Origin of the sequence: Nonomuraea montanisoli, assembly GCF_013363975.1 — a bacterium.
In the GTDB taxonomy this organism is placed as follows: Bacteria; Actinomycetota; Actinomycetes; order Streptosporangiales; family Streptosporangiaceae; genus Nonomuraea; species Nonomuraea montanisoli.
The window spans coordinates 334,357-389,056 of record NZ_JABWGN010000006.1 but is presented as its reverse complement, the minus strand read 5'-3'; the positions used below and the strand labels follow the sequence as shown (position 1 = coordinate 389,056).

Genomic DNA, 54,700 nt, shown 5'->3' with positions numbered 1-54,700 from the left:
ACGACGTCGACGCCTGGGTCGCCACCGCCGACCCCGGCACCGGCGAACCGTACATGGTGCCGCTGTCCTTCCTGTGGGACGGCCACACCCTCCTGCTCGCCACCGCGGCCGCCAGCCCCACCGCCGCCAACCTCCAGGCGAACGGCAAGGCCAGGCTCGGCCTCGGCCTCACCCGCGACGTGGTCCTCATCGAAGGCACCGTCCAGACCCTGCGCATCGCCGAGATCTCCACCGAGATCGGCGACGCCTTCGCCGCCAAGACCGGCTTCGACCCGCGCGCGCTGCGCAGCCCCTACCTGTACTTCCGCGTGCGACCCGTGCTGATCCAGGCGTGGCGCGAGGTCAACGAGCTGGACGGCCGTGACCTGATGACCGACGGCCGCTGGCACGTCGAACAGGCGGCTCCCCCTCGCGACGAGAGCGTCTCATGAGGGCCCGGGGAGCCTGATCAGACGCCTCTCGACCGCCGCGGTCACCGCGGCCGTCCGCGTGTCCACCCCGAGCTTGCCGTAGATGTGCACCAGATGCGTCTTGACCGTCGCCTCGGTGATGAACAGCCGCCTGGCGATCTCCCGGTTGCCGGCCCCGCTGGCCAGCAGCTCCAGCAACTCCACCTCACGCACGCTCAACGCCGGGCCCGGAGCACGCAGACGCCGCATCATCCGGGTCGCCACCTCCGCCGACAGCACCGCCTGGCCCCTGGCCGCGGCGCGGATGCCCTGGAACAGCTCCTCCGGCGGGCACACCTTGAGCAGATAGCCGGTGGCCCCGGCGTCGACGGCGCGCATCACGTCCGCGTCGCTCTCATACGTCGTCAGCACCAGGACCTGCGGCGGCGAGGGCAGCTCCCGGATCCGCCGGATGGCCTCCACCCCGTCGATGCCGTCGCCCAGCTGCAGGTCCATGAGCACCACGTCCGGCTCGCACGTGGCGATCCCGCCCAGCGCCCCGACGCCGTCGGCGGCCTCACCGACGACCTCCAGGTCCGGCTCGGCGCCGAGCAACGCCACCAGGCCCGCCCGCACCACCGGATGATCGTCCACCAGGAACACCCTCATCGCGCCCTCACCACGTCCCGCTCACGCCCGGCCGGGACCGTGGCCGCGATCGCCGTACCCTCACCCACGACACTCTCGACCGCCAGGACGCCGTCCACCTCCGCCAGCCGCTCACGCATCGCCCGCAGCCCGAACCCCCGGCCGGCGGCGGGCGCGGGCCGCGCGAACCCCGCCCCGTCATCGAAGACGTCCAGCGTGACCTCACCCTCCAGGTACGACAACGTGACCATGGCCCGCGCCGCCCCGGAATGGTCACGCACGTTGGCCAGCGCCGCCTGCGCGACCCGCAGCAGCGCCGCCTGCACCTGCGGCTCCAGCCGGAACTGCTCACCCTCCACCCGGAAACCGACGCCCAGCCCCGTGTCGTCCCCCGCGTTCGCGCACAGCCGGGCCAGCGCCTCCGGCAACGAGGCCCCCACCAGAGCCGCGGGCTGCAGGTCGCGCACGAACCGCCGGGCCTCCTCCAGGTTCTCCGCGGCCGCGCCCGCCGCCCGCCGCAGATGGGCGCGGGCCAGCTCCGGGTCGCACTCCCACACGCGCTCGGCGGCCTGCAGCAGAATGCCCATGCTGGTCAGCCCCTGAGCGAGCGTGTCGTGGATCTCCCTGGCCAGCCGCTCGCGCTCCTCCAGCACACCGGTACGGTGCCGGGAGCCGGCCAGCGTCTCCCGGGTGCTGATCAGGTCGTCGATGAGCAGCTGCCGGGCGGCGCTCTCGTGCCGGAGCTCCCCGAAGATCACCGCCGTCATGGCGGCGACGCCGATCGGCGCGAGGATCAGGCTGAGATCGACCTCCTGAGCGATCTTGATCTGGGCGGCGATCACCACGAGAGTGAGCGCCGCGGCGGCCACCGCGACCCCGCGCGCGTTCAGCAGCCGCAGACACACGAACAGCAGGGGGACCGCGCACCAGCTGAACGACGGCGCCAGCACCACCAGCCCGAGCCAGACCGCCGCCACGCATCCCAGCCAGACGAGCCGCCTTCGCCCGAGACGGTCCCAGAACACGACGCCGACCGCGTACGCCGCGGCGAGCACGCCACAGACGGCCAAGGACGTCACACTCTGCGGACCCATGCCGTGCCGCGACACCAGCCGCAGAGCCGAGGCGGCGAGCAGCACGGAGAATCCGACGTGCATGGCCCAGTTGAGCCAGATGCGCTCCCTCATCGCCCTCCTTGTCCGTTTCTGCCCCGACCTTATGTCGTGCGCATGACTCTGCCGGACCAGGACGGCGGCGCATCAACCGAACGGTTGATCCTCGGCCCGACCCTTCGACGCCCCGGCCGTCGCCCATGCTCCCGATGGCCTGGAGCGGCGCGGCTGGGACGCTTCAACAAGCCCGATCCGGCCACACCGAACTGGAGAGACCATGACCCGCACCCTCGGCCGCCTCATCGCCCCCGGCTCGCTGACCGGCCTGGCCCTCGCGGCCGTCACCGCCGCCACCGTCCTCGGCGCCGCGCCCGCCCAGGCCACGCAGACCGCCGTGACGCCGTCGTCCGCCCAGGCCGTACCTTCCCGGGACGAACCCGCCGGGCCCGAGGTCGTGCAGACCGGCGTGCTGTCCGCCGACGCCGCCCTGCGGATCGCCGACGCCGCGATCCGGGAGGCCGCCAGGCAGAAGCAGCGCGTCACCGTCGCGATCGTCGACCGGTCCGGCGCCACCCGCCTGGTGGTGAAGGGCGACGGCGCCGGCCCGCAGACCGAGGAGTCCGCCCGGCGCAAGGCCTTCACCGCCGTCTCCTTCGGCAAGACGACCGGCGAGCTCGCCAAGGGCCTGACCGGCGGCCATCCGAGCATCGCCGACATCCCGGGTACGCTCTTCCTCGCCGGCGGGGTTCCGGTCGCCTCCGGTGGCGCCCCCGTCGCGGGCGTCGGAGTCGGCGGGGCGCCCAGCGGCGACATCGACGAGGCCATCGCCCAGGCCGGCCTCAAGGCGGTCGCCGGCCGGCTCCGCTGACCGGCGCGAGGAGGAGGAACCGTGCTCGAAGAGGAACTGCTGGCGGGCGCCGCGCGCGGGGACGCCGCCGCCGTCCGTGACGCGCTCGCCGCCGGGGCCGACATCGAGGCCCGCGACGGGCAGCGCCGCACCGCCCTGCTGCTCGCCGCGGCCGCCGACCACGTCGAGGTGGCGAAGGTCCTGGTCGCGGCCGGCGCCGACCCCGACGCGCGGGACTTCCGGCGCGACACCCCCTGGCTGGTCACCGGGGTCACGGGAAGCGTCGCGATGCTCAGGGCGCTCCTGCCCGCCGGGCCCGACCTGACCCTGCGCAACCGCTACGGCGGCGTCTCCCTCATCCCCGCCTGCGAACGCGGTCACGTGGACTACGTCCGGGAGGTGCTCACCACCGGCATCTACGTCGACCACGTCAACGACCTCGGCTGGACCGGCCTGCTGGAGGCCGTCATCCTCGGCGACGGCAGCGGGCCGTACCAGGAGATCGTCCGCCTGCTCCTCGCCGCCGGCGCCGAGGTGGACCTCGCCGACCACGACGGCGTCACCCCGCTCGCCCACGCCACCGCCAAGGGCCAGAGCGAGGTGGCCGCCCTGCTCCGCGCCGCCGGAGCGTCGGCCGGCGAGGTGTAGGACAGCCGCGCGAGCCCGTCCGCTAGGAGAACCAGTTGCCGCCGAGCTCCTGGATGGTCGTGCTGCCCTTGGGCACCAGCAGCGCCTCACTCAGCACCTGATTGACGCTCTTGGGCGCGTTGACCAGGGCGAACAGGAAGAACGACCCTCCGTCGGCCGTGCGGAAGCCGAAGATCGAGCCATGGCCGGCGAACGCGACGTACATCCCTTTGTTCACCGCGGGGAACGCCTTGCGGCTGTAGCTGTTCCTGGCCAGGCGATAGCCGGAGGCGCCCTCCTTCTTCTTGTTGTTCCAGAAGTTCTGGTACTCCTTGGCCACCGCGCCCGCCATGGCGTCGTCCATGTCGGTGATGTAGCCGTCGGCGTCGAGCCGCGGCTCGGGCATCCGCTGACCCCAGTGGATCGGGGTCGCGACGGCCAGCTTGAAGGACTGGCCGGGGGAGCGGAAGAAGGCGAGCACGTGCGGGCGGGCGTGGCCCTTGGTGTCCCGGTAGGTCGCCTGCGCGATGAACCAGTCGCCGATCCGGGGCTGCCGCTCCGGCCGGGGGAGGTAGACCGCCGGGGCGCCGGTCAGCGTGATCGGCTTGTGCCCCGGCTTCCATCCGAAAGTCTCGTGGTTGCGTTCGAGTACGCCTTCGTGCAGCGCCGCGTCGGTGAACAGCGCTTCGATCCGGGCGTTCTGCCGCCACCACCTGCGCTGCTTGAGCGTCGCGTTGTAGGCGTCCACCCACTCCCGCATCGCCTGCCTGGCCTGGGGGGCGCTGAGCGCCGACCTGGTCGGGGAGGGCGTGGCGTCCGGAGAGGAGGACGACGACGTGGCCGGGGAGGCGACCGGAGTGGGCGTGGGCGCGCCGGCGGGTCTGGGGAGCAGCCCGGGGACCACACCACAGCCGGACAGGCTCAAGGCGGCAACCGTGATCAGCAGCTTTCCACGCACCAGCGACGTCCCCCAAGTCCACGCAAAAACAGAACCAAGCGAACATATCGGACGGCCGGGCGCGGCTCGCCGGCACGTCGATGTGGCGCCGATCACCCACCATGTGCGCATTCGTACACAGATGATCGACTGAGGTCTCCGTAATGTCCGTGCTGCCGGACGAACCGGCACACTGACACCAGGAGGAAACCCCCATGCGCACCACCCTCGCCGCAGCCGCCCTCGCCGCCACCGCCGCGATCACCGGCCTCACCCTCTCCCCCACCACCGCCCACGCCACCACGACGAGCGCGACCACAGGCGTGGTGTGGGGCAAGTTCTTCTCCAGCGACCACAAGGCCTACACCTTCGGCAAGACCGTCAAGCACGGCGACAAGATCCGCACCACCTGGCACGGCGTCGACAAGCCCGGCGGCAAGCGCGCCTGGGTGTGGTTCGAGATCTACCAGAACGGCCACTGGCGCTCGTTCAACCACTCCTGGGACGGCAAGACGACCGGCGTGTGGAGCGGCCGCGGCATCACGAAGGTCTACACCTTCACCTGCTGGGCCGGGAAGAACGACAACTGCGGCCGCAAGTACCGCATCTACTAGAGACGACCATGACGAGACGGAGATCATCACCTGTGATGATCTCCGCATGAAGCTCACGAGCGTCACGCTGGTGGCGGCCTGCCTGCTGATCGTCACGATTCCCGGCGGCGCCGTGCAGGCGACCCCCGAGTCGAAGTCCCTCGACTCCGTCATCGCAGCAATCAAGAAACAGTTCGCCAAGAAGGCCTACGTACGTTCCAAGAACGGCACCTACATCTGGAAGTCGCCGTCGACAGTGGGGAAATGGATCAACTGGCAGAACTTGGCCGGGGCCATCTGGGGACAGGACCTGATCAACGGGATCAACCCGGGCTTCCTCAAGCTGGGCGCCTCTCACGCTGCGACCAGCGCCGACGGCGGAACCTTCGAAGGAGTGAAGACCACCCTCCACAGCGGCACAGTCACGGTTCCCAAGCTGGATGAGCGCCAGGCCTGGATGTACTTCGGGACCGACGAGGAGGACGGCTCGTGGGGCGGGCCGATCACCTGGAAACTCTGGGCAGGCCCGGACAACCTGCCCAGACGCTTCCACGCCATCATGCGATTCACCCCGAAGCACGGCGGCCGCAAGGCCGCGACCATGACGATGAACATCATCTATCGAGGATGGGGAAGAACCCGTCAAGATCACGGCCCCGCCCCAGCACCTCATCACCGACGACTGGTGATCGCCGACCCGACCCGGACCTGACCGTACGGCAGGATGGCCGCCATGATGGAGATCGACTTCCTGACCGAAGCCGACCGCGCCGACTGGGAAACGCTGGCCCGCGGCAAAGACGCCTACTTCCAGGTCGAACGCGGCGACGACGACTACGAACGAACCTGGCGACGCCTGCTCGACGACCAGCGGATACGCGGAATCGCCGCCCGGCTGGACGGCAGAATGGTCGGCATCGCGCACTACGTGTTCCACGCCAGCGTCTGGTACGCCGGGAAATGCTACCTGGCGGACCTGTTCGTGGACGCGGAAGCCCGGCGCCGGGGCGTCGCGACGGCAGTGATCGAATGGGTGGCCCGCGACGCCGAGAAGCACGGCTTCCCGGGCCTCTACTGGAACACGCTGAAAGACGCCCCGGCCCGCGCGCTGTACGACAAGGTGGGCAAGCTCCACCAAGGGCTCATCCACTACGCCTACCGGCGCGACCCGAACCAGACCCCCACCCAGCGCTGAGACCCAGCACTGAGGGACGACTCCACGATCGCGCGGGCCTCAGGCCACCAGACCGAGCGCCGCCGTCGCCACCGCCCGCGCCCGCGCCGGCGACAACAGCACCTCCACCGAATCCGCCACCTGGTCCACACACCCCACCAGCGGCAGCGCCTTGACCACCGGATCCGACACCGCCTCCAGCAACGCCCGCGCGAACCGGTCACCCCCGATCACCTGGAACGGCCGGTCATGGAACGCCCGCACCCGCGCATCCAGCTCCTCCGCAAGCCCCATCCGGTTCTGCGTCGCCGCCACCCTCCCGTACGCCGCCGACAACGCCGCCTCCCGCTCCCGCCACGTCCGCGCCGCCAGCGCCCGCCCGAGCGACTCCCCCAGCTCCGCCGAGCCCGGCAGCCGCGCCAGCGCGCTGCCCAGCCACTTGGCGTACGGCGGATACCGGCGGCGCAGCAGCAGCGCCAGCCGCATCACCTCCCGCGCCAACCGCGCGCCGACCACCGCCGACCCCAGCTCGTCCCCCACCTCGCCGCACCGACCGGGGAACGGCTCCTCCTGGGCGATACGCCGCCACTGACAGGCCAGCACATAACGCCACACGTCAGGCGGATACCAGCGCAGCACCGCCCGCACCGCCTCCAGCCCGTCGTCCGGCAACCCGTCGTGGAACACCTCACCGCGCGTCACCTCGGCCAACGACTGCCACGGCGACGACAACCAGTCCAGCGGCGACACCCCGCCCCGCGGGTCGAACCCCAGCCGCTCCGTCAGCCACGCCCCCAGCTCGGTCACCACCACGCCGGGCCGTACGACACCGTGGTAGCCGAACACCGTCGGCAGGCCGCCGAAGCGCTCCGGCAGGCCCGCCACCACGCGCGCCCGCACGTCCTCCACCTCGCCGGCCGCCGCGAAGACCAGCACCCGCGGACCCCAGTCGTGGTCGGCGGAGCGGGCCGTGTCGAACGCCAGCACCTCCGAGCCCGGCCCGATCAGCGCGGCGCTGTGCGGCACCGAACCGACGAGCGGCGCGACGACCTCACCGTAGAAGGCCCGGGAAAGCTCGATACCTGGCACAAAATCGGACATCACTCCGACACTGTGCCTCACGTCGAGGCCCGGGCTCACCCGATTTTTTCGCCTGCGCGTTCGATGGGGGGTCTTTTTGGTGGTGGGGTGGTGGGTGGACATCCAGCCCGTCACCTTTACTTTGTAGATTTCATAGTACGTGCGTGGCCAGGACCCGCATGCGCCGGTAGCCGAGACGCTCGTACAGCCCGATCGCCGCCGGGTTGTCGTCGTCCACCATGAGGGCCGCCCGCCCGTGGGCCGCCACGAGCCGCTCCGACACCCATCGGCACACCCGCTCCGCCAGCCCCCGCCCCCGCAGGGGCGCGGCCGTGGCCACCCCCGCCAGCAGCCCCACCGACGGGGCGCTCCACGCGTCGCCCGCCACCGCCGCCAGCCGGCCCTCCATCCGCGTGCCCGCCCAGCGGCGCACGCCGGGCGCGCCCGGCACCGCGTACGAGGTGGGCGCGTGCTCGGCCAGCAGCGCGGACACCTCCCCCTCGGCCGCACCGGCCAGCCACCCCACCTCACCGCCCCGACGAGCCGCCCCAGCACCGCCCGGGGAAGCCGCCTCAGGACCGCCGAGGGAAGGGGTCCCGGGAGAAGAAGGGGGGCCGGGCAGGCTCATCCAGGAGAAGCCGGCCGCCACCTCCAGTCCGTCGATCCGCGCCGCCACCTCGGCCATCAGCCCCGCCTCGCCGAACGGCCGGTACGACGACCCCATCTCGGCCAGCGCGTGCCGTAACAGCCGGACGGCGTCAGCCGGATCGCCCCACACGCCGATGCGGTCGCGCCGCGACACCTCCGGCGCGGCGCTCACCACCGCCCCGCCCAGGGCCCACGCCCGGGCGCCGCCCGTCAGGCCCTGCGCCACCCACACCGGCAGGTCGTCGTCACCGCACGCGGCCCGCAGCTCGGCCACGGACCTCAGCTCACGCACCACCGCGTCACAGGATGGCGCCGGGCCGGTAGGCGGCCGCCTCCGGATGGGCGGAGACCACCTCGGCCACCTGCCGTGCCACGGCCTCCACCTGGCCGGCCGCCGCTCCGGTGAACGACACCCGGTCGGCCAGCAGCGCGTCCAGCGCCGCCCGGTCCAGCGGGAACCGCTCGTCGGAGGCGAGCCGGTCGAGCAGCTCGTTGTCCGCCCCGCGCGAGCGCATGTCCAGCGCCGACGCCACCGCGTGCTCCTTGATCAGCTCGTGCGCCGTCTCACGGCCCACCCCGGCGCGCACCGCCGCCATCAGCATCTTGGTCGTGGCCAGGAACGGCAGGTAGCGGTCCAGCTCGGAGGCGATCACCGCCGGGAACGCGCCGAACTCGTCCAGGACCGTCAGCATGGTCTCCACCAGCCCGTCGAAGGCGAAGAACGCGTCGGGCAGCGCCACCCGGCGCACCACCGAGCACGACACGTCGCCCTCGTTCCACTGGTCGCCGGCCAGCTCCCCCACCATCGAGGCGTAGCCGCGCAGCACCACGGCCAGGCCGTTGACCCGCTCGCAGGAGCGGGTGTTCATCTTGTGCGGCATCGCCGACGAGCCGACCTGGCCCTCCTTGAAGCCCTCGGTCACCAGCTCGTGCCCGGCCATCAGCCGGATCGTCTTGGCCAGCGACGACGGCGAGGCGGCGAGCTGCACCAGCGCCGAGACGACCTCGTAGTCCAGGGAACGCGGGTAGACCTGGCCGACGCTGGTCAGCCGGTGCTCGAAGCCGAGGTGGGCCGCGACCCGTCCCTCCAGCTCGGCCAGCCGGGACTCCTCGCCGCCGAGCAGGTCGAGCATGTCCTGGGCGGTGCCGACCGGGCCCTTGATGCCACGTAGCGGGTAGCGGGCGATCAGCTCCTCCAGCCGCCGGTAGGCGACCAGCAGCTCGTCGGCGGCCGAGGCGAACCGCTTGCCCAGCGTGGTGGCCTGCGCCGCCACGTTGTGGGAACGGCCGGCGACCACGCTCTCGCGGTGCTCCTCGGCCAGCGCCGCCAGCCGTCCCAGCAGCGCCACCACCCGGTCGCGCACGAGCAGCAGGCTGTCGCGGATCTGGAGCTGCTCGACGTTCTCGGTCAGGTCGCGCGAGGTCATGCCCTTGTGGACCTGCTCATGGCCGGCCAGCGCGTTGAACTCCTCGATGCGGGCCTTCACGTCGTGCCGGGTCACCCGCTCACGCGCCGCGATCGACTCGAGGTCGACCTGCTCCAGCACCTTCTCGTAGTCGGCCGCCGCCTCCGGCGGCACGGCCACCCCCAGCTCGGCCTGGGCGCGCAGCACCGCCAGCCACAGCCGCCGCTCGGCGACGACCTTGTACTCGGGCGACCACAACCGGGTCAGCTCGGGCGAGGCATAGCGGGCGGCCAGAACATCGGGGATACGCGGCTTCGACGTCACGTCGGACAAGTCTATGCACTCCCCGTCCGGCCACCGGCTCCCCCCACCCGTCCCCCCTGTGAGAAGATCCCTCCCAGTTCGGACTGGTTGAGCATGGAAGGTCGTGGAGGGAACGATGTTCGCCACATCGCTGGGTGAGGACGGCGCGGAACTGCGCCCGCTGGAGCCGTGGCAGGCGGAGGAGTTCCTCGCCCACATCGACCGGGGCCGGGAGTTCATCGGCCGCTTCGTCGGGCTGCCCGACGTCGTCAAGGACCTGGACGCCAGCCGCGCCTACCTGCGCTCGTACGCGGAGAAGGCCATGAACGACAAGGGCCGCATCTACGGCATCTGGTCCGACGGCAAGCTGGTGGGCGGCGTGATGTTCCGGATCATGGACCTCCAGCACGGTTCGGCCGAGGCCGGCTGCTGGCTGGAGCCGTCGGCCGCCGGCAAGGGCCTGGTGACCCGGGCCGCGCGCGCCATCATCGACTGGGGCTTCGCCGAGCGGGGCCTGTACCGGGTGGAGTGGCAGGTCGCGGCGGGCAACGAGCCCAGCATCGCCGTGGCCCGGCGGCTCGGGATGACCAAGGAGGGCGTGCTGCGCGGCAGCTACCTGTACCGGGGGCAGCGGCACGACATCGAGGTCTGGTCGGTACTGGCGCCGGAGTGGCGCTCGTCCCGCTGACCGCCTTTACATTGTAGATTCCTTCGTGGATGACGCAGGCACCGCGCCGGCGCGGTGCCTGCGGAGCTGGTACTCCGCGACCAGCCGCAGCCCGAGGTAACCCACCGGCCAGACGAACATGACCCCCCGCCCCACCACCAGCGCGCCTGGGATCGACAGCGCGAACATCGCCATGGTCGCCGTGGACCAGGCCCGGATGCCCGTGATCACGGCGGGCGGAGCCTGCGGGTCCAGCAGGCCGGCGCGGACGACGTGGCGGACCATCAGCGACATGGTGCCGCCCAGGAAGGCCATGGCCGCCGCGTAGACGACGACACCGGCGCCGCCCGGGACCTCGCCGAGGGCCTTGCTCGCCCACGGAATCAGCACGTACCCCAGCAGGACCAGCACGTTGAGCGTGATGAGGGCCTGGTCGCCGCGGCTGACGTGGGTGAAGAACAGGTGGTGCGCGATCCACGCGGTCGCGATCACGCAGAACGAGACCAGGAACGCCAGGTACTGCGAGCCGTGCGCGGCCAGCGCCTCCGCCAGGTGCGCGGGGTCGTGGGCGTCCGGAAGGGGCAGCTCCAGGGCCAGCAGCGTGAGCATGATCGCGATGACCGCGTCGGAGAAGAACAGCATGCGCTCCAGACCGTGGGACTTCTTGGTCACGACGCCTCCATGGATGTCGTATCGGGCGCCGCCCGGCTATGCGGCCAGAGCCGCGATGATCATGTCGGTGAGGCGTTCGAGCCGGCCGGGATCGGCCGGGGCGCTCCGGATGGCGGTGCCCCAGTAGAGAGGGCCCGCCATGAAGTCGAGGCCGAGCTCGATGTCGGCGCTCTCGGGCAGCTCCCCGCGCTCGACCGCCCGCCGCAGGATGGCCCCCACCTTGCGGCGGCGGGCCGTGCCGATCTCGTCGCCCAGCACGGCGGCGATGGCCGGATGGTAGGCGGCCGACGCCAGCAGGTCGGGAAGGATCCGTGAGACCAGGGGGTGGCGCAGCGCCTCGTCGGTCGCGGTCAGGAAGGCCAGGACGTCGCCCCGCAGCGTGCCGGTGTCGAGGGTGTCGGCGGCCCTGACGGACACCTGGCCGACCAGGTCGGCGGTCATGGCCTCCTTGGACGGCCAGCGCCGGTAGATCGCGGCCTTGCCCGAGCCGGCCCGCCGGGCGACCGCCTCCATCGACAGCCGGCCGTATCCCACGGCGGCGAGCTCCTCGAAGAAGGCGTTCGTGATGGCCTCGGTGACACTGTCCTGCAGGACCGGCCCGCCGCGCGGACCGGGATCGGTCGATCTCTCCATGCTCGTGATCATACACGAGACGGAACGGTATCGTCTCGTCAAGGATGCGTCCGCACGTTGGCTGAGGGCGGCGGACGTCAAGGCGGGCAAGCGGTTCTCCGCCGAGCGCGGCCTGGCCGTGGCCAGGAGCTTCGGGGGGCGAGTACGTCAGTTGGGGTGCCGTCAACCAACGTGTCATAGGCCGCCAAACCTCGAGGATCCCTAGCCTGACCTTCTGTAATGCCGAAGGCCCCGGTGCGGATCTCTGGGCATGGAACCCCTCGGCGAGGATCGCGACTCCGGATCGGCTCGCGCTTCTCCGCCCTTTCCGTCAGGGCTCGTTGCCCTCGGTCAGTGCCCGCAGCACCCTGGCCTGCTCGACGTCGGAGCCCTCGGCCCGCATCCGGGCCGCCTCCCGGGCGGTGAAACCCACCGCGCTCCAGGCCGCCACCTCCTCGATCGGCACTCCGGCGCGCCAGAACTCAGTCATCAGGGCGATGGCGTCCTGTCCCGAGGCGAGCACCCGTTCGGCCTCGCGCGGGGACAGGCCGAGCGCGTCGAAGACCCGCGCCTGTCCCGCCTCGATGCCGCGTTTCGCCCACTCCACCGCGTCGGCGCCCGTCCAGCCTGCCTCCACGTAGGCGCGCGCCCGGCTCGCTGGGACGCCGGCTCGCAGCATCTGGCGCATGCCGCCGGAGCGTTCCTCATCAGCGAACGCGCCGCCCGGCTTCTCGCCCCGATGCAGCAGCCGCCACAGCCGGCCCCGCGAGTGCGGGCGTTCCCCGGCGAGGTGCCGGTCGGCCGCCTCCTGGGGAGAGTAGCCCAGTTCGCGCCACTGCACCGCGTCCCGTGGCGTCATGCCGGCCCGTAGCCACAGGTCCACGGTGTACGGGGTGGCTCCGGCGGTGCGCCAGGGCCGCACGTCGGCGGCGGTGTAGACGCCGGCCGTGCGCCACCGCTCGGCGTCGTTGATCGAGAAGCCCTCATCGATCCACTGCCGGGCGTCGGCGATGGTGAACCCGCGTTCCCGCCACTCGTGCAGCGGTTCGGGGCTCGGCTCGTCGGCGTAGCCCGTTGTCATGACTCTCCTTTCGCCGGCACCCGCCGCGGCGGGTCCGCCGGGACCCGGGCCACGGACGCCCATGCGGGCGCGTGCCCGCCATCGCCGATCAGGCAGAGCACCACATGCGCCGCGGGGCGCTGCTCCGGCCACGGCGTCTCGCCATCGGTCAGCACGATGACCAGGTCAGGCCGGGGCCGCAGGGCCATCGCCGCGGCGATGGCGGCCCGCATGTCGGTGCCGCCGCCACCGACGAGCTTGATGTCGCCCGCCCGGCGCACCACCTGGACGGGGTGGGGGTGGACGTCGCAGCAGAACGCCCGCAGCCGCCGGTTCGGACCGGCCACGCCCTCGATGATCCCGGTCACCTCGGCGAGCAGCCGGTTCAGCACGTCGTTGGTGACGCTGCCGGAGGTGTCGATCACCAGGACGGTGTCCGGGACCGCGCGCACCATCGACGGCGGCACGATGTCGATGTAGGCGCCGGCGCGGCGCGACGGGCGGCGGTGGCTGAAGTCGACCTGCCCGGCCACCGTGCTCACCCCGCGCCGGATCATCGCGCCCAGGCGGGCCCGCCAGTTCACCGAGGGGAGCAGTCGGTCCTCGGCCCAGCGGCGCCACCCCGACGGCACTTCGCTGCGCGTGCTGATCCTGTCCTGGATGCCGGCCGCGATGGAGCGTTCGAGCAGTTCCTGGTCGAGCCGGGTGAGCCCGTCGCCGGAGCCGTCGTCCTCGTAGGCGCGCACCTGCCCGTCCACGGCGCCGCCGCAGTCGATCGCCTCGGCCAGTGCCCGCCCGCCGCGGCCCATGGCCTGGGCCAGCACGTCGAGCATCGGCACGTACTCCTCGGCGGTGCGGTTGGCCGGAAGGCCCAGCTCCTTGGGCGAGACCACGCCGGCCGGGCCGCGCAGGTCCTCGGCCTCCAGGTCGTCGTTGATCTCGGCGTCGGCGGCCTGGTTCCAGCGGTGGGCCTCCTCGTCGCGGACCGCGCCTGCGGCATGGCTCATCTCCTGGCCCGCTTCCGGCCGCACCGGCGAGCGGGCCGCGTGACCGCGCACCAGGTGGCCCACCTGGTGCAGCATCCACCAGCCGACCTCCTCGACCGGGGTGGCCAGCACGGTGCCCGGTTCCACGTACAGGTTCCACCGGGTGTCGGCGGGAAAGGCGCGGAAGTCAGGGTCGGCGACGGGCTCGCCGGTGTCCTCGTCCAGGGCCGGTTCCAGGATGACCGGCTTGAGGGCGAAGACGGCCGAGGCGAGGTACGGTGCCTGGTGCACCGCCCACAGCCGCGCGGCGGCGATCCGGGCGCCCACCGCCTCTTCGAAAGCGGGAGCGGGAGGGCGGTCGGCGGTCATCGCATGAGCCCCGCCGAGCGCAGCACCGGCGCGAGTTCGAGCATCGTCCTGGGCAGGGTCGCGCCCTCGGGCCGGGAGCGGGCCAGCGACCGAGCCGCGGTCGCCGCCACATCCGGTGCCGTGCGCGCTACCCGGGCCACCACCGCCCACGCCCGCTCCCACGTGTCGGCCGTGGCGTCCGAGTGCACGTACGCCACCACCGCGCCGAGCAGGGCGTGCAGCCGGTCGAGGCGTTCGGGCAGGCGGGCCCGAGGGTCGTTCAGCAGGGTCTTCGGGTCGGGCAGGTCAAGGTTGCGGCGCCAGGAGAGCAGTTCGAACCCGGCCGCCTCGCCGACCGCTCCGAGCACCAGCTCGGCCAGGACCGGCTCGCCGGAGCCCATGTGGTCGCACGCGGCGATCGCGCGGGCGGCCATCTCCCAGGTTCGCGGGCTGGGCCAGCCGCGGCCCGCCCGGTCGGGGCTGTCGGGCACCGCCAGCACGAGTTCCGGCCGCACCCGCAGGAACGCCCCGACCAGCGCCCGCGCGCCGGCCACCTCTGCGGGCCCGGCGGTGTCCTTCACGTCGAACTCCGGTACGGGGAAGCCACCGGCGAAGCCCTCGGCGATGTCCTCGGCCGAGACGGTCCAGTTCAGATGGATGAGCCGGTTGGCCAGCGGCGCGGACAGGTCCCAGCCGTCGGCGGCCTGGTCCGGTGGGTTGGCCGCGGCCACGATCCGCACCTCGTCCGGCAGCACCAGGTCGCCGACCGCGCGCTCCAGCACCACCCGCAGCATGGCGGCCTGCACGGCCGGCGGCGCGGTGGTCAGCTCGTCGAGGAACAGCAGGCCGGCGCCCTCGGCGGCGAGCCGCTCGGCCCATCGCGGCGGCGCGAACCAGGTGCCGCCGTCACGCAGCACCGGCAGCCCGGAGAAGTCGCTGGGCTCACGGATCGAGCCGACCACCACCTCGACGGGCAGGCCGACGGCCGCGCCGAGCGCGGTCACCGTGGACGTCTTGCCGGTGCCCGGCGCACCCCAAAGGATGACCGGCAGATTGGCTGTCACCGCGACCGCGAGAGCTTCTCGTGTGACTGATGACGCCGCCATTGTTCGTCCTCCTCGCCGGCCGCCCGGACCGTTTCCGGGCAGCGCGTATCGGGACGTCGAGCCGTGATCGCTGACGTCCGGTGTGGTCTCTGTCGGCTATTCGTGGGTGCGGAACAGGCCCCGGCCGCCGTACTTCTTGTGCACCGCCTGCTTGCTGATGCCCAAAGCAGCGGCGATCTCCGTCCAGATGTTGCCCTGGGTCCGCGCCCGGCGGACCGCCACCGCCTCCAGGCGCGCCGTCTCACGGCGGAGCTCGGCGATGGCGGTGAGCGACCTGATCGGGTCGGCGGCGTCCGCCGCCCGGGCGAGCGCTGCGATGTGGCCGGCCTCCATGCCGTCATCCTAGGTTGACGACCAGTGCGTGTCAACCAAAGTTGACGATGCGCCATCGATGACGCCGGAACCGCTCACCAACAGGTCGAGGTGTACGCCAACGGAGTAGTCCTCGCCTACGACGAGCAACACGATGAGGACGCGTTCGGCGGGTTGACCTCCGTGGATGCGGACGGGCTCAGGCTGCGGCATTCCCATGAGAGCCGGACGCAAAGGCCAGGATGTGCGGGACTGCTTCCCGCAGACTGACGAAGTGGCGGTGCACTCCCTCCACCGCGATGGCGGCGTTCACGCCCCACACGGTCATCCCAGCACGCAGCCCAGACCGCACTCCGGACGGGGCGTCCTCGACGACCAGGCAGTCTCCTGGCTCGGCTCCGAGCCGCGCGGCGGCCTGCAGATACGGGACGGGAGAGGGCTTGCCCTCTTCGACAGCGGCCGCGTCCACGATCACGCCCGGTGCCGGCAAGCCCGTCCGCAGGAAACGGCCGCGCACCCGGTGCTCGTAGTTGGAGGTCACCAGCGCCCAGGACCCCGGCGGCAGGCCGTGCAGCAGCTCTGACGCGCCGTCGAACGCAGCATAGACGCCGGACCGGACGTCCTCGTCTTCCAGCTCGTGCAGCGTGGTCAGACACTCGCGTGGATCCTGGCCCGAAGCGACCTGGGCGAACGTCTCCATTGGCCGCGTCCGCAGAGCCACCTGGTAGACCTCGTCCGCATCAAGCCCGTACCGCTCCGCCCAAATTCCCCAGACCCGGCGCTGGTTACTCACCGCGTCGATCAACGTGCCGTCGACGTCGAACAGGACGTACTTCGTGCGGCCGGGCCGCCCAGGTTCGGTGGTCACGCGTCGATCATGCCAGGCGGGATCAGGCAAGAGCGGGACAGCTCATAGGTAAGACTCTGCTCCTGATCTGACGGCGTTCCAGGACGGCGCTCCTCGCGGTTGTGGTCATCCCGGTCGATGCAGGCTGAGCCGAGTGCATGCCCGAGCTCGTGAGCGGGCGACCTCTCGGCGTACAGCCAACAATGCGAGCTGGGCTGGGACCGGGAGGCTGCTGGGGATCGATCGGGCGCTTTCACCACACGAGAGCGACCTTGCCCTCCAGTCGCCCCCGCCGGAAACGCTCGTGCGCCTCCCGCAGGTGGCGCAGGCCGTACTGGGAGTCGACCCGCGCCTTCACCTGACCCGCGTCGACGCTCCCGGCCAGTGCGGCGAGTCCCGCGCCGTCCTCGCGCACCTGGTTGACGGTGGTGCGGACCGCCCGATGGGACAGATCGGGCACGGGGCCGGCCTGCGTGGCGATGGAGGCGTAGCGGCCGCCGTCCGCGACGGCATGGGTCACGAAGGCGCCGAAGGTGTCGAAGACGGCGTCGTAGGCGGCCTCGGGCAGGGCGGCGCGATCCGTCGTGGCCCACCCGGCTCCCAGTTCCTTGACCGCCTCGACCTGTGCCGGCCTGGACACCAACACGTCCACCCGCGCGCCGCGGGCCCGCGCGAGCTGCACCGCCAGGCCGCCCACCGCACCGGCCGCTCCGGCCACCAGCAGCCGCTCTCCCGCGCGAACGTCCAGCCAGTCCAGCGTCTGCAGGGCGGTGAGCCCGGGCAGCGGAAGCGTCGCCGCCTCGACCAGGCTGATCGTCGAGGGAGCGACGGCGACAGAGCTCGCCGGCATGGCGACCAGCTCGGCCCAGGTGCCCCGTCCGGTGTCGAGCTGGTGGGACATGCCGAAGACCCGTTCGCCCACGGGCAGCTCCGCGGTCCGGCTGTCCACGACGATGCCCGCCAGTTCCCACCCCAGCGTCGCCGGCAGGGGCGGCACGCCCTCTCCGATGGCACCGTCACGGGTCTTGTCGTCGACCGGGTTGATGGCGGAGGCGACGACGCGCACCAGGATCTCGCCGTCCGACGGGCGAGGAACCGGCGCCTCGCCGAGGGTCAGGACGTCAGGGCCGCCGAAGCGGTCGATTCGCACAGCGCGCATGCACAACTCCCAAGTCTTCGTGTTCGATCGGCATCCAACAATAGGGGCGGCTCCCCCGTGGCCCACAGCAGGGTCAGGTGTAACTAAGATATCAATCAGTTGTGTAAAGATATTTAGGCATCGGAGTGATATACTGAGGGATGCCCATGGTGCACATTCCCGCGTTGCTGCTGGTCGGCACGGACGAAGTCGACCTCGACCGCACCACTCAGGCATACCGGGCGATCAGGCGCCAGATCATCGACCTGACGCTCCCGCCCGGCAGCAGCTTCAGCGAGGCGTCGCTCGCCAGGCAATGGCACATCAGCAAGACGCCCGTACGCGAGGCGCTCGCCCGGTTGAGGCGCGACGGGCTCGTGGACGCGCTTCCCCGCGCGGGCTACGTCGTCAGCCCGATCACGCTCCAGGACACCGACGACCTCTGCGCCCTGCGGACGGTGCTGTCCGTCGAGGCCGCCGCCACCGCCGCCCGCCGAGGCGTCGAGGCGCCGGCGCTGGAACGGCTCGACGCGCTGGCGAAGGTGCCCTTCGCGCTCGCGGCGGGCGAGGTGGGACTTGAGGAATCGCTGCGGGCCGGGATCGAGTTCGAGGCCGTCATCGCCGCCGCCGGCGGCAACAACCGGTTCGGCAAGGCGATCGTCGACGTGCTCGACGAGCTGGAGCGGGTCCTGCGGATGGCCGCGCTGATCGCCCCCGAGGCCGTGAGCCCGCCCGGAGAGCTGAAGGCCGTCTCCGAGCGGCTGCGCGAGCGCGACGCTGACGGCACCCGCGAGGCCATGCGCAGGCGGTGCGAGCGCGTGCACCGCGACGTGCTCCAGGCCCTGGCGAAAAGCGTCTCCGTCAGCAGGGCGCCCATCGAGATGCCGGCGCCGTAGCCTCGCCTGCCTGGACGGCCGGGGTCAGACGATCAGCTCGCCACCGTTGACCGCGGCGGCCGCCCGTGAAGTACGCCGCCCGGTCGGGCGACGCGGCGTTCACGATCGTGGTTCTGCCCGCCAACCGGCGCAGGTCACGACCTCGAATCCGCGGCTGGGGAAGACGGCGTCCATGAAGAAGTCGTGCATCGCCGGATCGCCGTCGGCGCAACCGTCACGCAGCACGCTCACCTGGTAGCCGCGGTCCGCCGCGTCGTAGCAGGTCGCAGCCACCATCGCGCTGGTCGCGACACCGGCGATCACGAGGGAGTCCACCCCGCGCGCGCGGAGCACGAGGTCGAGGTCCGTGCCGGCGAACGCGCTGGCGCGGCGCTTCAGCACGACGACGTCCTCCTCGGCGACCGGCAGGTCGATCTCGGTTCCGGCCGTTCCCTCATGGAAGGCGTCCCCCGCCTCGTAGAACGTCTGCAGCAGCGCGCTGCCCGGCGGCACGTCGGCCCCGTTGCCCCGGAAGGCGAAGTGCACGAACACCACGAGCGCGCCGGCCGCGCGGGCGCGCGGGAGCAGGCCGGCGAGCGGCGGCACGACGTCCCTGGCGAAGGGGTACGTGCCCGTGATGCCCCGCTGGATGTCGCCGATGATGAGTGCAGTGGTCACGACAGCCTCCCGTCTCGTAGGTCCATCCGGCACCCCGTGGTCGGCGAGCCATCTGGCATCACAGTAGGAGAGAGCTGAGATATCAGCAAATCTTCGACCGAGGGTCCGTCTCCAGCGCCTGATACCGTCACCGTCAGTGTTATAACGAGCGTTATAGAGGGTGGGGCCAGCGCGCACGCTGACCGACGCGGTGCTGGTGCCGGAGATCGGGCAGTTCGTGGCGGCGGCGCGCGTCGGCTTCCAGGTGCACTTCGTCGAACGCGCTCCGGACATGATCGCGATCGGCGGGGCGCTGGCCGGCGATTCCGGTCAGGACGTGATGCAGGTCGATGTCGCGGCGATGGAGGCGGACTGGAACCGGCGGGTCCGCGCCGAGGTGATCGAGCGGATCCTCGCGGCGCTGGCCGAGGCGTGCGGGGTGGCGGTCCCGGCGCCGACCTGGTGGGTGAACCTGCGCACCGTGGACGAGGGGGGCTGGGGCTCCGCAGGCGGGGTGACGTCGATCCTGGCCCTGCTCGACAGCGGCGTCTTCACTGCGGAGCGGGCCGCCGCGATCCGCGCCGCCCTGTCCTGACAACCCGAGAAGTCAGGTCGTGACGGCCGCGCCGATGAGGGTCTCCAGTTGGGCGGCCACGTCGTCCAGCGGCTGGATGTCGCGCTTGGCCCGGCACATCGCGACGGTTCCCTCCACGGAGGCGACGATCAGGGTGGCCAGCCCCGCCGCCTGCCGCGGGCTCGCCCCGTGCTCGCGCAGCGACGCGGACAGCAGGTCTTCCCAGGCGGTGAACACCTCGGCCGCGGCGGTGATCGCCTCCGGGTCGCCCTCCCCCGGCGGCTCCTCGACGGCGACCGCCAGGACCGGGCACCCCGCCGCGAAGTCGCTGTCGATGACCGTCTGCCGCCACAGGCCCAGGAACGCCCGCACCCCGGCCGCCGGTCCGGCCCGCAGCTCACGCTCCAGCACCCGGGTGACGAGCTCTCCGGCGAAGCGGACCGCCTCGGCGGCCAGTTGCTGCTTGCCGCGCGGGAAGTAGTGATAGGTCGATCCGAGCGGCGCCCCGGAGTGGGTGGCCAGGTCCCGGACCGTGCTGCCGGCCAGGCCCCGCCGCCTGATGAGGTCGGCGGCGCCGACGATGATGCGTTCCCTGGTGCGCTGCTCGGGCTGCGGCAACGTGAGCACCCCCATGGCTATGACGTGCGTTATAGGCTACCGTGAACTGCTGTTATAACGCTCGTTATAACAACGGTGAGGAGACCGCCCCCTGGAGGTGTTCGATCCCGATGAACCGGCCCACGGTACGGGAGCTGGCGTTCGTGCGCAGCGGCCGCCTCGCCTGGCGGGACCGCCCGGCCCCCACCCTCGCCGAAGCGGGCGACGCCATCGTCCGGCCGTTCCTGGCGGGCCGCTGCGACGGCGACACCCTGCCGATCCACCGGCCCGTCTCCCGCGCCCTCCAGGCGGGCATCGCCCTCGGCCTCGTCGACCCGGTCGTCGCGGCGATCTGCGGCGACGTCGCCTTCCGCGGGCCGTTCGGCATCGGTCACGAGTGCGTCGCCCAGGTCGTGGCCGTCGGCGCCGACGTCCGGCGCCTGCGGGTCGGGCAGACCGTCGTGGTGCCGTGGTCGGTGTCCTGCGGCACCTGCCATCGCTGCGCCCGCGGCCTCACGTCCAAGTGCGCCACCACCGCGCGAGGGGAGCTGGCCGCCTACGGATTCGGCCCGGCGTGCGGCCCGTGGGGCGGCATGGTCGCCGACCAGCTCAGGGTGCCCTTCGCCGACCACATGCTGGTGCCCGTCCCCGACGGGGTGCCGCCGCTGCGCGCGGCCGCGGCGAGCGACAACCTCGCCGACGCCTGGCGCGCGGTCGTCCCGCACCTGGCAGGACGCCCGGACGCCACCGTGCTGGTCCTCGGGGGCGGCGCCCAGAGCATCGGCCTGTACGCCGCCGGCCTCGCCACCGCCCACGGGGCGAGCGTCCACTACCTCGACCCGCACCCCCGCCGTCGCCGGATCGCCGAGTCCCTCGGGGCCACGGTCGTCGACACCGTCCGGACCCGCTACGACATCACGGTCGAGGCCACCTCGCGCGCGGCCGGGCTGCGCCGCGCCGTCGCGGCGCTCGCACCCGGCGGCGTCTGCACCGCCGTCGGCTACTACCTCGGCCGCGGCACCCGGGTCCCCGTCATGCGCATGTACGCCACCGGGGCCACCCTCCACGCCGGCGTCTCCCACCCCCGCGCCGTGCTCCCCGAACTCCTGGAGTTCCTGCGCGCCTCCGGCTTCCCCGCCGAGCGGGTCACCACCCTGCTCGCCGACTGGGACGACGCCCCCACCGCCTACGCCGCGCGCACCACCAAACTCGTCCTGCGGCGCGACCCGCTCTGAGCTCGCGAGGCACTGCCCGGGGCGGGGTGCGTTCGGAGCAGTTCCTCTCCCCCGCTCCACGCTCTTCAGTTGAGCTGGCGAAGTGGATCAGCTCCGACAATGGAGACATGCACCATTTATCGACCAAGGCGGTCGTGGGGCGTGCGGCTCTCATCGGACTGGCGACGAGCATCCCCACGGCCGTCGTCTTCGCGTACATACGGAGGGAAGAGTTCGACGAGATCCCGCTCCCGCCGGCCATGTCCCTCCTGACGCTCCTCCTGGCGATGATCCTGGGCACGGTGGGCGCGCGGCTGGCCGGGCTGCCGCGCTGGGGCGCGGTCGGTCATGTCGGGGGCTCCGCGACGTGGTTGCTCATCGGCGCCCTCGCCGTGCTGGTGCCGGTGCCGGAGCCGGAGCTGATCGGCTCTCTGCCGGCCCTCGTCGTCCCTGTCTACGTGGTCGGTGGCGCCGTCGGCTTCCCCCTGTCGGCGTGGTCGTTCATGTCGCCCGGCCGCTGGTGGGCGGTGGCCCTGGTCGTGGTGGTGCCCCTCGGAGCATGGGGCGCGGCGCAGCACAAGCCGCAGATCCTGGCCTGGTGGAAGGTCCGCAGCTTCGAGAGGTCCGGCGTGCCGCTGATCGCTCCGGCGCTCCGGGATTACGAACTGGTCAGCGTGACTCTCAACGCCACCGGAGAGCAGGAACCGGAGCCGTCCACCTGGCTGGAGTACTGGCGGGACGCCACGCCGACCCGGGGATTCTCCGAGATCCAGGTCACGGTCTGGCCCTCCGCGGCCGGAACCCCGCGCGATTCCTGCCTGGCGGTCACCGAGAACCTGGAAGTCCGGCTGCACTGCAAGACGCTCCCGGGAGACCGATGGGTCCGGACCGGTGACGGGACCTCCTGGGTCACCCTCTTCGCCAGGTCGGGCGATGCGCTGGTCATGCTCAACGGCTCGGGTGTCACCGAGGCCGACCTGGTGGCGGCGCTGTCCACCTTCCGTCCCATCTCGGCCGCCGACCTCGCCAAGGCCAGGTGACCGGCACAGGTGGGCAAGCCGTCGCCGGCGCGTCTCCCCGTGACCTCGACGCCATCGAGGGCAAGGAGTTCGCCAAGTCGCGCGCGCGGGTGAGGGCCGCCTGTGATCATTGCCCGGTGCGCAAGTTGATCATCGTTCTCGTTCTCGCTCTCGTGGCCGCCGGGTGCTCGGCCCAGCCGCCGGCCGCCACACCCGCACCGACGACGCCGGCGCCCTCGCCCGCGTCCCCGTCGCCCGCCGCCTCCGCGCCGGCGGTGAAGCTGCCGGCCTCGTGGCACCTGGCCAGGCGCGGGGCCGAGCACGAGATCGAGGGCTACGCCGACCACGTCAGCGTCCTGCCCGGCGAACGGTTCGGGCTGCGCGTCTCGACCACCGCGCCCCGCTTCACCGCCGTCGCCTTCCGTATGGGCGCCCGGCCCACGGCCGTCTGGAAGTCACCGCAGGTCAAGGGGCAGCGGCAGGCCCCCGCCAGGACCGTTGACGGCACCGTCACCGCGGCGCACTGGCGGCCCTCCCTCACGGTGGACACCACCGGCTGGGCCGAGGGCCCCTACCTGATCAGGCTGGACGCCTCCACGGGAGCCCAGCGATACGTGCCGGTGACCGTGCGCTCGGCCTCCGTCCAGGGCCGCGTCGTCATGGTCGACGCCGTCACCACCTGGCAGGCGTACAACCTGTGGGGCGGGCGCAGCCTCTACCAGGGGCCGGGCGGGTTCGAGGGGCGCTCCCGCGCCGTCACCTTCGACCGGCCGTACGACGGGTCCGGGGCGCGGCTCTTCCTCGCCTTCGAGCAGGAGGCGTTCGCCGTCGCCGAGCGCAGCGGCGTGCCGCTGGCGTACCTGACCAGCCTCGACCTCAAGCCCGGCGCGCTCGACGGGGCCCGCGCGGTGATCTCGCTCGGCCACGACGAGTACTGGTCGCCGCAGATGCGCGAGGCCGTCACCCGCGCCAGGGACCGGGGGACCAACCTCGCCTTCCTCGGCGCGAACGCCGTCTACTGGCGCATCGGCCTGCACGACCGGACCGTCGAGTGCGACAAGGAACAACGGTGCCTGCGCTGGCGCGAGACCCGGCCGGAGAGCGCGCTGGTGGGCGAGATGTACGACTGCTTCCCGGCCGAGGGCGTCTACACCGTCAGCCGCCCCCACCACTGGATCTTCGCCGGCACCCACGGCACCAGCTTCCCCGGCATGGCCGGGGTGGAGACCGACCGGGTCTCGCCCGGCTCGCCCCGCGACGTCGAGGTGCTGGCCGAGTCGCACTTCTCCTGCGGGGGACGCGCCACCTCCTCCAACAGCACGTACTACACGGCGCCCAGCGGGGCGGGGGTGTTCGCCTCGGGCACGATGCGCTGGGTCTGCGGCATGCGGGGACGGCGCTGCGGCCACGGCGTGCCCGAGTCGGCCGCCGCCTTCACCCGCAGGGCGACGACGAACCTGCTGACCCGCTTCGCCCGCGGCCCCGCCGCCGCGCGTCCCGCGTCAGCCGATCATCGATGACAGACGACCTCCAGGGTGACGCCGTCGGGCCCCGTCCAGAAGGTGGCGTAGTAGGCGGGGCCGTACTGCGGGAACTCCTGGGGCCGGTGCAGCACGTCCGCGCCGCGGGCGCTCGCCCACGCGTGCAGGCGATCCACCTCCTGGCGGGTCCTCACCATGAAGGCCAGGTGCTGCAGACCGGGACGGTGCCGCGAGTAGTCGCCGTCCTCCAGCGCCGGGTAGAAGAACAGGTACGTACCCGGCTTCCCGTCAGCCGGACGGTAGGAGAACTCGTCCTCGGCGGCGAAGAAGCTCTCGAAGCCCACCAGCGGCAGGAACTCGTCGTAGTACGCCTTGGCCCGGGCGAGGTCGCGGACGTTGACTCCGATGTGACCTAGAGGCATGCGTCGATCATAGAAAGCGCGAGCCCCGGCCGGCGGCCGGGGCTCGCGTCACGTCCCGCGCGGGAAGCTCACGGCGTGGACGCCAGGACCTTCGGCTCCTCGGGCTTCGGCTCGGCCGGGCGGCGGCGCATCCGCTCCTTCGCCCGCTCCAGCATCACGTACAGCGTGGGCACCAGCACCAGCGTCAGCAGCGTGCTGGTGATCAGGCCGCCGATGACCACGATCGCCAGCGGCTGCGAGATGAACCCGCCCGACCCGGTCACGCCCAGCGCCATCGGCGTCAGCGCACAGATCGTGGCCACCGCGGTCATGAGGATGGGGCGCAGCCGGCGCCGGCCGCCCTCGATGACCGCCTCGACGATGCCCAGCCCCTGCTCGCGGTACTGGTTGATGAGGTCGATCAGCACGATCGCGTTCGTCACCACGATGCCGATGAGCATGAGCATGCCGATCAGCGCCGGCACGCCCAGCGCGGTGCCGGTCGCCACGAGCAGGCCGACGGCGCCGGTCGCGGCGAACGGGATCGACACCAGCAGGATGAGCGGCTGGGCGAAGCTGCGGAACGTCGCCACCATGATCATGAAGACGATCGCGATGGCCGCCAGCATGGCCATGCCCAGGTCGGAGAACGCCTGCTGCTGGTCGGCCGAGGCGCCGCCGATCTGGTGGGTGGCGCCGCCGGACAGCTTCAGCTTGTCCAGGCGGGTCTTCAGCGCCTGCGTGACGCTGCCCAGGTCGCTGCTCGTGGTCTTGGCCGACAGCGTGGCCGAGCGGTCGCCGTCGATGCGGGTGACCTGCGTCGGGCCCGCCACCTGCTGCACCTCGGCCACCGAGGACAGCTTGACCATGCCGGACGCCGTCGCCAGCTTGAGGTTCTCGATCGCCTTGACGTCGTCGGGGGCGTCGCCGACGCGCAGCACCAGGTCGCTGGCCCGCCCGTCGAGGGTGAGCTGGCCGAGGGGCGCGCCGCGGAAGGCCTGGGCCACGCTCTGGCCGATCTGCGCCTCCGTCAGGCCCTTGGCCGCCGCCTTCTCCCGGTCCACCCGCACGTCCACGCGGGGCGCGCTGGCCTCCAGGTTGGAGGTGATGTCCCGCAGGCCCGACACCTCGCCCATCGCCGCCTTGACCTGGTCGGCCGCCGCGTTCAGCGCGGCGCCGTCGGGCGCCTGCACGATGACGTCGACCGTGTCGGAGGAGAACCCGCCGCCGCCCGAACCGCCGACGCGGACCTCTCCGACGTCCGTCATGCCGGACAGCCGGTCCCGCAGCGCCTGCTCCACCTTCGGCGTGTCGGCCTTCTCGGCGAGCGTCAGGGAGTACGAGGCCCGGTCCGCGCCGGACGCGCCGCCGAACCCGCCCTGCAGCGCGTTGCCGCCGCCGACCGTCACCTGGTACGACTCGACGCCGTCCAGGTCGTCCAGCACGGCCTCGACCTTCTTGGCCGCCGCGTCGGTGGTGGCCAGATCGGTGCCGGCCGGCATGCGCTGCGAGACCGAGATCGTGTTCTGGCCGGAGGAGTCGAGGAAGTTGGTCTCCAGCCGGCCGGCCAGGCCCATGGTGCCGACGAAGACGACCACCCCGATGAGCAGCGTCACCAGCTTGAAGCGGGTCGCGAAGCGCAGCACCGGCAGGTAGGCGCGCTGCAGCGGGCTGCGCAGCTCCTTGGCCTCGGCCTCCTCGCGCTGGGCGCGGGCCTGCTCGGGGGTCAGGTCGGGCGCCTTGAGGAACCAGTACGCCAGCACCGGGATCACCGTCAGCGACACCAGCAGCGAGGCGATCAGCGCCACCGCGACCGTGACCGCGAACGGCCCGAACAGCTCGCCCACCATGCCGCCGACCACCGCGATCGGCGCGAACACCGCGACCGTCGTCAGCGTCGAGGCCGTCACCGCGCCCGACACCTCGCGCACCGCCGACAGGATCGCCCGCAGCTTGGGCTCGCCGTAGCCGAGGTGGCGCTTGATGTTCTCCAGCACGACGATCGAATCGTCCACCACCCGGCCGACCGCGATGGTCAGCGCGCCCAGCGTGAGCATGTTGAGCGAGTAGTCGCCGGCCCACAACGCGATCAGGGCGATGACGACCGACAGCGGGATCGAGACCGCGGTCACCAGCGTGGAGCGGATCGACAGCAGGAACACCAGGATGACGAGCACCGCGAACGCCAGGCCGAGCAGGCCCTCGGTGGTGAGGTTCTCGATCGACTCCTCCACGTACGGGGCCTGGTCGAAGATGACCTCGACCGCCGTGTCGGTGGAGTCGCCGAGCGCCTTGGTCAGCTCGGGCAGCTCCTCGCGCACGTCATGGGAGATGCTCACCGCGTTGCCGTCGGGCGTCATGGTGACCGACACGCCGAGGCTGGTCTTGCCGTTGGTCCGCGTGATCGAGGTCGCGTCGGCCAGGCCGCGCTCCACGGTGGCGACGTCACCCAGCTTGACCGGCTTGAGCTTGGGCGCGGCCGGCTGGGCCTGCGCCGTCTGCGGCCGGCCCGCCTGGGGCTGCCCCGGCTGGGGGCGGCCCGCCTGGGCCTGGGAGGTCGGCGCGGCCTGGGCGGAGGTCTGCGGCTGGGCGGGCGTCAGGTACAGGCCCTTCAGCTTCGCCACGCTGTCGATCCGCGCCCCGACCTGGACCGTCAGCGACCTGCCGTCGGAGGTCAGCGTCCCGGCCGGGACCGGCGTGCCGTTGGCCTTGAGCACCTCGGGGATCTGCGTCGGAGACACTCCGGCCTTGGCCATCTTGCCCAGGTCCGGGGTGATGGTCACGACCTCGTCGCGGGTGCCCGAGACCGTCGCCTCCCGTACCCCCTCGACGGCCTGCAGCTTCGGCAGCATGATCTGGCGCAGCTTGTCGGCCATCGCCCGCGGGTCGCCGCCGTCGCCCACCGCCAGCACCATCACCGGGATGTCATCGGTGTTGCCCGCGCCGACCTGCGGCTCCACCCCCGACGGGAGCTGGGGCTGCACCCGGCTGATGGCCTGCTGCATCTTGCTCACCGACGCCTCGACGTCCGTGCCGTACTCGAAGGAGACCTGGACCTGCGCCAGCCCCTCCTTCGACGTCGAGGTCATCTTCTCCATGCCGTCGAGCCCCTGGAAGGCCTCCTCCAGCGGCTCGGTGACCTGGTCCTCCACGATCTCCGGCGACGCCCCCGGGTAGGAGGCGATCACGAAGGCGCCGGGGAAGGCCAGCGACGGCAGCAACTGCTGTTTCAACTGCGGGATCGTGAACGCGCCGAATGCGCTGAGCACGAGCGCGACCAAGACGACAAGGCTGCGGTTGGCAAGGCTCAACCGGGCGAATGCGGTCATGAGGGGTCCCTCCAAGAGTTCGCCCCGAGACTAACACTTCGCTCCATGCGAATATTTAGGGCAAGGCGAGCTTCCTGATAAGCTTCTCAGGAAGCGAAGAGGTGAGAGTGGACGACGAACGCGACGACCTGATCCGCCGGATCACGCAGACCCAGCGCGACCTCGGGCGGGCCTTCGCCCGGCACCAGTCGCCCCTGTTCACCTCCAACCTGACGATGCGTCAGCTCAAGGTGGTCATGGTGCTGGCGGTCCGCGGATCGGCCTCGGGCCAGGAGCTCGCCCACGACCTCGGCGTCGGCCTCGGCACGGTCACCGGCATCGTCGACCGCCTGGTCGCCCAGGGCCTGGTCAGCCGGCACGAGGACCCGCACGACCGGCGCGTGCGCCGCGTCGAGCTGACCGCCGAGGGCACCGAGCTCATCGAGCGCATCCAGGACGACGGCATCCAGCACTACCGCCGCATCCTCGACCACCTCGACACCGACACGCTGCGCGCCCTCGACATGGTCGTCCACCGCATCCACGCTGTCGCCGAGGACCTGTTCGCCGAGGAGCAGGGCGAGGCGGACAATCCCGGCGCCTTTACAAAGTAGATCACGTCGGCGCGACCGCCGCTCTTCGAGGTCCTCCCGGAGCAGGACGAGCGGCCTGAGCCGATCATCATCCACACCTCCGAGGGAACCCTGAGCGTGGCGGGCGACCTGACGGCGGAGGAATTCGAGATCCTCGACGAGCTCAGGCGGGCGGCGCGCAGGCAGGAGTGAATTCGGACGAGCTGTACGATACCGGTGTGACGGGGGAGGTCAGCGGGATATGACGGGCGACGGCTACACCGCTTCGCCCCTTGCCCTCGCGCGGTCCGGGCAGGCCTCGGCCCAGGTGGCCGAGCGCATCCGCGGCGTGCTCCACGACATGCGTGAGGCGTTCGCGGAAGCCGGCTCGACCTGACGCGGCTGCTGAAGGGCGTCACCTCGGGAGCCGTCGGCGCCGCGGACGCCCACTGGGCGAGCTGGAACCCGCACGTCGGCAGGCCGGGCGGCGACGGCACGCCGCACGACCCGGCCGCGCCGGATCACGGTCCCGCGGCGTGGGGGGCGCACGACCCGCACACGACGCTCGCCGAGTACGACCTGCACGGCGGCCTGCACGAGAGCGTCGCCACCGGCGTGCGCCACTCGCGGCCCCTGGACGTCGAGGACCTGCACGCCGACGTCGTCACCTTCGCCGACGGGGTGACCGCGGTGCGCCACACCGGGGAGTCCGCCACCCGAGTGGAGGCCGCGGCCCTGGTCGCGCGGGCACTCGGCATGGACGTGCCGGCCACGTACCGGTCAGGCGACGCCGTCCACCAGGACTACGGCAGCGCCGAGCTGAGCCGGAGCGTGGCCGGCGGCATCAGGCGCACCGACGTCTACACCTTCGGCCAGGACACGCACGAGCCCGGGCACTTCACCATGGGCGACAACCGGCTGGCTCCCACCGACTTCGCCACGCGCAGGGACGCGCTGGCCGCGCTGCGGCCCTCGTTCGACCGGCTCGGCGTGGGCGGCTGGCACGACGGCCTCATGCACCGCTTCGACCTGCTGACCCAGCACGCCACCGGGACGCACCGGCAGGAGAGCGTCCTCACTCGGGTCCCCGTCGACCGGCTGCCCGCGGGCATGCGCCCCGGCGCCACCGTGAGCTTCCACGGGCTGCTGGAAGGCGTCGACACCCCCACCCGCCTGGGCGAACAGCCGGAAAGCGTGCGGCTGATAATCAGGGCCCGGCGAGTACGTCGACGTCTCCGGCCTGTCGGGCAAGCCCGCCCACGCCCTCTTCCGGGCAGGCGTACGGCTGAAGGTGCTGGCCGTACAGGAATCGTGGCACGAGCGGCACCTGCTGGTCGTGCAGGTCCCCGACGGCCGCGCCGCCGACTCGGTCGCGATCGCGGTGCCGCGGATGAGACCCCCGCTCACCCCCGAGCTGCGCCACCACCTCGACGAGCACGTCGAGCGGACGGACGCCGGCGTGTGGCTGCGCGACCTCGACCACCCGGGCGACCGGGCCCTGACGGTGTCGGCCCGCAACGTCAAGCGCGTCGACGGCGCCTTCTATGTCGACGGGCACGGCACGGAGGACGGCAACATGATCGGCGAGCACACCCTGGACGCCAAGCAGACCGCGGCGCTGCTGCTGAACAGTCCGGGGCTTCAGCGGCACGACGTCATCCTGCTCGCCAACTGCAACATCGGCGCCGGCCGCTACCCGCTGGACATCGCCCGGCGCACCGGGCATGTGGTGATCGCCGCCGACTCCAACGTCCACGTCTCGCCGGAGGGGCACATGACGGCGGTCACCAAGGAGTTCGGAGCCCTGGGCGGACGCGGCCAGTTACGCATCTACCTTCCGGACGACCCTGTCCCAGGCCGGGTGATGGACCAGGTCAAGGCATGGTTCCAGGCGCCGTGAGGCCCAGGCCGCCCCGAAGCCGGGGCGGCCTGGGCCTTTACAAAGTAGATCTCACTGGCGCAGCCGCGACAGCACCTCCGGCAGGTCGCCGTCGTGCACGACCGTCAGCCGGCGCGTGGCCCGCGTCACCGCCACGTACAGGTCCTGGCCACCCTGGGGCGACTGCGCGAGGATCCCGGCCGGGTCGACCACCACGACCGCGTCGAACTCCAGCCCCTTGGACTGCGTCACGGTCAGCGCCACCACCGGCTCCTCCAGGTCCTCCCCCGGGAACAGCGCCGCCACCTCCGCGTGCCGGGCGTCCGGGACGATCACGCCGACGCGGCCGTCCCCCACGGCGGCCAGCTCGCCGGCCACCAGCGCCGGCAGCCCGGCCGTCGCGCACCGCACCGCCCGCGGCTCGGCCCCGCCCTCGCGCACCGACCGCGGCGGCTCCTCCCCCGGCGCCACCGAGGCCAGCACGTCGGCCGCCACCCGCATGATCTCCACCGGCGTCCGGTAGTTGACCAGCAGCCGCTCCTCCCGCCAGCGGCCCTCCAGGTGCGGGTCCAGCGCCTGCGCCCAGGAACGGGCGCCGGCCGCCGAGCCGGTCTGCGCGATGTCGCCCACGATCGTCAGCGACTTGGCCGGGACCCGCCGCATCACCGCCCGCCAGGCCATCGCCGACAGCTCCTGCGCCTCGTCCACGATCACGTGGCCGTAGGCCCACGTCCGGTCGGCCGCGGCCCGCTCGGCGGTGGTCGGCTCCTCGCCGTCGTCGGCGTGCCGGCCGGCCAGCACGTCGGCCCGCTGGAAGACGCCCTCGTCCATGAGGCCCGTGGACTCCAGCACCTCGCGGGCGTAGAGCTCCTGCTCCGACCACTCGGCCTCGGCCTCGCGGGAGGCGACGCGGGCCGCCGAGTCGTCCTCGCCGAGCAGTTCGGCGGCCTCGTCCAGCAGCGGGACGTCGCCGGCCGTCCACGGCGCGCCGGCCGGCCGGACGAGCGCGGGCCAGTCCAGGCCGGACGGGCACACGTCCCACAGCGTGTCGGAGTCGGACAGCAGCTCGGAGATCAACCGCTGCGGGGTCAGCTCGGGCCACAGCGCGTCGATCGCCGCGCGCACGGGCGGCTCCTGCCACAGCCGGCGGGCGGCCAGGTCGATGTCCACCTCGTCCAGCTCGTCCTCCAGGTCGAGCGGCCCGTCCAGCTCCGGGTCCTCCAGCTCCATCTCGGCCAGGCGCAGCGAGTCCTCCAGCGCCCGCGCCTCGGCCCGGGCCAGTTCCTTGAGCAGCTCGGTGACGTACAGCTTGCGCGCCATGTTGTGGCTCAGCCGCACCGCGCGCGCCCGGTCACGCAGCCGCACGCAGGTCTCGTGCGGCACCCGCAGCGTCAGCCCGTCGAGCGGCACCTCCAGGTCGCCGCGGGGAACGCGCTGGCGGGCGCGCACCGCGTCCCGCACGACGCGCGCCATCCGCACGTCGCCCTTGACCGCGGCGGTCGCCGGATCGTCGGACGCCGTGGCCCGCACGCCCGGGAACAGCTCGGCGAGCGTCGCCATGACGACCTGCGTCTCCCCCAGCGACGGCAGCACCTGGCCGATGTAGCGCAGGAACATCGCGTTGGGGCCGATCACCAGCACCCCCCGCCGTTCCAGCGTGTCGCGGTGGGTGTAGAGCAGGTACGCGGCGCGGTGCAGCGCGGCGACCGTCTTGCCGGTGCCGGGACCGCCCTGCACGACCAGGGCGCCCTGCAGCGAGGAGCGGATCACCCGGTCCTGCTCGGTCTGGATGGTGGCCACGACGTCGCCCATCCGGCCGGTGCGGCCCCGCCGCAGCGCGGCCAGCAGCGCCGCCTCGCCGACGAGCGTGCGCCGGTCGCCGGCGCTCATGCGCTCCAGGTCGAAGACCTCGTCGTCCAGGCCGATCACCGTGCGCTGCTTCAGGTGCAGGTGGCGGCGGCGCAGCAGGCCGTCGGGGTCGCCGGCCGTGGCGACGTAGAAGGGGCGGGCGGCCGGGGCGCGCCAGTCGATCAGCACCGACTCGTGCTCGTCGTCGCGCAGCCCGATCCGGCCGACGTACAGCGTCCGCCCGGCGACGTCGTCGATCCGGCCGAAGCACAGGCCGCGCTCCACGGCCCGCAGTCGGGCCAGCCGCCGCGCCTGCTCGGCCGCCACCACCTCCCGCTCGACCCGGGCCTGCCGGGTGCCGCCCGACCGCAGGTACGCCGCCCGCAACGCCTCCTCCGCCCGGGCCCTGGCCGCGTCGAGGTGGCCGTAGAGCATCGAAACAGTGGCCTGTTCCTTGTCAAGGGCTTCCGCGAGAGCATCTTGACGCTGACTCATGCCGTGGTATTCTCCTTACGGGAGGTCTGTGAAGCGCCGCTCATTTTTGGGATTGAGCATGTGAGCGTACCCCTCCCGCCAGGCATGCCGCAACCGCCCAGGTGAGCGGCATTTCCGCGAGCGACTCGCCCGGTTCGCGCCGGGTTCGGCCCTCCGCTTCTCCTCCGCCCGCGAGGGGTGCCCTGTCGTTACACCCTTCAGCAGTGCCTTCCTCCCGTCCGCGCTGGCGTCTTGGATGGACAGCGGCCACCTCACCTGGCCCTATGCACGGGGAACGACCCCGCACCAAAGGAGCGATCTTCATGCGTGTCCACGCCTACGCCGCACCGGCCGCCGCCGCGCCGCTGGCCCCCACGGTCATCGAACGGCGCGCCGTCGGCGCCAACGACGTCCTCATCGAGATCAAGTACGCCGGCATCTGCCACTCCGACATCCACACCGTCAACGGCGACTGGGGACTCCAGCCCTACCCCGTGGTCCCCGGCCACGAGATCGTCGGCATCGTCGCCGAGGTCGGCGCCGACGTCACCCGGCACCGGGTGGGCGACCGCGTCGGCGTCGGCTGCATGGTCAACTCCTGCGGCCGGTGCGTCAACTGCCGCAACGGCGACGAGCAGTACTGCCTCGAGGGGATGGTGCCCACCTACGCGGGCACCGACCGGGACGGCACCGTCACGCAGGGCGGCTACTCCACGCACGTCGTCGTCGACGCCGACTTCGTCCTGTCGGTGCCCGAGGGCATCGACCTGGCGGCCGCGGCGCCGCTGCTGTGCGCCGGCATCACCACCTACTCGCCGCTGCGCCACTGGGGCGCCGGCCCGGGCAAGAAGGTCGCCGTCGTCGGGCTCGGCGGGCTCGGGCACATGGCCGTCAAGATCGCCCACGCGATGGGCGCGGAGGTCACCGTGCTCTCGCAGTCGCTGAAGAAGCAGGAGGACGGCCTGCGCCTCGGGGCCGACCACTACCACGCCACCGGCGACCCGGACACGTTCGAGCGGCTGGCCGGCCGGTTCGACCTCATCGTCAACACGGTCAGCGCCCGCATCGACGTCGACGCCTACCTCGGCCTGCTCGCCGTCGACGGCACGCTGGTCAACGTCGGCGCCCCCGGCGAGCCGCTGAGCCTCAACGTGTTCTCCCTCATCGGTGCCCGGCGCTCCTACGCCGGGTCGATGATCGGCGGCATCGCCGAGACGCAGGAGATGCTGGACTTCTGCGCCGAGCACCGCTTCGGCGCCGACATCGAGCTGATCTCGGCCGACCAGATCAACGAGGCCTACCAGCGCGTCCTGGCCTCCGACGTCCGCTACCGGTTCGTCATCGACACCGCCACGCTCGGCTGACGCCCGTCTCCTGCGCCGCCGCGCTCACCCCCCGGCGAGCCTCCCATCCGCCGGCGGCCGGCCGAGGACCGCGTCCACCAGCGCGTCGGCGTACTCCACGGTGACGGGCTCCCCGGACACCAGGAGCCGGTACCACGGCGGCCCGATGAGCAGCTCCTCCAGCAGGACCGGGTCCATGGCGGGGAGCTCGCCGGCCGCCTGGGCGGCGGCGATGCGCCGCCGGTTGCCGGCCTGGAGCGGGCGCTGCACCTTCTCGCGGAGCATCGCGGCCAGCTCGGCGTCGGTCTGGGCGGCTCCGAGCAGCCCGACGAGGAGCTGCCGCGCGTGCGGGTCGGTGAACAGCCCGGCGAAGCCCCGGATCCAGGCACGCAGGTCCCGGGCGATGTCTCCGGTGTCGGGGAGCTCGATGGCGGGTTCGACGATCTTGTCGCGGACCACGTCGAGGAAGACCGCTCCCTTCGAGGGCCACCAACGGTACAGCGTCGGCTTGCCGACGCGGGCGCGGACGGCGATCGCCTCCATGGTCACGGCGGCGTAGCCCAGCTCCCCGCACAGGTCGCTGGCGGCCTGGAGGATCGCCTCGCGCGAGCGCGGCCCCCGGCGCGTCTTGCTGTCGGTCACCAGGCCACCCTACCGAAACGTAACGTTCAGTTTTGACATGGCGCAGCGCCCCCCTATAGCGTCTCGCCTCGAAACGTAACGTTACGTTTCATTGCGAAGGCGTCCTGGAGGGATGAGTCATGCAGTACACGCACCTGGGCCGCACCGGCCTGTCGGTGTCCCGGCTCGTGCTGGGCACCATGAACTTCGGGCCGCAGACGTCCGAGGCGGACAGTCACACGATCATGGACCGTGCGCACGCGCACGGCATCAACTTCTTCGACACCGCCAACGTGTACGGCGTCACGCCGGGCGACGGCGTCACCGAGGAGATCATCGGCCGGTGGTTCGCCACCGGCGGCGACCGGCGCGAGAAGACGGTGCTGGCCACCAAGGTCTACCTGCCGACCGGGGACGGGCCCAACGAGGGCGGGCTGTCCGCGCTGCACATCCGGCGCGCCTGCGAGGCGTCGCTCAGGCGGCTGGGGACCGACTACATCGACGTCTACCAGATGCACCACATCGACCGGGCCACGCCGTGGGACGAGATCTGGGAGGCGTTCAGCGTCCTGCACCGGCAGGGGAAGGTGCTGTACTTCGGGTCGTCCAACTTCGCCGGCTGGCACATCGCGCAGGCGCAGGAGTCCGCGCGGTCCCGGCACCAGCTCGGGCTGGTCTCCGAGCAGTCGCGATACAACCTGATGACCCGCTGGGCCGAGCTGGAGGTGCTGCCCGCCGCCCGGCACTACGGGGTGGGCGTGATCCCGTGGGGGCCGTTGAACGGCGGCGTGCTCGGCGGCGTCCTGCGCAAGCAGGAGCAGGGCGGAGCCTCCCGCGGCGGTTCAGGGCGCGCGGCCGCCACGCTGGCCGAGCATCGCCGCACCATCGAGTCCTACGAGAAGCTGTGCGCCGGGATCGGCGAGGACCCGGCCCACGTCGGGCTGGCGTGGCTGCTCGCGCAGGACGGCGTGACCGGACCGATCATCGGGCCGCGGACGGCCGCGCAGCTCGACGGCTCGCTGCGCGCCCTGCGGATCACGCTCGACGACGGCGTCCTGGCCAGGCTGGACGAGCTGTTCCCGCCGCCGGCGCCGAACGGGGCCAAGCCCGCGCCCGAGGCGTACGCCTGGTGACCTCTGGTGACCTCCCCCGCGCACCGACTCGTGCGCGGTGGCGGGTCAGGTGGCCTTGTGCCGCTGGTAGTAGCGGGCGACGCGGGCGCGGTTGCCGCAGCGGGCGGCCGAGCACCACCTGCGGCGGGGATGCGCCGGCAGGAACAGCATGACGCAGTCGTCGGCCTCGCACTCGCGGACGCGCCCCACCCCCGGGTCGGCCAGCAGATCGGCGGCCGCCTCGGCGAGCCAGGCGGCCAGCCGGACACTCAGGGGGCCGGAACGCCGGGGCCTCACCACGATCGCCCCCGCCCGGTCCCCAGCATTGCCTCCGGCTTTGTCACCACCCTCGCCCCCTGCCCGGACCTCGCCGTCGCCCGGGGTCCGGTCGTCCCAGGTCAGCTCGCGGATCGCGGGAGCGGCCCGCTGCGCCTCGTTCAGCCCGTCCAGCGCCGCCGCGGACGGCCGCTCGCCCCGGCGGACGTCGCCCAGCGCCACCGCCACGTGATCGCGCACGGCGTGGACGGCGGCCACGTCATCGCCGGTCAGCCCCTCCCAGGCCCGGGACGCGTCCACCCCGGCCTCCAGCACGCCCGAGCCGTCGAGCCGGCCGGCCTGCGCGGACAGCCACCCCGCCAGGCCCGCGGGGGTCGCCAGCAGGTCGGCCGAACCCTCCGGCAGAAGCGGACGGGTGTTCACCAGGTCCAGAGCCAGCGGCTCGCCGGTCAGCGGCACCAGATCACTCATGCCCCTAATGGTACATCTGCGGATTGACACATTAGTCACCTTCCCGATAGAACTACTAATGCATCATCCCGCTAAGGAGGCATGTGAGATGTCGTTCCCGGTTGTCCCCCGCATCATCCACCGCCGCGTCGACGTCGACGGCGTCGAGGTCTTCTACCGTGAGTCGGCGCCCGAGCGGGCCGATGCCCCGGTGCTGCTGTTGCTGCACGGGTTCCCGTCGGCGTCGCACCAGTTCCGCCGGCTGATGGACGCGCTGGGCAGCCGCTACCGGCTGATCGCGCCCGACTATCCCGGTTTCGGCCACACGCGGGCCCCCGAGGACTTCGTCTACAGCTTCGACCGGCTGGCCGACGTCACCGAGGGGTTCGTGCGCGAGCTCGGACTGTCGCGGTTCGTCATGTACGTCTTCGACTTCGGCGCCCCCGTCGGCTTCCGGCTGGCCGAGCGCCACCCCGAGTGGATCGCCGGCCTGGTCGTGCAGAACGGCAACGCCTACGAGGAGGGCCTGTCCCAGGGCGCCCGCGACTTCGTCGCGCTGCGGCCGGAGACCGAGGGCGCCGAGCAGACCATCCGCGGCCTGCTGACCCTGGGGGGCACGCGCGGCCAGTACGAGACCGGCATGGGCGACCTCGAACTCCTCGCACCCGACGGTTGGACCCTCGACCAGCACTTCCTCGACCAGCCCGGGCGCAAGGAGGCCCAGGTGGCGCTCGCCTTCGACTACCACTCCAACGTGGAGCGCTACCCGGCCTGGCAGGCGTGGCTGCGCGCGCACCAGCCCGCCACGCTCATCGTCTGGGGCCGCGACGACCTGTTCTTCCCCGAGCCCGGCGCCCGCGCGTACCTGCGCGACCTGCCCGACGCCGAGGTGCACCTGTTCGACACCGGCCACTTCGCCCTGGAGGAGAAGCTGCCGGAGATCGCCCCGCTCGTCGCCGGCTTCCTCGACCGGTCGTGGTCCTGACCGCTGGGCGGCCGGACCGAGCGCCCGCCTTTACAAAGTAGATCACCCCGTGAGGCTCTGGCCGCCGACCCGCCATCGGCGCTGTCGGCGCGCGAAGGCATCATCTCTTCAATGACCTCCAACTCGATCCCGGTCCGGCAACGGGGGCGGGCGTGAACGGTGTCGGCGACGTCCTGCTGCTGGCCGCCGCCGGCGTGCTCGCCGGCCTGGTCGGCACCGCGGGCGGCATCACCTCCCTCATCTCCTACCCGGCCCTGCTCGCCGCGGGCCTTCCCGCGCTGGCGGCGAACGTCGCCAACATCGTCGCCGCCGTCGCCTGCTGGCCCGGCGCGGCCCTGGCCTCGCGGCCCGAGCTGGCCGGGCAGGGGCCGTGGCTGCGCCGCTGGGTGCCCGTCGCGGGGCTCGGCGGCGCGGCCGGTTCGGCGCTGCTGATGTCCACGCCGCCCGGCGTGTTCGCCCGTATCGTGCCGTTCCTGGTGGCCGCCGGGTCGCTGGCGCTGCTCGTCCAGCCACGGCTGGCCGCCCTCCGCCGCCACAGCGACGGCGGCGTGCTGCTGCCCGTGGCGCTGGTGGCGCTGTCGGTCTACAGCGGCTATTTCGGCGCCGGATCGGGCGTCATGGTCCTCGCGCTGCTGCTGATCACCTCCGAGCCGCACCTGCCCACCGCGAACGCCCTGAAGAACATGCTGCTCGGCGCCGGGGTGCTGGTCTCGGCCGCGGCGTTCGCCGTCTTCACGCCGGTCGCCTGGTCGGCCGTCGTGCCCCTGAGCGTGGGGCTGTTCGCCGGTTCCACCCTGGGGCCGCTCGTCACCCGGCGGGTGCCCGCCCGGGTCCTGCGTCCGCTGGTGGCCCTCGTCGGGCTCGTGCTGGCGGTCACGCTGTGGGTCCAGCCGGACGGCTGAGCGGGGTGTGGCGTGCGGGCGCGCGTGGCACAACCACGGGGAGAGGGAGGTGTGATGGGCGCGGAGCCGGGCGGGCGAACGGGCCGGCGGGCCGGGCGGCGGCTGGGTGGCGTGCTGCTGTGCGGCGCGCTGCTGGCGGCCGGGTGCACCGGGCACGACGACCGCCCCGCGCCCCGTTCCTCGTCTCCCACCGCGTCGCCGGCCTCGCCGTCCCTGTCGGCCGAACCCGGCGGCCGTCCCGGTTCACCCGGCCCGGGCGTGTCGGCCGCCGGGTGCGCGGGCGGCGGCCCCGCCCTGCGCGAGGGACGCGCCACCATCCGGTACGGCGGGCTCGACCGCGTCTACCTGCTGGCCCTGCCGCGCGGCCGCGGCCCGCACCCCGTTCTGTTCGACCTGCACGGCCTGGGCTCCAACGCCGCCGACCAGGCCGCCTACAGCCGCCTGCCCCGCCGGGGCGCCGAGCGCGGCTACATCGTCATCACGCCGCAGGCCGCGCAGGGGCGGCTCGGCTGGACGCTCCCCCACGCCTACGGCCCCGACGACACCGGGTTCCTCGGGGCGCTGCTGGACCGGGTGGAGCGGGGAGCGTGCGTGGACCGCGGCCGGGTGTTCGCGGCCGGCATGTCGTTCGGCGCCGGCATGTCCGCCGCGCTGGCCTGCCCCACGGACAGCGGCACCATCGGCGATCCGGTCGCCGGGCGGCTGGCCGGGGTGGCGGCCGTGGCCGGGCTGAACATCGTCTCGCCGTGCGAACACCCCGCTCCCGTCACCCTCCTGGCCTTCCACGGCACCGCCGACACGATCGTCCCCTACCGCGGCGGCCACCCGTTCCAGAACTCCACCAGGCGGCGCGGCCTGGCCAGGCTCGTGACGCTGCCCCCGGTGGAGCGGAGCGCGCGGGCGTGGGCGACGGCGCTGGGCTGCGGCGCCGAGGACGACGTCTCCGCGCCGGCGGGCACGGTACGGCTGGACCGCTGGACGGGCTGCCGCGGCGGCGCGTCCGTCCGGCTGTACACGCTGCGCGGCGCCGGCCACACCTGGCCCGGCGCGATCGGCGTGGCGCGCCTGGGACCCACCGGCCGTGACCTCGACGCGACCAAGGTCATCCTCGACGCCTTCGACGCCACCCCACCCCGATAGGACCGGTTTCCCGGGCGAATCGGGCCTACCGGCCGGGCCTGGCAGGCGGTATGAAGGCTCGGGGGCCCGACCTCGAGCCGGAAGCGGGGGAACACCGCGCATGAGTGACGACGTACGCATCGAGATCGAGGCCGTGCCACGCGCCGGCCTCAGCACCGACCGGTTACGCCAGGCCGTCGCCGGGCACCGGCAGGTCCTCGCCGAGCTGGGCGTCGGCGACGCCGAAGGGCTGATCGTGCCGCACGCCGCGGCCCTCGGCCACGACCCCGGACCCGCGGCACCGTTCCGGGCGACCGTGTTCGACCCGATCGGCAACCGCGCGGTGGAGCTGCGCGGCACGCTCGACCGGCCCGAGGAGGCCGAGGTGCGGCCCAGCGCGTTCCGGCCGCAGCCCAGCGCCGGCGAGCTGACCGCGGCCGCGGCCGTCCTGCGCGCCGACCCCGCCTTCCCGCCCGGCGACGACGTCGTCGTCTACCGGCCGATGCCGCCGCTGGCCGACCTGGAGAACCCCGACGGCACCACCGTGCGCCGCCCCACCCTCGGCGTCTACACCCCGTCCGACCCGACCGGCGTACGGCACCGGATCGTGGCGGTCGACCTCACCCACCGCGCCGTCGACTGGACCCCGGCCGGCATCGACCTGCGCATGCACCACGACTGCGAGCACACCGTGCCCGAGGGCGTCGACGCGCTGGCCGACCGCGGCGGCCCCGACCAGGTCCACGTCAAGGTGCTGCGCGGCGACACCGTGCTGTGGGACCTCCTGGTCGTACGGCCGCGCGCCTCGGCGCCGCAGAACCCGGGCGTGGGCGGCGGCGTGGAGCTGCGCAACGTCCGCTACCGGGGCCGGCTCGCGCTGCGGCAGGCGCACGTGCCCGTCCTCAACGTCGAGTACGAGCAGGGCACCACCTTCCGCGACGACGCGAGCTTCGAGACCCGCTTCTCCGCCGCCGGCTCCGACCCGGTCGGATGGGGCTGGCGGCTGTGCACGTCGCCGCCGCGCACGATCCTGGAACGGACCGACAGCGACTCCGGCAATTTCCAGGGCGTGGCCTTCCACCACGACGGCGAGGAGCTGCGCATCGTCAGCGAGCTGGCGGCCGGCTGGTACCGCTACGCCAGCGACTGGCGGCTCGGCGACGACGGCTCCATCCGGCCGAGGTTCGGCTTCGCCGCCACCGCCAACCCGATGACCTGCAAGGTGCACCGCCATCACGCGTACTGGCGCTTCGACTTCGACATCGGCGGCGCCGCCGACGACGTGGTGGAGCAGATCGACGCCGGCCCCATCAGCCCCGACCCGGTGCCCGTCATCCGCGAGACGTCGCGGCGGCGGGCCGACGGGCGGTACTGGCAGGTGCGTGACAAGTCCTCCGGCCACGGCTACCGCATCCACCCGGGCCCGTACGACGGGACGGCCGACGCCTACGGAGTGTCGGACCTGTGGTTCCTGCGCCACCACCCGGCCGAGCTGGACGACGGCAACCCCGGCCCGCGCGACCGGGCGGCCGTCAACCGGTGGCTGAACGGCGAGAGCATCGACGGCACGAACGTCGTCGTCTGGTACGCCGGTCACTACTACCACGACCAGGCGCACCCACAGCCGCATCAGGGAGAGCTGATCGGACCTGAGCTGACCCCCTTCTGAGCGATAGGGTGGGCGGTCATGGACGATGCGCTCGGCCTCACGGCCCACCCCCCGGCGGACGACCACACCGACTCCCCGCAAGGGCGGGTCGGCCCGGCGGCGGCGCGGGCGCTGCTGCGCCGCCTGGCCGAGGACCAGTCGGGCAACCGGGTGCCGTCGATCGTGGCGGGCATCGTGCGCGACGGCCGGCTCGCCTGGTTCGGCGCGCGGGGCCACCTCGACGACGGCACGGCCCCCACGCCCGACACCCGCTACCGGCTGGGCTCGATCACCAAGTCGCTGGTGGCCGTGCTGGTCATGCGGCTGCGCGACGAGGGCCGCCTGGACCTGCTCGACCCCGTCGGCAAGCACCTGCCCGAGGCGCCCGCCGGCGACGTCACCGTCGCGCAGCTCCTGTCGCACACCGGCGGGCTGAGCGCCGAGCCGCCCACCGACTGGTGGGAACGCACCCCCGGCCTGCCCGCCGACGGGCTGCTGGCACGGCTGTCGCCCGACGACCTCAAGCACCGGCCCGGCCGCCGTTTCCACTACAGCAACGTCGGCTACGCGCTGCTGGGCGAGCTGGCCGGGCGGCTGCGCGGCGTGCCGTGGCTGAGCGCCGTGCGCGAGGAGATCCTGCAGCCGCTGGGCATGCGCTCCGTCATCGACCGGCCCGCGCCGCCCCATGCCACCGGCTACGCCGTCCACCCGTACGCCGACGTGCTGCTGCGCGAGCCGGAGCACGACGCCGGGGCCATGGCGCCGGCCGGGCAGCTGTGGTCGTCGGCCGCCGACCTGGCCCGGTGGGCGGCGTTCGTGGCGGGCGAGACCGGCGGCGTGCTGTCGGCCGACACCCTCGCCGAGATGCGCGAACCGGCCACGGTCGACGACGGCGACGCCTGGACCAGCGGTTACGGCCTGGGCATGCAGCTCACCCGGCACGCGGGGCGGCGGCTGGCCGGGCACACCGGGTCGATGCCCGGCTTCCTGGCCACGGTGTGGGCCGACCCGGCCGACCGGGTCGGCGTGGTGTACCTGGCCAACGTCACCTCCGGGGTGAGCCGGTCGCTGCCGCTGGACCTGCTCGACATCCTCGCCGAACACGAACCGCGCCTGCCCGAGCAGTGGCGTCCCTCGCCGGCCGACCCCGAGCTGCTGGCGCTGACCGGGGTGTGGCACTGGGGGCCCGCCCCGTACGTGCTGCGGCTGCTGCCGGACCGCATGCTGTCGCTGGCGCCGATGAACGGCGCCGGCCGGGCCTCGCGGTTCGCGCCGCGCGACGACGGCACGTGGGTGGGGCTGGAGGGCTACTACGCGGGTGAGACGCTGCGGGCCGCGCCCGACCACCTCGACATCAACACCTTCGTCTTCACCCGCACCCCGTACGACCCGCAGGCGCCGGTGCCGGGCGGGGTGGACGGCTGGGAGCACACCTCCGAGTGAGACGCCGCCGCCCGCCGCCCTTCGGCAGGTGGCGGGCGGATGACACCCCAAGGAGACATGACTCCCGAAGGGCCGGACGAAGGGGCGGTCGAAGGCCCCTCGGGACCGGGTGAGCCCCTCAGGACCAGGCGGGTCCCTCAAAGGACCCCTCGGGACCAGGCGGGTCCCTCAAAGGACCCCTCGGGACCAGGCGGAAAGCCGCCCGTCGAAGGCCCTTCGGGAGCGGCCGGAATGCCGGGCGAAGGCCCTTCGGGAAGGACTCCGGAAGGGCCGGGCGGAAGGCTGGAAGGGTGATCAGCCGAGGGCGTCGAGCAGCTCGCGTTCGCGCCGCGCGCTGAGGCCGGAGCGTCGCTCCCGGTCGAGGCCCTGCTCGCGCTCCCAGGCCAGCGTGTCGGCCAGCATCTCCTCCCGGGGCCGGTGACGCAGCCCCGCGTCGAGCGCCGCCGACCCGCTGCGCGCCGAGAACCCCACCCAGTCCGGGTCGGCCACCCACATCGGCAGCGACTCCGGCCCCATGTACTCGGCCACGCCGTTCTCCAGCAGCCACTCCGACGGAGCGGCGACCACCGGACCGGTGTGCCCGCCGACAGCGCGGGACATCTCGACCCACTCCGCGAACGGGACGACCGGACCGACGGCGTTGTAGGTGCCGGTGGTGCCCTTCTCCGCGGCGTCCAGCAGCCAGGCCGACAGGTCGCGCACGTCGACCGCCTGCGTCGGCCGATCCGGCATGTCGGGCACCAGCATCGGCCCCTGCGGATCGCGCGCGGCGCGGGCCACCCAGTAGCCGGAGCGTCCGCTGTGGTCGCCCGGCCCGCCGATCAGACCGGCGCGCGCGATGAGGAGGCGATCGCCGACGGCGGCCACGGACGCCTGCTCGCAGGCGACCTTCGCCTCCCCGTACAGCTCGCGGCCGACCTCGTCGCGGTCGGTCGGGTCGAGCAGGGCCGCGGACTCGTCCGCGCCCAGGGTGGCGTGGGAGGCGTAGACGTTGCCGGTCGACACGTACGCCCAGTGCCCCGCCCGGCCGCCCAGCGCCTCCAGTGCCCCGCGGACGAAACCGGGCTGCCAGGACACCTCGATGACCGCGTCCCAGTCGCGGTCCAGCAGCGGCTCGTACGCCGAGGGGTCACGCCGGTCGGCGCCCACCAGCCGCGCCCCGTCCGCGACCGGCCCGCTCTCGCCACGGGCCAGGCAGGTCACGCGGTGGCCACGGTCCACCGCCTGCCGGGACAGCTCGCGGCCCAGCCATGCCGTACCGCCAAGAATCACGATCTCCATTCCGCCAGCCAAGCACGTCCGGCGCCCGGAACCCGGCCGGGTTCACCGACAGCGGACCCGGTTCACCGACAGCGGACGCCGCCGCCGGCCTTTCAGTGCCGCCCCCCCTCAGCCAGACCCGCCACTCACCCACTGGGCGGGGCGCCCCACTCAGCCAGCCCCACCCACACACCCACTGGACGGAGCCGACCCACTCAGCCAGCCCCAGCCACACACCGGCCGGAACCGATCAACTCAGCCAGGCCCGCCCACCTACTGGCCGGGGCCGCCGGCCGGTCAGCGCAGTCACCCCGGCCGTCCCTTTCCCCGGACGAGGCGGGCCAACCGGCTCGGCAAGACCGGCCATCCGACTCGGCCAGACCGGCTACCCACCAGACCGGCCATCCACCAGACCAGCCACCCGCCCCCGCCAGGCCGATCACCGCCAGGCCTGTCACCGCCGGGCCTGTCACCGCCGGGCCTGTCACCGCCGGGCCTGTCGAGGCGCCCGGTCACGAGGACGGGGACAGGGCCGCGGCCAGGCGGGCGGCCGGGCCCGGCGGCAGCGACGGGTGCACCAGCTCCACCCGGTGCACCAGCCTGGGAGCCGCCAGCGGCACGCCAGGACCCGCCGAGGCGGGCAGCAGGGTCAGGCCGTGCCCGGCGGCCACCAGGTTGCGCACGGTGTGCACGTCCTCGCCCTGGTAGTCCAGCCCGGCGCGGAAGCCGTCGCCCACCAGGTCGCGCAGCCGCTCCAGCGGGCACAGCGGCGTGGCCAGCCAGCGGGCGTCGACCAGGTCGGCCAGCCGCAGCCCCGTCCGGCCCGCCAGCGGGTGGCCGGGCGGCAGCGCCACCACCAGTTCCTCCTCCGACACCCCGATCCTGGTCATGGGGCCCGAGTCGGGCAGGCGCAGCGGGTCGCTGGGGGCGGTGATGCCGTCCGTCAGCCCCAGGTCGGCCTCGCCCGCCGCGACCTGCGCCGCCACGAGGTCGCGGCCCGTCGTGCGCAGCCGTACACGTAGGCGCGGCTGCTCGGCACGTCCCCGCGCGAGCCGTGCGGCCAGCGCCGGGTTGAGGGCGAGGGGAGCGGCGGCAAGGGTCAGCCGGTGGGCGGGCAGCGCGGCGGTGCGCAGCACGTCGGCGCGGGCGGCGCGCAGGCGCAGCAGCAGCGGGCCGGCGTGCTCCAGCAGCCGGGCGCCCGCCTCGGTCGGCTCGACCGGACGGCGGCGCAGCAACGGGAGACCCAGGTCGGTCTCCAGGGCGGCGATCTGCTGGGAGACGGCCGACTGGGTGTAGCCGAGGCGTTCGGCGGCGGCCGAGAACGAGCCGGCCTCGGCCACGGCGACGAAGGTGCGGAGCAGGTGCGGGTCCATCAGTGTTGCTTATACCAGGTGCAGACATCATCGTTGGCGCTTGTGCGGGCCGGCAGGCCACGATGAAGGCATGACGAGCTTGAGAATCGCCGTGGTCGGCGACCGCTCCCCCGGCGTGCGCGCCCACACCCGCGTCCCGCTCCTGCTGGAGGCGCTGCGCGAACGCGACGGCGTCGCGCTCGACGCCTACTGGATCCCCACCACCGACGCCCGCGACCTGGACGCCTTCGACGGCATCTGGGTCGTGCCCGGCAGCCCGTACCTCAGCGAGAGCGGAGCCGTCGAGGCGGCGCGGACCGCGCGCGAGCACGGCATCCCGTACCTGGGCACCTGCGGCGGTTTCCAGCACATGCTGCTGGAGTACGCCCGCAACGTGTGCGGGCTGAACGTGGCCCACGCCGAGAACACGCCGGAAGCCGACGACGGCCGGGACTTCCTGCTGATGCCGCTGCGCTGCTCACTGGCCGGACACGAGGCGATGGTGCGGCTGGCGCCCGGCTCGCTGATCGAGCAGATCATGGGCACCCCGGAGACCGTCGAGGCCTACAACTGCTCCTACGGCCTCAACGAGCACTACGAGCGGATCCTGACCGAGCACGGGCTGGTCTTCTCCGGGCACGCCGGGGACGACGGCACGGTCCGGGTCGCCGAGCTGCCCGGGCACCCGTTCTACCTGGGCACGCTGTTCCAGCCGGAGCTGGCCGGCGACGGCAGCCGTCCGCACCCGGTGATCTCCGCGTTCGCGGCGGCCGTGGCGGCCCGCTCCTCGGGCGCCGCGCGGACACCGCAGGCGGCGTCACACTGAGGTCGCGCTCCTCGACGTACCTGACGGGCGTCAATGCGTCGTACCTGACGGGCGTCAATGCGTCGTGCCTGACGAGCGTCAGTGCGAGGAGGGGCGGACGCCGTCGAGGACGAGGTCCAGCAGCCGCTCGGCCTGGGCCGCCCCGTCGGGCTCGTGCTCGGTGGCCAGGCAGATGGCGTTGACGAGGGTGAGCAGGTCCACGATCGCCACGCCGTCCCGAACGGCGCCGGCCCGGTGGGCGCCGTCCAGCAGTTCCTGGCCCGCGTCCACGATCATGGCGTGGCACCCCTCGCCCACGGCGCCGTCCTGGGCTCCCTGCAGGAGCGAGGTGGCCAGGCCGCGGTTGGTCGCCACGTGCGCGGCGACGGCGCGCAGCCAGGCGACCAGGGCCGGCCCGGGATCGTGGTCGGCGGCCAGCTCGCGGGCGCGGGCGCACAGGGCCTCGACCTTGCCGCGGAAGACGGCCTCCAGCAGGCGCTGCCGGGAGGGGAAGTGGCGGTGCAGGGTCGCCGAGCCGACGCCGGCGCGCCGGGCGATCTCCTCCAGGGACGCCTCGGCGCCGTGCTCGGCGATGGCCGTGGTCGCCGCGGCCACGATGCGGTCGTGGTTCCGGCGGGCGTCGGCCCGCCGGGGCCGGGCGGGCGGCGCGGCGGCGCGGTCGTCGTCGGGCAATGTCGTCTCCGGCGCGTGACGTAAACGGGGCGGCCCTCCATATCGTACGTCACCGGGAGAGGTTTGACCCAAGATAGTTAGAGGTCATACTATCCGACATCGAATCAGATGAAGGGACGACCATGCGCACGCTCATCCGCGCCACTCGCGTCTTCGACGGGGAGCACTGCCTGCCCGCCGCCGACGTGCTCATCGACGGCGACCACATCGTCGCCGTCACCCCCGCCGCCTCCACTCCCGCCCCCGAAGCCGCGTCTCCCGCCGACGTGGTGATCGACGGCACCGGGAAGACCCTGATGCCGGGCCTCATCGACGCCCACACCCACACCTTCGACGGCAGCCTCGCCCAGGCGCTCGCCTTCGGCGTGACCACCGAGCTGGACATGTTCTGCCTGCCGGGCAACCTGGCCCGCCAGCGCAGGACGGCCGCCGAGCGCGACGACGTCGCCGACCTGCGCAGCTCCGGCGTGCTGGCCACCGCCCCCGGCGGGCACCCGAGCCAGATCATGGCCGCCGAGGGCGCGGCGACGGCCGGCTTCGGCGACGCGACCGGGCCGTTCCCGACCTTGAGCGGCCCGGACGACGCCAAGGCGTTCGTCGAGGCCCGCCTGGCGGAGGGCGCCGACTACCTGAAGATCGTGATCGACGAGGGCCACGCCGCCGGGCTGGACCTGCCGACGCTCTCGCCGGCGACCGTCGCCGCGCTCGTGGAGGGCGCCCACGCCGCCGGGCTGCTCGCCATCGCACACGTGGCCACCGCCGCCCACACCGCCGTGGCCCTGGACGCGGGCGTCGACGGGGTGGCCCACGTCTACTGCGACCTGCCGCCGGACGACCCGCGCGGCGAGGACGTGGCGGCCAGGATCGCCGCTCACGACGTGTTCGTGGTCACCACCCTGGCCTACATCGAGGCGGTCACCGGCGACGAGAGCGGGGCCGAGCTGCCGGCGGACCCCCGCATGGCCGCGCGCCTGTCGCCGGCGGGCGGTGAGACGGACGCGCAGCCGGGCCTCGTGCGCAGCGACCCGGGCGTGGTGCCCGTCCACTCCCAGGGAGTGATCAACGCCGCCCACGCGGTACGCGTCCTGCACGGCGCCGGTGTGACGCTGCTCGCCGGCACCGACGCCAACCCGTTCGCCCCTCTGCACGGCGCGTCCCTGCACCGCGAGCTGCTGCTGCTCACCGAGGCGGGCCTCACTGCGGAGGAGGCGCTGCGCGCCGCCACCGCCCTGCCCGCGCACCGCTTCGGCCTTGCCGACCGCGGCCGGGTCGCGCCGGGCCTGCGCGCCGACCTGCTGCTCGTCGACGGCGACCCGACTGCCGACGTCACCGCCACCCGCGCCATCGCCGGGGTGTGGCGCCGAGGCGTCCGCCTGGCCCCCTGACGCCCGATCGCCTCCACCGCGGCCACCGCACCTTCCGCCACCAGCCCCACGACCGGGATCACAGCGCCGCCGTCCCGTTCCTCCGGTCACGCGCATCCGGACGGCCGACCTCCCGCGCGGTGTCGTGCGGTGGTACGGCGGCGCGGCGCCCTGCCGGGCCCGTCTGTCGCCCCGATACCGCCGCTGTTATGGTGAGCGCGGTGCGCCGGGAAGTCTGGTCGGCAAGATCGTCTGTTGATCGCGGCCGGAGGCGTTCGCTGGTCACCGCTTCCGGTGCCTCACACAAGGAGGTACCACGATGTCCCCTTCCCGCGCGGCCTTCACCGAGCGTGCCACCGACGTCGCCCGTCTGCCCGCGGGCGCGGTGGAGTACCGGCTGGAGGGCGAGGGCCCCGGGACGGTCCTGGTGTTCCACGGCGGGCACATGCGGGCGGGGCTGGCGCTGGGCGAGGAGGTCTACGCCGACGCCGGGTTCAGGGTGCTGGCGCTCTCGCGGCCCGGTTACGGGCGTACGCCGCCGACCACGGGCACCACGGCGGCGGGCTTCGCCGACGTCGCCTCCGAGCTGTGCCGGTTCTTGGGCATCGAGCGTCTCGCCGCGGTCGTGGGCATCTCGGCCGGCGGGCGCACCGCCCTGACCATGGCCGCCCGCCATCCGCACCTGGTGGAGCGCGTCATCCTGCAGAGCGCGGTCGGGTTCCTGCCCTGGCCCGACCGGCGGACCCGGCTGGGTGGCCGGGCGGTGTTCGGCCCTCGGGCGGAGGCCGGCACCTGGGCGATCCTTCGGTCCCTGGTCCGGCGCGCACCGGGCCTGGGGCTGCGCCTGCTGCTGCGCGACCTGTCGGTCCTGCCCGCGCGGAAGGTCCTGGCGGGCCTGTCGAGCGCCGAGCGGGCCGCGCTGGCCGGGCTGTTCACCGTGATGCGCTCGGGCCACGGCTTCGTCGCCGACATGCTCCCCGTACCGGACTGCGCCGCGCAGGTCAGCCGGCCCGCGCTGGTCATCGCCACCCGCCATGACCGGTCGGTCCCCTTCGCCCACGCCGAGGCTCTGGTCGCGGCGATGCCGAACGCCGAACTGGTCGACAGCCGGGCCGACAGTCACATGATCTGGTTCGGCCCCGACTATCCCCGCGTCGCCGCGAAGATCCGCGACTTCCTCGCCGCGGGCTGAGATCACCGGCTGAGGCCGTCCCCGCCGTGCACGTGCCGGCGCCCCTGTAGGCGGCCGGCATCGTCCTCGGCAGGTACCCCGAGGGGCGAAAAGCCGTTGACCCGAACGCGAGCCGATGACCATCCTCGACGGATGCGCATCGAGTTCGCCAGGATCGCCGCCGGCGACGCGGACGCGCTCGCCGACTTCCTGGCGGGCGAGGACTGGCCGTACCACGCCGGGACACAGGACCGCGAGGCCGTCAGGCGGCGCGCGGCCGAGGGTGGCTACGACGACGAGGAGACGCGGACCTTCTGGGTGCTCGCCGACGGCGAGCGCGCCGGACTGGTCCGGCTGCAGGACCTCGCCGACGACACTCCCCTGTTCGATCTGCGCGTACGGGCCGCCTGGCGGGGCCGGGGGCTCGGCACGGCGTCGGTCGCCTGGCTGACCGGCCACCTGTTCACCGAGTTGCCCGGCGTGACGCGGATCGAGGCCACCACCCGCCAGGACAACCTCGCCATGCGGGTCGTCCTGCGCAGGAGCGGGTTCGTCAAGGAGGCCCATTACCGGGAGGCGTGGCCGGCCCTCGACGGCACCCGCCGCGACGCGGTCGGCTACGCGATCCTGCGCCGGGACTGGCTGGCGGGCACCGTCACCTCTCCCGACTGGGATGACGAACCTGCCTGCCCGCCACCCCCGGGACGCGACGGGCTCGCGTACCGACCCCTCAGGCCGGGCGACCCCGACGACGGATCTTGATGTCACGCATGTCGGTCACCGCCGTGCGCAGCACCCGGTAGGCGTGGCCGTGCGCGTCCAGCGCCGCCATCGCGCCGCGCGTCGCCTCGGCCTCGCCGTCCTGCGGGCCGGCCGGCACCTGACAGCGGAACGTGAACGCCGACACGCTGTCGTCGAAGGTGAAGGTGCCGGCCTCGGTGAACGCCGCCCCGCCCACCGCCCGCACCGCGGCCCGGCCCGCCTCGTCCAGCCCGTCGAACGCGCCGGAGATCGTCACTCGGAACACGTCTGCCCCTCTCGTACCGCATAGCCGAGCACCCGCTCGCCCAGCACGTCCTCGGCCGCGTCGAGCAGCCTCAACACTTCCCCGGCGATCTCGCCGGTGTCCTGCCCGGCGGCGGTGCGCCGGGCGATCTCGGTCAGCACCAGCGCGTGCAGGCAGCCGGCATGCCAGGCCACCACGCGCGGCAGCGGATCGTCCGGCGCGGCCCCCGTCTCCTCGGCCAGGCACACGGCCAGCACGTCGATCATCTCCTGGCCGAGGGTCTCCAGGCGCGCCATCAGCGTGGGCGTGGCCCGCATCATCTCCAGCACCCGGCCGAACCCCTCGGTCAGCCCCAGCCGCCGCTCGCGCCGGCGCACCTCGTCACGCAGGTGCTCCAGCACGGCTCGTACGGCCGGCTGTCCCGCAGGACGGGCCCGCACCATGTCGGCCAGCCGCTGCGGGGACGCCTCCTCCGGTGGCAGGACCAGGTCCTCCTTGGAGGCGAAGTAGTTGTAGACGGTGTTGACCGACACCTCTGCCGCCTCGGCGACCTCGGCGATCGTCACGTGGTCGAACCCGCGCTCCACGAACAGCCCGGTCGCGACCTCGGAGATGCGCTGCCGCGTCTGCCGTTTCTTGCGTTCCCGCAGCCCCTCTGCCATGCCACCGGAGCGTAACGGACCTCAAGCATGAAGTCCAAATCAAATTTGGAGTACGTTGCAAAATTTGCGCCCCCGACTCCTCAGCCAGCCCACGACCCCGGGAGAAGCGACCCTAACCGGGAGAACGGTGACGACGACTCCCTAGCCGGCAGGGTCCGGCTCTCGCACCGCGCCTCCCGCCCGGCCACCACGCCCGGGATCGCCCCGCCCCGGATCGCCGGGCTCCCGAGCGTCCGCCCGGCCGCCGGGCTCCGGCTGCTCCTCGGCCACGGCCTCGCGGATCCAGGCGGCCACCGCCCGCCCCAGCAGCGAGCGGTGCGTCCCCGCCCCAGCTGCCTGCTCCCCGGCCAGCGCCAGTCGCACGGCCCGCGTCACCTGCCCGGCCACGACGCAGGTCGTGGTGGCCGCGCCGAGCACGACCCACAGGTTGTAGCCCTGGGGCAGAAGCATCACCACGAACGTCACATAGGTGACGAGCACGCCGACGAACACCACCGTCCACGACACCGCCTGCTCCCCCGGCACACGCTCCCTCCGCCGCCGAGTCCCGGACGGGGCGCGCCCCCGGCTCCTGCGCGCGGCGAACCTGCCGCGAGCGTGCGCGGCCGTGACGGCGGCGCCGACGCCTCGCGCGGGCGAAGCGGATGACGTGGTGGACGGTGACGTGGATGTGGCCATAACGCTGCCCTCCCGGCGTTCAGCTTTTCCCTGGCCCGAGTGTGGCATCCCGCCTCGCCCCGCGCCACGAGCCCGGATCGGCCATTGTCCTGGAAATGCGGATAACAGCGGACGGCGTTATACGGGTCCGACGCGAATTCCTTTCTTCTTTCCCGGTGGATTCACCCGAAAGAAAGCTTGCTCTTCTGCGGGAAACGATGACCCTTCCGGGTGATGGCGCCCCCCATGCCGCCGACCTGGGCACATGAGTGGATATATCGGGATCCGCTCTCCCGATCAAACGGACTCTTTCCGCGAAGCGGCAATGCGAGGCCGGGCGGCCCGAGGATTTCACGGAGGCAAGGAGGGGCAGGGCGTTCCGCGTTATCAGCCGATCGAGAGGGCGACGACCATGCCCTCTCAGGTCACATTGGCGGCGCTTTTCCCCGGATAATCGCCGGGCGGATATCGGGCGTCATTCTCGCCTTGCCGCCCGGCGTGTCGCCGGACACCCCCCGACATCATTCTTCACGCTGCGTAGTCGTACAATGACGAGAGGTGATCACATTGTCGTCCGCCGCTCGATATACGCGTGACAGGATCGCCACAGCACGCCGTCCCAGTTCATGTTGTCGTCGCACCAGCGCCGCGCCAGTTCCCTGACGTCCCCCGGCCGCGCGGACGCGCCGGAGGGCGGGGACGACGGCACGGCCGCCTGACCGCGGCCGCCCTTCCGCGCCCTGGAGCGATGGGCCGCCCCGCCGTCGTCACGCCGGACGCGACGCTCGCGCCCCTTCCCCTGACGCTCGCCGCCCTCCTGCCGGTGCTCGCCGCCCTCCTGTCGGCGCTCGCGGCCCTTCGTTTGGCGCTCGCCGCCCTTCGCGCGATGCTCGCCGCCCTTCCCCGGGTCGCGGAGCGCGACGTCCCGCGCCCGCCCCGGAAGCGCTTCCCCTTCATTCCGAGGCATGGTCACGTTCCCACGCTCCCGCGGCACGGTCGTCACTCCCTGGGCCCAGGGTGCGGTCGCACTCCCCTGACTCCGGGACGCCCCTGCCTCCCCTTGCGTGCCCGTCCGGGGATCGGGCGACGGCTGCCGCCGGGGAGACGGCGTCACCGCCCGCGCGGCGAGGGAGCTCCGACCACGCCCGCCGTCCCGCGCGACCTCCTGGGCGGCCGGATGCCCGTTCCGGGGACGGATGTCCTCACGCGCCGCGCCCCCGCGAGCGTCGCCGTCCTCGGCTCGGGCGCCTCCACGAACGTCACTCCTGCCGGCCCGGGCGCCTCCACGACGGCCATCGGCTCCGGGCCCCCGGCGATCGTCTCCTCTGGCGGCGCGGGCGTCACCGCGGGCGTCGCGCCGCCCCCGGCCACGAGCCGGGCCGTGCGCGCGAGCATGCCGCCGGGCTTCGGCGCGGGCCCGCGCCCCGGGCGTGCCCGCCCGGCTGTCCGCCCCCTCAAGGCCCGCGTCGCCACCCGTCGAGGGCGCCGGTACGGCGGGCGACGCGAGCGTGGCCGCACCGGACCCCCTGGCCTGCGCTTCCGGCGCGCCCGCCCCCGGCGGATACAACCCCAGCCAGGCCCCCAGCGCGACGGACACGGCCGTGACCGCCAGCGTCGCGACCGTGACCCGGTCCACGCCGCGCGGCGGCTCCGGCTCGTACACCGGGAACGGCGGCACGGGCGTCACCCGCCGCGACGCGGACGGAGGTCGGTCAGTGTCCTGCTCGTGATTCACCGGGTCGGCCACGTAAGGATCATATGAGTGACGATGTGACTACGGTCCGTAGCTTTACGTGGCCTTTGACCCGCGCGTCACCGGCGGCCACATCACCCGGCGGCGGTTTGCCGTGATCGTCGGGAGGCTGTTAGGGTCGCTCCGGCGCGAGGTACGCGTGCACTTCGGGACGAGGAGGTTGATGAATATGGCTGCCACAGGCCGTCATCGGCATGCCCTCATCCCGGTTCCGCGCGTCTAGGACGCGGACCGGTCGTTCGATCACGACCAGGAGTGTCACCATGTCTTCTTCCACGCAGTCCTCTTCCCAGCCCGCGGCGTCCTCCGGGGAGTCCCCCGCACCCGCCGCCGAGCCGATTCCCGACCTGACCACCTCCCGCCTGATCCTGCGGCCCTGGACCGTCGCGGAGGTCGAGGCCGTCGTGAGCGGAGACCGGCTCGCCCACTGGGCCGCCGACTTCCCCTCCGAGGGCGACCACGTGATCGCCGGGCTGTTCGCCGAGCGTCCCGCTTGGCTCGGCCCCTACGGTCACCGTCAGGTCGTCGAGCGTGACGGCGGGCTGGTGGTCGGGTCCATCGGCCTGTTCTGGCCGCCGTCCGACGGCGAGCTGGAGCTCGGGTACGGGATCGTGGAGTCCCGGCGGGGACGCGGCTACGCCACCGAGGCCGTCCAGGCCCTGACCGAGTTCGCGTACGCCGCGCCGGGCGTCAAGAGTGTCCACGCCACCGTGGAGCCGTCCAACCCGCCGTCGATCCGGGTGCTGGAGAAGGCCGGCTTCCAGCGATGCGACGACGGCCCGTCCCCGGCGGACGAGAGTGCGTCCCCGGCGGACGAGAACGGCGAAGGCGGCGTGGTGCTCCGCTACCAGGCGCCGCCACCGGCCGCACGCTGATCACTGCGGGCCGACGGGGAGGCATCCCTCCTCGTCGGCCCGCTGATCGTCACAGGCCGGCGGGCAGACATCCCTGCCCGTGGGCCCGCTGACCACCGCAGACCGGCGGGGAGACATCCCTTCCCCGCCGATCCACTGATCGCCCCGGCCGACGAGGAGACACCCCTGCCCGCCGGCCCACTGACCACCGCAGACCGGCGGGGAGACATCCTCCTCCCCGTCGGTCAACTGATCGCCGCGAACCGGCAGGAAGAGACCCCGGCCGGTTCGCGGCCTCATCGACCGTCCGGCCGGATCGGCGCGGACCTCAGTCGGTGAAGCCGCGCGACCGCAGGAAGACGGCGCACCGGCTGGTCCAGTCGCCGACCACCGGGTCTTTCTCCGCGAGCCCCAGCCCGTGCGTCCCGGTCGGGTACACGTGCGCCTCCACCGGCACCCCGTGGCGGGCCAGCGCGCTCGTCAGGAGCAGGGCGTTGTCCACCGGCACCGAGGCGTCGTCGGCGGTGTGCCACACGAACACCGGCGGCGTGTGCGGCCCCACCCGCCGCTCGATCGACAGCTCGGCGGGATCCCCGGCCTCCTGCCCGGGGCCGAGCAGGTGCTCCACCGACCCGGCGTGGGCCGCGGGCCCGGTCAGGGTGACGACCGGATAGCACAGCACCGCCAGGTCCGGGCGCCCCTCATGAGCGTCCACCTCGTCGTGCGGGCCCTCCGCGAGCGCCGGTCCCGTCTCGGTCGCCACCAGCCCCGCCAGGTGCCCGCCGGCCGAGAAGCCCAGCACCCCGACCCGCC

General features: G+C 73.0%; 57 protein-coding genes (2 of these 57 running past the window's edge). 27 read left to right on the top strand and 30 right to left on the bottom strand.

The features are described 5' to 3' along the window. On the top strand, positions 1–431 hold the 3' portion of the coding sequence (locus HTZ77_RS17420) for a pyridoxamine 5'-phosphate oxidase family protein (protein ID WP_175590638.1). Its footprint begins 64 nt before the window's first position; only the last 431 of its 495 coding nucleotides appear in the window; the start codon falls outside the window, past its left edge; it ends in the stop codon at positions 429–431. Here HTZ77_RS17420 and HTZ77_RS17415 read toward each other — a convergent pair. Together HTZ77_RS17415 and HTZ77_RS17410 are read right to left on the bottom strand one after the other, a co-directional pair. Continuing rightward, the gene (locus tag HTZ77_RS17415) at positions 426–1,058 is read right to left on the bottom strand and encodes a response regulator (protein ID WP_175590637.1); all 633 of its coding nucleotides are present in this window, start codon (positions 1,056–1,058) and stop codon (positions 426–428) included. The genes HTZ77_RS17420 and HTZ77_RS17415 overlap by 6 nt on opposite strands. Continuing rightward, positions 1,055–2,224, bottom strand: coding sequence for a sensor histidine kinase (locus HTZ77_RS17410; RefSeq protein ID WP_175590636.1), 1,170 nt, complete (start codon positions 2,222–2,224; stop codon positions 1,055–1,057). Before HTZ77_RS17410 ends, HTZ77_RS17415 begins: the two co-directional genes overlap by 4 nt. Before the next feature lie 202 nt (positions 2,225–2,426). Here HTZ77_RS17410 and HTZ77_RS17405 point away from each other — a divergent pair, with 202 nt between their 5' ends. Beyond that, a complete protein-coding gene (locus tag HTZ77_RS17405) occupies positions 2,427–3,017 on the top strand; it encodes a GlcG/HbpS family heme-binding protein (protein ID WP_175590635.1) in 591 nt (196 codons plus the stop codon). 21 nt (positions 3,018–3,038) lie between these two features. Continuing rightward, on the top strand, positions 3,039–3,644 hold the full coding sequence (locus tag HTZ77_RS17400) for an ankyrin repeat domain-containing protein (protein WP_175590634.1): 606 nt from the start codon (positions 3,039–3,041) through the stop codon (positions 3,642–3,644). A gap of 22 nt (positions 3,645–3,666) precedes the next feature. On the opposite strand, the gene HTZ77_RS17395 is transcribed toward HTZ77_RS17400, so the two are convergent. Further along, on the bottom strand, positions 3,667–4,581 hold the full coding sequence (locus HTZ77_RS17395; protein ID WP_175590633.1) for a hypothetical protein: 915 nt from the start codon (positions 4,579–4,581) through the stop codon (positions 3,667–3,669). A gap of 194 nt (positions 4,582–4,775) precedes the next feature. Here HTZ77_RS17395 and HTZ77_RS17390 point away from each other — a divergent pair, with 194 nt between their 5' ends. From HTZ77_RS17390 to HTZ77_RS17380, 3 genes are read left to right on the top strand one after another with little or no spacing between them, the layout of a single operon-like run. Next, entirely contained in the window at positions 4,776–5,174 is a 399-nt protein-coding gene (locus HTZ77_RS17390; RefSeq protein ID WP_175590632.1) for a hypothetical protein, read from the top strand. Positions 5,175–5,220: 46 nt separating this feature from the next. Beyond that, on the top strand, positions 5,221–5,865 hold the full coding sequence (locus tag HTZ77_RS17385) for a hypothetical protein (RefSeq protein WP_175590631.1): 645 nt from the start codon (positions 5,221–5,223) through the stop codon (positions 5,863–5,865). A 21-nt stretch (positions 5,866–5,886) separates the two neighbouring features. After that, the gene (locus HTZ77_RS17380; RefSeq protein ID WP_235994772.1) at positions 5,887–6,348 is read left to right on the top strand and encodes a GNAT family N-acetyltransferase; all 462 of its coding nucleotides are present in this window, start codon (positions 5,887–5,889) and stop codon (positions 6,346–6,348) included. A 39-nt stretch (positions 6,349–6,387) separates the two neighbouring features. On the opposite strand, the gene HTZ77_RS17375 is transcribed toward HTZ77_RS17380, so the two are convergent. From HTZ77_RS17375 to purB, 3 genes are all read right to left on the bottom strand, one after another. Continuing rightward, the gene (locus HTZ77_RS17375; RefSeq protein ID WP_175590629.1) at positions 6,388–7,428 is read right to left on the bottom strand and encodes a DUF4037 domain-containing protein; all 1,041 of its coding nucleotides are present in this window, start codon (positions 7,426–7,428) and stop codon (positions 6,388–6,390) included. Between the two features lie 130 nt (positions 7,429–7,558). Beyond that, on the bottom strand, positions 7,559–8,350 hold the full coding sequence (locus HTZ77_RS48235; RefSeq protein WP_205302747.1) for a GNAT family N-acetyltransferase: 792 nt from the start codon (positions 8,348–8,350) through the stop codon (positions 7,559–7,561). A 4-nt stretch (positions 8,351–8,354) separates the two neighbouring features. Beyond that, positions 8,355–9,785 (bottom strand): adenylosuccinate lyase, encoded by a 1,431-nt coding sequence (gene purB, locus HTZ77_RS17365; protein ID WP_175590628.1) that lies wholly within the window; start codon positions 9,783–9,785, stop codon positions 8,355–8,357. A gap of 115 nt (positions 9,786–9,900) precedes the next feature. Here purB and HTZ77_RS17360 point away from each other — a divergent pair, with 115 nt between their 5' ends. Next, a complete protein-coding gene (locus HTZ77_RS17360) occupies positions 9,901–10,452 on the top strand; it encodes a GNAT family N-acetyltransferase (protein ID WP_175590627.1) in 552 nt (183 codons plus the stop codon). A gap of 6 nt (positions 10,453–10,458) precedes the next feature. Here HTZ77_RS17360 and HTZ77_RS17355 read toward each other — a convergent pair whose 3' ends face one another. From HTZ77_RS17355 to HTZ77_RS17320, 8 genes are all read right to left on the bottom strand, one after another. Beyond that, positions 10,459–11,103: a TMEM175 family protein gene (locus HTZ77_RS17355; protein WP_175590626.1), complete on the bottom strand. Its 645-nt coding sequence runs from the start codon at positions 11,101–11,103 to the stop codon at positions 10,459–10,461. Positions 11,104–11,139: 36 nt separating this feature from the next. After that, complete coding sequence (locus HTZ77_RS17350; protein ID WP_235994771.1) at positions 11,140–11,736, bottom strand: TetR/AcrR family transcriptional regulator; 597 nt, start codon at positions 11,734–11,736, stop codon at positions 11,140–11,142. Positions 11,737–12,046: 310 nt separating this feature from the next. Further along, on the bottom strand, positions 12,047–12,796 hold the full coding sequence (locus tag HTZ77_RS17345) for a hypothetical protein (RefSeq protein ID WP_175590624.1): 750 nt from the start codon (positions 12,794–12,796) through the stop codon (positions 12,047–12,049). Next, a complete protein-coding gene (locus tag HTZ77_RS17340; RefSeq protein ID WP_175590623.1) occupies positions 12,793–14,130 on the bottom strand; it encodes a vWA domain-containing protein in 1,338 nt (445 codons plus the stop codon). Before HTZ77_RS17340 ends, HTZ77_RS17345 begins: the two co-directional genes overlap by 4 nt. Continuing rightward, positions 14,127–15,173 (bottom strand): AAA family ATPase, encoded by a 1,047-nt coding sequence (locus HTZ77_RS17335; RefSeq protein WP_328808630.1) that lies wholly within the window; start codon positions 15,171–15,173, stop codon positions 14,127–14,129. Before HTZ77_RS17335 ends, HTZ77_RS17340 begins: the two co-directional genes overlap by 4 nt. A gap of 138 nt (positions 15,174–15,311) precedes the next feature. Beyond that, the gene (locus HTZ77_RS17330; protein ID WP_175590621.1) at positions 15,312–15,548 is read right to left on the bottom strand and encodes a hypothetical protein; all 237 of its coding nucleotides are present in this window, start codon (positions 15,546–15,548) and stop codon (positions 15,312–15,314) included. A gap of 178 nt (positions 15,549–15,726) precedes the next feature. After that, positions 15,727–16,395, bottom strand: coding sequence for an HAD family hydrolase (locus HTZ77_RS17325; protein ID WP_175590620.1), 669 nt, complete (start codon positions 16,393–16,395; stop codon positions 15,727–15,729). Between the two features lie 232 nt (positions 16,396–16,627). Next, on the bottom strand, positions 16,628–17,533 hold the full coding sequence (locus HTZ77_RS17320) for an NADP-dependent oxidoreductase (RefSeq protein ID WP_175590619.1): 906 nt from the start codon (positions 17,531–17,533) through the stop codon (positions 16,628–16,630). 146 nt (positions 17,534–17,679) lie between these two features. Between HTZ77_RS17320 and HTZ77_RS17315 the strand changes: the two genes are divergently transcribed. Continuing rightward, positions 17,680–18,408, top strand: coding sequence for a GntR family transcriptional regulator (locus HTZ77_RS17315; RefSeq protein WP_205302745.1), 729 nt, complete (start codon positions 17,680–17,682; stop codon positions 18,406–18,408). Positions 18,409–18,507: 99 nt separating this feature from the next. Here HTZ77_RS17315 and HTZ77_RS17310 read toward each other — a convergent pair whose 3' ends face one another. Next, on the bottom strand, positions 18,508–19,065 hold the full coding sequence (locus tag HTZ77_RS17310) for a cysteine hydrolase family protein (protein WP_175590617.1): 558 nt from the start codon (positions 19,063–19,065) through the stop codon (positions 18,508–18,510). A 160-nt stretch (positions 19,066–19,225) separates the two neighbouring features. Here HTZ77_RS17310 and HTZ77_RS17305 point away from each other — a divergent pair, with 160 nt between their 5' ends. Then, positions 19,226–19,639 carry a hypothetical protein gene (locus HTZ77_RS17305; RefSeq protein WP_205302843.1) on the top strand — a complete coding sequence of 138 codons (414 nt, stop codon included), beginning with the start codon at positions 19,226–19,228 and terminating at the stop codon, positions 19,637–19,639. Positions 19,640–19,651: 12 nt separating this feature from the next. Here HTZ77_RS17305 and HTZ77_RS17300 read toward each other — a convergent pair whose 3' ends face one another. Next, complete coding sequence (locus HTZ77_RS17300) at positions 19,652–20,251, bottom strand: TetR/AcrR family transcriptional regulator (RefSeq protein WP_175590616.1); 600 nt, start codon at positions 20,249–20,251, stop codon at positions 19,652–19,654. 95 nt (positions 20,252–20,346) lie between these two features. Between HTZ77_RS17300 and HTZ77_RS17295 the strand changes: the two genes are divergently transcribed. The 3 genes from HTZ77_RS17295 (at position 20,347) to HTZ77_RS17285 (ending at position 23,968) form a co-directional block, all read left to right on the top strand. Continuing rightward, positions 20,347–21,450, top strand: coding sequence for a zinc-dependent alcohol dehydrogenase (locus tag HTZ77_RS17295; RefSeq protein ID WP_175590615.1), 1,104 nt, complete (start codon positions 20,347–20,349; stop codon positions 21,448–21,450). A gap of 107 nt (positions 21,451–21,557) precedes the next feature. Continuing rightward, complete coding sequence (locus HTZ77_RS17290; protein WP_175590614.1) at positions 21,558–22,469, top strand: hypothetical protein; 912 nt, start codon at positions 21,558–21,560, stop codon at positions 22,467–22,469. A 116-nt stretch (positions 22,470–22,585) separates the two neighbouring features. Further along, positions 22,586–23,968, top strand: coding sequence for a N,N-dimethylformamidase beta subunit family domain-containing protein (locus HTZ77_RS17285; RefSeq protein ID WP_175590613.1), 1,383 nt, complete (start codon positions 22,586–22,588; stop codon positions 23,966–23,968). Here the strand turns inward: HTZ77_RS17285 and HTZ77_RS17280 are convergent. Together HTZ77_RS17280 and HTZ77_RS17275 are read right to left on the bottom strand one after the other, a co-directional pair. Beyond that, positions 23,959–24,351, bottom strand: a complete 393-nt coding sequence (locus HTZ77_RS17280; RefSeq protein ID WP_175590612.1) for a VOC family protein — start codon at positions 24,349–24,351, stop codon at positions 23,959–23,961. The two genes, HTZ77_RS17285 and HTZ77_RS17280, sit on opposite strands and share 10 nt — an antisense overlap. A gap of 68 nt (positions 24,352–24,419) precedes the next feature. Next, on the bottom strand, positions 24,420–27,659 hold the full coding sequence (locus HTZ77_RS17275) for an efflux RND transporter permease subunit (RefSeq protein ID WP_175590611.1): 3,240 nt from the start codon (positions 27,657–27,659) through the stop codon (positions 24,420–24,422). A 101-nt stretch (positions 27,660–27,760) separates the two neighbouring features. Between HTZ77_RS17275 and HTZ77_RS17270 the strand changes: the two genes are divergently transcribed. From HTZ77_RS17270 to HTZ77_RS17265, 3 genes are all read left to right on the top strand, one after another. Next, the gene (locus HTZ77_RS17270) at positions 27,761–28,252 is read left to right on the top strand and encodes a MarR family winged helix-turn-helix transcriptional regulator (protein WP_328808629.1); all 492 of its coding nucleotides are present in this window, start codon (positions 27,761–27,763) and stop codon (positions 28,250–28,252) included. A 220-nt stretch (positions 28,253–28,472) separates the two neighbouring features. Further along, positions 28,473–28,607, top strand: a complete 135-nt coding sequence (locus HTZ77_RS47490) for a hypothetical protein (RefSeq protein ID WP_268960012.1) — start codon at positions 28,473–28,475, stop codon at positions 28,605–28,607. 894 nt (positions 28,608–29,501) lie between these two features. Then, complete coding sequence (locus HTZ77_RS17265) at positions 29,502–30,110, top strand: hypothetical protein (protein ID WP_175590610.1); 609 nt, start codon at positions 29,502–29,504, stop codon at positions 30,108–30,110. 51 nt (positions 30,111–30,161) lie between these two features. Here the strand turns inward: HTZ77_RS17265 and HTZ77_RS17260 are convergent, their stop codons facing one another. Beyond that, on the bottom strand, positions 30,162–32,432 hold the full coding sequence (locus tag HTZ77_RS17260; RefSeq protein ID WP_175590609.1) for a HelD family protein: 2,271 nt from the start codon (positions 32,430–32,432) through the stop codon (positions 30,162–30,164). A gap of 302 nt (positions 32,433–32,734) precedes the next feature. Here HTZ77_RS17260 and HTZ77_RS17255 point away from each other — a divergent pair, with 302 nt between their 5' ends. Next, on the top strand, positions 32,735–33,775 hold the full coding sequence (locus HTZ77_RS17255) for an NAD(P)-dependent alcohol dehydrogenase (protein WP_175590608.1): 1,041 nt from the start codon (positions 32,735–32,737) through the stop codon (positions 33,773–33,775). A 24-nt stretch (positions 33,776–33,799) separates the two neighbouring features. Here the strand turns inward: HTZ77_RS17255 and HTZ77_RS17250 are convergent, their stop codons facing one another. Then, a complete protein-coding gene (locus HTZ77_RS17250) occupies positions 33,800–34,396 on the bottom strand; it encodes a TetR/AcrR family transcriptional regulator (RefSeq protein ID WP_175590607.1) in 597 nt (198 codons plus the stop codon). Between the two features lie 119 nt (positions 34,397–34,515). Here HTZ77_RS17250 and HTZ77_RS17245 point away from each other — a divergent pair, with 119 nt between their 5' ends. Beyond that, entirely contained in the window at positions 34,516–35,508 is a 993-nt protein-coding gene (locus tag HTZ77_RS17245; protein WP_175590606.1) for an aldo/keto reductase, read from the top strand. A gap of 45 nt (positions 35,509–35,553) precedes the next feature. Here HTZ77_RS17245 and HTZ77_RS17240 read toward each other — a convergent pair whose 3' ends face one another. Further along, a complete protein-coding gene (locus HTZ77_RS17240) occupies positions 35,554–36,234 on the bottom strand; it encodes a CGNR zinc finger domain-containing protein (RefSeq protein ID WP_175590605.1) in 681 nt (226 codons plus the stop codon). A gap of 88 nt (positions 36,235–36,322) precedes the next feature. On the opposite strand from HTZ77_RS17240, the gene HTZ77_RS17235 reads away from it, so the two are divergent. The 5 genes from HTZ77_RS17235 (at position 36,323) to HTZ77_RS17215 (ending at position 42,310) form a co-directional block, all read left to right on the top strand. Beyond that, complete coding sequence (locus HTZ77_RS17235) at positions 36,323–37,198, top strand: alpha/beta fold hydrolase (RefSeq protein WP_175590604.1); 876 nt, start codon at positions 36,323–36,325, stop codon at positions 37,196–37,198. 152 nt (positions 37,199–37,350) lie between these two features. Next, positions 37,351–38,100, top strand: coding sequence for a sulfite exporter TauE/SafE family protein (locus HTZ77_RS17230; protein ID WP_175590603.1), 750 nt, complete (start codon positions 37,351–37,353; stop codon positions 38,098–38,100). A 54-nt stretch (positions 38,101–38,154) separates the two neighbouring features. Then, the gene (locus tag HTZ77_RS17225) at positions 38,155–39,240 is read left to right on the top strand and encodes an alpha/beta hydrolase family esterase (RefSeq protein WP_175590602.1); all 1,086 of its coding nucleotides are present in this window, start codon (positions 38,155–38,157) and stop codon (positions 39,238–39,240) included. A gap of 100 nt (positions 39,241–39,340) precedes the next feature. Then, on the top strand, positions 39,341–40,888 hold the full coding sequence (locus tag HTZ77_RS17220) for a hypothetical protein (RefSeq protein ID WP_175590601.1): 1,548 nt from the start codon (positions 39,341–39,343) through the stop codon (positions 40,886–40,888). Positions 40,889–40,906: 18 nt separating this feature from the next. Beyond that, positions 40,907–42,310, top strand: coding sequence for a serine hydrolase domain-containing protein (locus HTZ77_RS17215; protein WP_175590600.1), 1,404 nt, complete (start codon positions 40,907–40,909; stop codon positions 42,308–42,310). A gap of 294 nt (positions 42,311–42,604) precedes the next feature. On the opposite strand, the gene HTZ77_RS17210 is transcribed toward HTZ77_RS17215, so the two are convergent. Together HTZ77_RS17210 and HTZ77_RS17205 are read right to left on the bottom strand one after the other, a co-directional pair. After that, complete coding sequence (locus HTZ77_RS17210; RefSeq protein ID WP_175590599.1) at positions 42,605–43,591, bottom strand: NAD-dependent epimerase/dehydratase family protein; 987 nt, start codon at positions 43,589–43,591, stop codon at positions 42,605–42,607. 491 nt (positions 43,592–44,082) lie between these two features. Beyond that, positions 44,083–44,943 carry a LysR family transcriptional regulator gene (locus HTZ77_RS17205; protein WP_175590598.1) on the bottom strand — a complete coding sequence of 287 codons (861 nt, stop codon included), beginning with the start codon at positions 44,941–44,943 and terminating at the stop codon, positions 44,083–44,085. A 70-nt stretch (positions 44,944–45,013) separates the two neighbouring features. Between HTZ77_RS17205 and HTZ77_RS17200 the strand changes: the two genes are divergently transcribed. Continuing rightward, entirely contained in the window at positions 45,014–45,748 is a 735-nt protein-coding gene (locus HTZ77_RS17200; protein ID WP_175590597.1) for a CTP synthase C-terminal region-related (seleno)protein, read from the top strand. Between the two features lie 78 nt (positions 45,749–45,826). On the opposite strand, the gene HTZ77_RS17195 is transcribed toward HTZ77_RS17200, so the two are convergent. Next, positions 45,827–46,420, bottom strand: a complete 594-nt coding sequence (locus HTZ77_RS17195) for a TetR/AcrR family transcriptional regulator (RefSeq protein WP_175590596.1) — start codon at positions 46,418–46,420, stop codon at positions 45,827–45,829. A 122-nt stretch (positions 46,421–46,542) separates the two neighbouring features. Here HTZ77_RS17195 and HTZ77_RS17190 point away from each other — a divergent pair, with 122 nt between their 5' ends. The 3 genes from HTZ77_RS17190 to HTZ77_RS17180 all read left to right on the top strand — a co-directional run bounded on the left by HTZ77_RS17190 (position 46,543) and on the right by HTZ77_RS17180 (position 49,717). Further along, positions 46,543–47,805, top strand: coding sequence for an amidohydrolase family protein (locus HTZ77_RS17190; RefSeq protein ID WP_175590595.1), 1,263 nt, complete (start codon positions 46,543–46,545; stop codon positions 47,803–47,805). Positions 47,806–48,103: 298 nt separating this feature from the next. Continuing rightward, positions 48,104–48,976, top strand: coding sequence for an alpha/beta fold hydrolase (locus tag HTZ77_RS17185; protein WP_175590594.1), 873 nt, complete (start codon positions 48,104–48,106; stop codon positions 48,974–48,976). Positions 48,977–49,108: 132 nt separating this feature from the next. Beyond that, positions 49,109–49,717: a GNAT family N-acetyltransferase gene (locus tag HTZ77_RS17180; protein WP_175590593.1), complete on the top strand. Its 609-nt coding sequence runs from the start codon at positions 49,109–49,111 to the stop codon at positions 49,715–49,717. Here the strand turns inward: HTZ77_RS17180 and HTZ77_RS17175 are convergent. From HTZ77_RS17175 to HTZ77_RS17155, 5 genes are all read right to left on the bottom strand, one after another. Beyond that, a complete protein-coding gene (locus HTZ77_RS17175; protein WP_175590592.1) occupies positions 49,686–49,982 on the bottom strand; it encodes a DUF6204 family protein in 297 nt (98 codons plus the stop codon). The two genes, HTZ77_RS17180 and HTZ77_RS17175, sit on opposite strands and share 32 nt — an antisense overlap. Next, positions 49,970–50,623 (bottom strand): TetR/AcrR family transcriptional regulator, encoded by a 654-nt coding sequence (locus HTZ77_RS17170; RefSeq protein ID WP_175590591.1) that lies wholly within the window; start codon positions 50,621–50,623, stop codon positions 49,970–49,972. The genes HTZ77_RS17175 and HTZ77_RS17170 overlap by 13 nt, the downstream gene beginning before the upstream one ends. Before the next feature lie 141 nt (positions 50,624–50,764). Further along, positions 50,765–51,148, bottom strand: coding sequence for a hypothetical protein (locus HTZ77_RS17165; protein WP_175590590.1), 384 nt, complete (start codon positions 51,146–51,148; stop codon positions 50,765–50,767). Positions 51,149–51,842: 694 nt separating this feature from the next. Continuing rightward, the gene (locus HTZ77_RS17160; protein ID WP_175590589.1) at positions 51,843–52,253 is read right to left on the bottom strand and encodes a hypothetical protein; all 411 of its coding nucleotides are present in this window, start codon (positions 52,251–52,253) and stop codon (positions 51,843–51,845) included. A gap of 137 nt (positions 52,254–52,390) precedes the next feature. Continuing rightward, positions 52,391–52,675, bottom strand: coding sequence for a hypothetical protein (locus HTZ77_RS17155; RefSeq protein WP_175590588.1), 285 nt, complete (start codon positions 52,673–52,675; stop codon positions 52,391–52,393). Positions 52,676–53,296: 621 nt separating this feature from the next. Here HTZ77_RS17155 and HTZ77_RS17150 point away from each other — a divergent pair. Further along, entirely contained in the window at positions 53,297–53,908 is a 612-nt protein-coding gene (locus HTZ77_RS17150) for a GNAT family N-acetyltransferase (RefSeq protein WP_175590587.1), read from the top strand. Between the two features lie 307 nt (positions 53,909–54,215). Here HTZ77_RS17150 and HTZ77_RS17145 read toward each other — a convergent pair whose 3' ends face one another. Then, on the bottom strand, positions 54,216–54,700 hold the 3' portion of the coding sequence (locus HTZ77_RS17145; RefSeq protein ID WP_175590586.1) for an alpha/beta hydrolase. It continues 289 nt past the right edge of the window; 485 of the gene's 774 nt are visible here — the last part of the coding sequence; the start codon falls outside the window, past its right edge; the stop codon is at positions 54,216–54,218.

Bases quoted from the DNA above. Each gene is read 5' to 3' on its own strand.
- HTZ77_RS17220 (WP_175590601.1), top strand. From the start codon at position 39,341: ATGAGTGACGACGTACGCATCGAGATCGAGGCCGTGCCACGCGCCGGC.
- HTZ77_RS17340 (WP_175590623.1), bottom strand. From the start codon at position 14,130: ATGACCGCCGACCGCCCTCCCGCTCCCGCTTTCGAAGAGGCGGTGGGC.
- HTZ77_RS17320 (WP_175590619.1), bottom strand. From the start codon at position 17,533: ATGCGCGCTGTGCGAATCGACCGCTTCGGCGGCCCTGACGTCCTGACC.
- HTZ77_RS17390 (WP_175590632.1), top strand. From the start codon at position 4,776: ATGCGCACCACCCTCGCCGCAGCCGCCCTCGCCGCCACCGCCGCGATC.
- HTZ77_RS17375 (WP_175590629.1), bottom strand. From the start codon at position 7,428: ATGTCCGATTTTGTGCCAGGTATCGAGCTTTCCCGGGCCTTCTACGGT.
- HTZ77_RS17185 (WP_175590594.1), top strand. From the start codon at position 48,104: ATGTCCCCTTCCCGCGCGGCCTTCACCGAGCGTGCCACCGACGTCGCC.
- HTZ77_RS17360 (WP_175590627.1), top strand. From the start codon at position 9,901: ATGTTCGCCACATCGCTGGGTGAGGACGGCGCGGAACTGCGCCCGCTG.
- HTZ77_RS17245 (WP_175590606.1), top strand. From the start codon at position 34,516: ATGCAGTACACGCACCTGGGCCGCACCGGCCTGTCGGTGTCCCGGCTC.
- HTZ77_RS17290 (WP_175590614.1), top strand. From the start codon at position 21,558: ATGCACCATTTATCGACCAAGGCGGTCGTGGGGCGTGCGGCTCTCATC.
- HTZ77_RS17205 (WP_175590598.1), bottom strand. From the start codon at position 44,943: ATGGACCCGCACCTGCTCCGCACCTTCGTCGCCGTGGCCGAGGCCGGC.
- HTZ77_RS17240 (WP_175590605.1), bottom strand. From the start codon at position 36,234: ATGAGTGATCTGGTGCCGCTGACCGGCGAGCCGCTGGCTCTGGACCTG.
- HTZ77_RS17405 (WP_175590635.1), top strand. From the start codon at position 2,427: ATGACCCGCACCCTCGGCCGCCTCATCGCCCCCGGCTCGCTGACCGGC.
- HTZ77_RS17295 (WP_175590615.1), top strand. From the start codon at position 20,347: ATGAACCGGCCCACGGTACGGGAGCTGGCGTTCGTGCGCAGCGGCCGC.
- HTZ77_RS17225 (WP_175590602.1), top strand. From the start codon at position 38,155: ATGGGCGCGGAGCCGGGCGGGCGAACGGGCCGGCGGGCCGGGCGGCGG.
- HTZ77_RS17350 (WP_235994771.1), bottom strand. From the start codon at position 11,736: ATGGAGAGATCGACCGATCCCGGTCCGCGCGGCGGGCCGGTCCTGCAG.
- HTZ77_RS17210 (WP_175590599.1), bottom strand. From the start codon at position 43,591: ATGGAGATCGTGATTCTTGGCGGTACGGCATGGCTGGGCCGCGAGCTG.
- HTZ77_RS17155 (WP_175590588.1), bottom strand. From the start codon at position 52,675: ATGCTCGCGCGCACGGCCCGGCTCGTGGCCGGGGGCGGCGCGACGCCC.
- HTZ77_RS17410 (WP_175590636.1), bottom strand. From the start codon at position 2,224: ATGAGGGAGCGCATCTGGCTCAACTGGGCCATGCACGTCGGATTCTCC.
- HTZ77_RS17415 (WP_175590637.1), bottom strand. From the start codon at position 1,058: ATGAGGGTGTTCCTGGTGGACGATCATCCGGTGGTGCGGGCGGGCCTG.
- HTZ77_RS17315 (WP_205302745.1), top strand. From the start codon at position 17,680: ATGGTGCACATTCCCGCGTTGCTGCTGGTCGGCACGGACGAAGTCGAC.
- HTZ77_RS17170 (WP_175590591.1), bottom strand. From the start codon at position 50,623: ATGGCAGAGGGGCTGCGGGAACGCAAGAAACGGCAGACGCGGCAGCGC.
- HTZ77_RS17275 (WP_175590611.1), bottom strand. From the start codon at position 27,659: ATGACCGCATTCGCCCGGTTGAGCCTTGCCAACCGCAGCCTTGTCGTC.
- HTZ77_RS47490 (WP_268960012.1), top strand. From the start codon at position 28,473: ATGACGGGCGACGGCTACACCGCTTCGCCCCTTGCCCTCGCGCGGTCC.
- HTZ77_RS17280 (WP_175590612.1), bottom strand. From the start codon at position 24,351: ATGCCTCTAGGTCACATCGGAGTCAACGTCCGCGACCTCGCCCGGGCC.
- HTZ77_RS17150 (WP_175590587.1), top strand. From the start codon at position 53,297: ATGTCTTCTTCCACGCAGTCCTCTTCCCAGCCCGCGGCGTCCTCCGGG.
- HTZ77_RS17260 (WP_175590609.1), bottom strand. From the start codon at position 32,432: ATGAGTCAGCGTCAAGATGCTCTCGCGGAAGCCCTTGACAAGGAACAG.
- HTZ77_RS17255 (WP_175590608.1), top strand. From the start codon at position 32,735: ATGCGTGTCCACGCCTACGCCGCACCGGCCGCCGCCGCGCCGCTGGCC.
- HTZ77_RS17330 (WP_175590621.1), bottom strand. From the start codon at position 15,548: ATGGAGGCCGGCCACATCGCAGCGCTCGCCCGGGCGGCGGACGCCGCC.
- HTZ77_RS17385 (WP_175590631.1), top strand. From the start codon at position 5,221: ATGAAGCTCACGAGCGTCACGCTGGTGGCGGCCTGCCTGCTGATCGTC.
- HTZ77_RS17380 (WP_235994772.1), top strand. From the start codon at position 5,887: ATGATGGAGATCGACTTCCTGACCGAAGCCGACCGCGCCGACTGGGAA.
- HTZ77_RS17235 (WP_175590604.1), top strand. From the start codon at position 36,323: ATGTCGTTCCCGGTTGTCCCCCGCATCATCCACCGCCGCGTCGACGTC.
- HTZ77_RS17180 (WP_175590593.1), top strand. From the start codon at position 49,109: ATGCGCATCGAGTTCGCCAGGATCGCCGCCGGCGACGCGGACGCGCTC.
- HTZ77_RS17215 (WP_175590600.1), top strand. From the start codon at position 40,907: ATGGACGATGCGCTCGGCCTCACGGCCCACCCCCCGGCGGACGACCAC.
- HTZ77_RS17300 (WP_175590616.1), bottom strand. From the start codon at position 20,251: ATGGGGGTGCTCACGTTGCCGCAGCCCGAGCAGCGCACCAGGGAACGC.
- HTZ77_RS17345 (WP_175590624.1), bottom strand. From the start codon at position 12,796: ATGACAACGGGCTACGCCGACGAGCCGAGCCCCGAACCGCTGCACGAG.
- HTZ77_RS17190 (WP_175590595.1), top strand. From the start codon at position 46,543: ATGCGCACGCTCATCCGCGCCACTCGCGTCTTCGACGGGGAGCACTGC.
- HTZ77_RS17200 (WP_175590597.1), top strand. From the start codon at position 45,014: ATGACGAGCTTGAGAATCGCCGTGGTCGGCGACCGCTCCCCCGGCGTG.